Source organism: Mycobacterium sp. pR1184, assembly GCF_041287235.1.
In the GTDB taxonomy this organism is placed as follows: Bacteria; Actinomycetota; Actinomycetes; order Mycobacteriales; family Mycobacteriaceae; genus Mycobacterium.
In genome coordinates this window covers 458,098-514,884 of sequence record NZ_JBGGKR010000003.1, presented here as the reverse complement: position 1 = coordinate 514,884, position 56,787 = coordinate 458,098, and the positions used below count along the sequence as shown (strand labels likewise).

Below are 56,787 nucleotides of genomic sequence, written 5' to 3'. Positions count from 1 at the left end.
GGCCGTCGATCTTGTCGTCGAGAGTCGCTTCGGGTCCGGAGTAGAACATCCACGGCATCGTGATGATGCCGGTGATGCCGGCGTCCGCGACGCGCTGATAGTCGGCCGTGGTGAAGGCATCGGTCAGCGGCGTGAGAATGGTGAAATCATGCATCGTCAAACCCTTTTGGGCGCGCAGTTCGCGCAGCTTGCCGACCGCCTCGATCGCATGCTCGGTCTTGATCAGATCGCCGATCCAGCCGTCGTTGCGCGCAGCGCGGCGCAATGCGGCATCGCTGAGGCCGCCGACGTAGACCGGTATCGGCGGCGGAGTCGGTTGCATCTCCAGGCGCGGCGTCTGGTAGAACTCGCCGTCGAACTCCGTCCAGCCCGGCGACCACAGCGCGCGCATCAATTCGATCATCTCGTCGGTGCGCTTGCCGCGGCGCTCGAATTGTTCGCCCATCAGCGCGAACTCCTCACGGCACCAGCCGACTCCGATGCCGAGCTCAAGGCGTCCCGATGCCAAGACAGCCGCAGTGCCAATGGCTTTGGCCGCCGAGTACGGATTGCGCATCGCGGGGATGTAGACCGTGGTGACGAACCGCAGCCGGGTGGTGACCTGGGCCAGCGCGCCGGCCAGCACCCAGGGGTCGAGCCAGTCCGTAAACGGCTGCCAGCGCCGCTGCCCGTCTTTGGTGTACGGGTACGGCGTCTCGAGGGTCTCCAGGTTCACCACATGGTCGGGTATACCGATACCGTCGTAGCCGAGTTCGTCGGCGGCCTTGGCGATCTCGACGATCTCCCGGGTGTTCAAAAACGCACTGCTGACATAGAACTTCATTGGCCGTCCCGCGCCCACGCCGGTTCGATGAAGACGCCGTCGGCCTCCACGGTCACCCCTTTCGCATCCGAAATAGTGCCCTTTGCAAAGACTTTGACGCCCTCCGCGCGATCGATCCACGCATCGCAACGCAGCGGGCCCAACGGGGTGCCGCGCAGGTACTTCACGCTGATAGTTCCGGTGAATCGCGCCTTGGACAATCCCTCGCTGGCCGCCTCGCCGAGCATGTGGTCGAGCACCAGCGCACTGACGCCGCCGTGTACCAGACCGGGCGGGCCCTCGTACGCGGTTCCCAGCACGAACTCGCTGTGGCAGCGCCCGTCTCCGTCGTGTTGGACAACCACCGGCGGCGCGATCGGGTTGCACGCACCGACGACGGCGTTGCCCAACGGCAGCGGACGGTCATCCACCCGAAAGCTGACGCCGACCGGCCTGGTCCGTTGTCGCAGCAACCGGGTCACGGCCTGGATCTCGTTGCGCGCCTTGGCAACGACGTCGTCATCGGCCTCGGTCCGGATGGTGGCGTCGATGAGCTCGCGAACCGCGTCGGCCAACGGCGCATAGAGACCCGTCACCCGGTCAGCCTCAGCGGTGCTGAGCACCTCGAACATTGCCTCGAACGCGCCGGCTTCCTGACTCAACTCCCGAACACCTTGCGCACCACCGCTTTTGCACGTCGGGTCACCCGCAAATAGTTGTCCAAGAACTCACTTCCATCATCGTTGTGCCAACCCGCCGCGACCGCGACCGCGTTGAGCTGACGCCCGGGCCCGGGCAGCTGGTCGGTCGGCTTGCCCCGCACCAGCACCAGGGCGTTGCGCGCCCGGGTGGCGGTCAGCCAGGCCAGCCGCAGCAGCTCCACCTCGTCGGCGGGGACCAGTCCCGTCTCGGCGATGACGTCGAGCGATTCCAGCGTCGAGGTGTTGTGCAGCGCCGGGATCTCGTGCGCGTGCTGAAGCTGCAGCAGCTGCACCGTCCATTCGATGTCGGCCAGTCCCCCGCGGCCCAGCTTGGTGTGGGTCTTGGGGTCGGCGCCGCGCGGCAATCGTTCCGACTCGACACGAGCCTTGATCCGGCGGATCTCGTGCACCGCCTCGGCGGACACCCCGTCGGGTGGATAGCGCGTCTTGTCGGCCATCAGCATGAAGCGCTGGCCCAGATCGGGGTCACCGGCCACCGCGTGCGCTCGCAGCAACGCCTGGATCTCCCACGGCTGGGCCCACTGGTCGTAGTAGGCGGTATAGGAACCCAGCGTCCGGACCAGCGCGCCGCTGCGACCCTCGGGTCGCAGATTGGCGTCGACTTCCAGTGGCGGGTCGACACTCGGCGTCCCCAGCAGCGTGCGAACCTGCTCGGCGATCGGCGTCGCCCACTTGACCGCCGCGGAATCTTCGACGCCACTGGCCGGTTCGCACACGAACATCACATCGGCGTCGGAGCCGTAGCCCAGTTCGGCGCCGCCCAGCCTGCCCATGCCGATGACCGAAATCGTCGCCGGCGCCTTGCCGTCCTCGGGCATGTTGGCCCGGGTCAGCGCGTCCAGGGCCGCCTGCAGCACGGCCACCCAGACCGACGTGAGCGCCTGGCACACGTCCCGCACTTCGAGCATGCCGAGCAGGTCGGCGGACCCGATGCGGGCCAGCTCCCGGCGTCGCAGCGTGCGCGCGGCGGCGATGGCCCGTACCGGGTCGTGGTGCCGGGCCGCGGAGGCGACCAGCGCGCGCGCCACCGCGGCGGGCTCGGTTTCCAGCAGCTTCGGCCCGGCCGGCCCGTCGCCGTAGTCCTGAATCACCCTGGGCGCGCGCATCAACAAGTCCGGCACGTAGGTGGAAGTCCCCAGCACGTTCATCAGCCGCCTGGCCACCGCGGGCTTGTCGCGCAGCGTGGACAGGTACCAGGTTTCCGACGCCAGCGCCTCGGACAGGCGGCGGTAGGCCAGCAATCCTGCGTCCGGATCCGGCGTGTACGACATCCAGTTCAGCAGCCTGGGCAGCAGCACCGACTGCACCCGGCCGCGGCGGCCGCTTTGGTTCACCAACGCCGACATGTGTTTCAGCGCGGTCTGCGGCCCCTCGTAACCCAAAGCGGCCAGCTGGCGCTCGGCGGCTTCCGAGGTCATGCCGTGCGAGATCTCCAGGCCCGGCGGCCCGATCGACTCCAACAGCGGCTGGTAGAAGAGCTTGGCGTGCAGCTGAGATACCCGCACGTTCTGGTGCTTGAGCTCCTCGCGCAGCACCCCGGCCGCGTCGTGGCGGCCGTCCGGGCGGATGTGGGCCGCGCGCGCCAGCCAGCGCACCGCCTCCTCGTCGTCGGCCTCCGGCAACAGGTGCGTGCGCTTGAGCCGCTGCAGCTGCAGCCGGTGCTCGAGCAACCGCAGAAACTCATAGGAGGCGGTCAGGTTCGCGGCGTCCTCGCGGCCGACGTAGCCACCCTCGCCGAGCGCGGCCAGCGCGTCGACCGTCGAGGCCACGTGCAGCGATTCATCGCCGCGACCGTGCACCAATTGCAGTAGCTGCACGGCGAACTCGACATCGCGCAGTCCACCACTGCCCAGCTTGAGCTCGCGCGCGCGGACCTCGGAAGGCACCAGCTGCTCGACTCGCCGGCGCATGGCCTGCACCTCGCCCACGAAGTCCTCGCGCTCGCAGGCGATCCAGACCATCGGCATCAACTCGTCAAGGTAGCGCTTGCCCAGCTCGGCATCGCCGGCGGCGGCGCGGGCTTTGAGCAGCGCCTGGAACTCCCACGTCTTGGCCCACCGCTTGTAGTAGGCGACGTGCGACTCGACCGTGCGGACCAGCTCACCGCTGCGGCCCTCCGGGCGCAGGCCGGCGTCGACTTGGAAGCATGCGGTCGACGCGACCCGCATCATCTCGGTGGCCACCCGGGTGGACAGCGAGTCGGCCTGCTCGGCGACGAAGATGATGTCGACGTCGCTGACGTAGTTCAATTCGCGGGCACCGCATTTGCCCATCGCGATGACCGCCAGTCGCGGCGGCGCCTTGTCGCCGCACACGGTCGCCTCCGCGGCCCGCAGCGAGGCCGCCAGCACGGCGTCGGCGGTGTCGGACAGCTGGGCGCCGACCACGGTGAATGGCACCACCGGCTCGTCCTCGACCGTCGCCGCCAAGTCGAGTGCCGCCAGCACTAGCAGATGGTCGCGGTACAACGTGGACAGCCGTGGCACCACCGAATTCGGCACGGCCAGCGCGTTTTCGACGCACTCGATGAACGCTTCGTGCAGCTCGTCGCGCGTCGGCAGTTTGACCTTGCCCTGCAGCAGCTTCCACGACTTCGGGTTTGCGACCAGATGGTCACCGAGGGCCAGCGACGAGCCCAGCACCGAGAACAGTCGCCCGCGCAGACTGCGCTCGCGCAGCAGTGCGGCGTTGAGCTCGTCCCACCCGGTGTCGGGGTTCTCCGAGAGCCGAACCAATGCCCGCAGCGCGGCGTCCGGATCGGGTGCTCGCGATAACGACCACAACAGGTCGACGTGCGCCTTGTCGTCGTGTGCCGTCCAGCCCAGTTGCGCCAGGCGGTCACCGGCGGGTGGATCGACCAAACCGAGCCGCCCGACGCTGGGCAGCCGGGGGCGCTCGGTCGTCGGTTTGGTCACGACCAAAACGGTAGCGCAAGCCGCCTGTCTCTCAGAGCAACCGGCAGCCTATGTGCGCTACAGCGACAGGTAGGTGCTCAGCTCGTAGGGCGTGACGTGGCTGCGGTAGTTCGCCCACTCCGTGCGCTTGTTGCGCAGGAAGAAGTCAAAGACGTGCTCCCCCAACGTTTCCGCGACGAGCTCGGAGGCCTCCATGGCGTGCAATGCGCTATCGAGGCTGGTGGGTAGCTCGCGGTAGCCCATCGTGCGGCGCTCTTCGGGGGTGAGGTCCCAGACGTTGTCCTCGGCCTGCGGACCGAGCACGTAGCCCTTCTCCACGCCGCGCAGTCCGGCGGCCAGCAACACGGCGAACGCCAGATAGGGGTTGCACGCCGAGTCGGGGCTGCGGACTTCGATACGCCGCGACGACGTCTTGTGCGGGGTATACATCGGCACCCGTACCAGCGCGGACCGGTTGGCCGCCCCCCACGACGCCGCGGTGGGCGCCTCGCCGCCATGCACCAGGCGCTTGTAGGAGTTGACCCATTGGTTGGTGACCGCGCTGATCTCCGAGGCGTGCTCAAGGATCCCGGCGATGAACGACTTGCCCACATCCGAGAGCTGCAGTGGGTCGTCCGGACTGTGGAAGGCGTTGACGTCACCCTCGAACAGGCTCATGTGGGTGTGCATGGCCGAGCCGGGGTGTTCGCCGAATGGCTTGGGCATGAACGACGCCCGCGCGCCATTTTCGATCGCGACTTCTTTAATGACGTAGCGGAACGTCATCACGTTGTCGGCCATGGACAGGGCGTCGGCGAATCGCAGGTCGATCTCCTGCTGGCCGGGCGCGCCTTCGTGATGACTGAACTCCACTGAGATGCCCATGAATTCGAGCGCCTCGATGGCATGACGGCGGAAGTTGGACGCGGAGTCGTGGATGGCCTGGTCGAAGTAGCCGGCGTTGTCGACCGGCACCGGCGGGGTTCCATCGTTGGGGCCGGGCTTCAGTAAGAAGAACTCGATCTCGGGGTGCACGTAGCAGGAGAAACCAAGGTCGTTGGCCTTCTGCAGCTGACGTCGCAGCACGTGGCGAGGATCGGCCCAGGACGGCGAACCGTCCGGCATGGTGATGTCGCAGAACATCCTCGCCGAGTGGTGGTGGCCGCTGGGCGAGGCCCACGGCAGCACCTGGAAGGTCGACGGGTCGGGGTTGGCCACGGTGTCGGATTCCGAAACGCGCGAAAACCCCTCGATCGAGGACCCGTCGAAGCCAATGCCTTCTTCGAAAGCGCCCTCGAGTTCGGCCGGGGCGATAGCGACCGACTTCAGGTAGCCGAGCACGTCCGTGAACCACAACCGGACGAAGCGAATGTCCCGTTCCTCCAGCGTGCGGAGGACGAATTCCTTCTGTCGATCCATACGTCGAACAGTAGGCAATTGCTGTTAATTCCGTGTTACACGGGTGCTTAGGGCTCGGCACGGTTGTTACATCCACCAGCGCAAACAGCCCCACCGGGTGCCCCGATGGAGCCAGCAGTTCCGCGACGCCTGGCGTGTCGCGCGCACCGATCGCCGCGTCACCGTTCTCCGGCCGAAATACGTAACCTGTTAAGACGGTTACAATCAGCAAGAGGCATTAGCAGGAGGTACTGAACGTGATCACCAAACTTCTAGCCGTCGGAGCTATCGGACTCGGCGTCGCTATGGGACAAGGTCCAAGCCATGCGTTCGTGGCGGATCCCGCATTCAACGACCTCAGCTGCACCTGCCAGACGCCGCCGCCGGTGCCGGGTCAGACGACCGAGGACCGGATCAATCAAGGTCTGCAAGACGCGCTCAACAGGTGACGAATTCGTATGAATCCGGCCTGCGCCGGGCAATGTCGCTTGTCCGCCGCCTCGGCGCCTGTCACGTTGGCTAATCAGGGCAGCTACGCCCCCAGCAGAGAGGCTAGGAATGATCAGCAAAGTAGTGGCGGGTTTCGCCCTCGTTGTCGGCACCGCCGCAGGCCTGGCAGCGCCGGCTGCCGCGGACCCGGCGTTCAATCAGCTCCAATGCAGCTGCCAAGCGCCCGCCCCTGACCGCAGTCCCTTTGTCGACGAGCACATCAGCCGCGGGCTTCAGGACGCTCAGGGTCGCTGATCCGTAGATCGGCTCAGGGTTGGCAATGCAATGCCGGTGGCGGTGTGCCCGTCACGAAATAGCGCATGACGGTGCCGTCAACGCATTGGTTTCCGCCGAATACCGCGGTGTGCTGCGTCCCGTCGAAGGTGATCAGCGGTGCACCTAGCTGGCGGGCCAGGCTCACGCCGGCCTGATACGGGGTGGCCGGGTCGTGCGTGGTGGAGACCACGACGACCTTGCCGAGCGGCATCGCCGGTGCGGGGTGCGGCGCGGAGGTCGCCGGCACCGGCCACAGGCCGCACAGATCGCGCGGGGCGTTGCCGGTGAACTGCCCGTAGCTAAGGAACGGCGCGGCCTGGCGGATCTGCTGATCGGCGGCTATCCAGGTTGCGGGATCCGTCGGCGCCGGCGCATCGACACACCGGATCGCGTTGAACGCGTCTTGGTCGTTGTCGTAGTGCCCCTGCTTGTCGCGGCCTTGGTAGTCGTCGGCGAGCAGCAGCAGGTCGCCGGCGTCGCTGCCGCGCTGCAGCCCGAGCAGGCCGCTGGTCAGGTACTTCCAATGCTGCGGGGTGTACAGCGCGTTGATCGTCCCGGTGGTCGCGTCGGCATAGCTCAGGCCGCGCGGGTCCGACGTGCGTCCCGGCTTGGCGACGAGCGGGTCGATCAGTGCGTGGTAGCGGTTGACGAACTGGGTCGGGTCGGTGCCCAGCGGGCAGGCCGGCGAGCGCGCGCAATCTGCGGCGTAGTCGTTGAAAGCGGTTTGGAATCCCGCGGTCTGGCTGATGTTTTCCTGAATAGGGTCGACGGTCGGGTCGATGGCGCCGTCGAGCACCATCGTCCGCACGTGGTCGGCGAAATGCTCGAGGTACATGGTGCCCAGCTCGGTGCCGTAACTGAAGCCGAGATAGTTGATCTGCTGGTCGCCCAGCGCCTGACGCACCATGTCCATGTCGCGCGCGACGGACGCGGTGCCGGTGTTGGCCAGGAAGTCTTTGCCCATCCGGCTCACGCATTCCTGCGCCAATTGCCGGTAGATCTGCTCGATGTGCGCCACACCCGTCGGGCTGTAGTCGACCATCGGCTCGGTCCGGTAGGCGTCGAACTCGGCATCGGTGCGGCAGCGCAACGCCGGGGTGGAGTGCCCGACGCCACGGGGATCGAACCCGACCAGATCGAAGTGCCGGGTGATGTCGCTGTTCTGCAGATCCGGCGCCATCCCGGCCACCATGTCGACGGCCGACCCGCCGGGTCCGCCCGGATTGACCAACAGCGACCCGATCCGCTGGCCCGTCGCCGGCACCCGAATCACCGCCAACTTCGCTTGTGCCCCAGTGGGATTGCTGTAATCAATCGGGACCGACACGGTGGTGCACTGTGCGGTCGGAACCCCGCTGCTGTCGGTGAGCATCTGGCTGCAACTACCCCAGTTCACCGGCGACGCCGCGGCCGGCGGAGCCGGGTTCGGGGTCTGGCCGGCCCCGGGCTCCGGCGTTGCGCCGGCCACGGGCAGAGCGGGTTGGATGGCAACCAAGAGGCCTAACGACAGCAGCGCCGAACTCAGCGATCTCAGGCGCGACATGGCTGTCAATCGTCGCAGCCTTCGGTACCTGTGACGGCGCGAATCGGTCACGCCTTGGTCTCGGGCCCGGCGCGTCGCCACGGCGAATCAGCTTTCGGGTGCCACTAGCACTTCGCGCCGCTCGGCGGGGTGGTGCCGCCGATCAGGTACGCCGTCACATAGTCGTCGACGCAGCTGTCGCCCTGGAAAACGACCGTGTGCTGAGTGCCGTCGAAGGTGAGCAACGAGCCGCGCAGCTGGTTGGCCAGATCGACGCCGGCCTTGTACGGCGTCGCCGGGTCGTGCGTGGTTGACACCACGACGGTCGGGGCCAGGCCGGGCGCTGACACCGAGTGCGGCTTGCTGGTCGGCGGCACCGGCCAGAACGCGCAGGTGCCCAGCGGCGCGTCGCCGGTGAACTTGCCGTAGCTCATGAACGGGGCGATCTCGCGGGAGCGGCGATCTTCGTCGATTACCTTGGCGCGGTCGGTAATTGGCGGCTGGTCGACGCAGTTGATGGCGACCCGCGCGTCGGTGGCGTCGGAGTAATGCCCCTTCTGATCGCGCCGCATGTACATGTCGGCCAGGGCCAGCATCGTGTCGCCGTGGTTGTCGGTCAGCTCCCGCAGGCCGTCGGTCAGGTGATGCCACAGCGTCGGCGAATACAGCGCCATGATCGTGCCCACGACGGCGTCGCTGTAGCTCAATCCGCGCGGGTCCTTGGTCGGGATCGGCCTGCCGACGAGTTGGTTGTTCGGGTCGACCATCGGATCGATCAGGCTGTGGTAGACGTCGACGGCCTTGGACGGGTCGGTACCCAGCGGGCAGTTCGCCTGCTTGGCGCAGTCGGCGGCGTAATTGTTGAACGCGTCCTGGAATCCCTTGGCCTGACGCAGATCCGCCTCGATCGGGTCGGCGTTGGGGTCGACGGCGCCGTCGAGGATCATCGCCCGCACGTTGTGCGGGAAGGCCTCGGCGTAGGCAGCCCCGATTCGGGTGCCGTACGAGTAGCCCAGGTAGGTCAGCTTGTCGTCGCCGAGGGCCGCGCGGATGGCGTCCAGATCCTTGGCGACGTTGACGGTCCCGACGTTGGCCAGAAAGTCCTTGCCCATCTTGTCGAGGCAGCGGCCGACGAATTGCTTGGTCTCGTCCTCCATATGCGCGACGCCGGCCGGGCTGTAGTCGACGTTCGGCTCGGTGCGCAGCCGGTCGTTGTCGGCGTCGGAGTTACACCAGATCGCAGGACGCGACGACCCCACGCCCCGCGGGTCGAACCCGACCAGGTCGAACCGCTCGCGGACCCGCTTGGGCAACGTCTGGACGACGCCGAGCGCGGCCTCGATGCCGGATTCGCCGGGGCCGCCAGGGTTGATCACCAGCGAGCCCAGCTTGTCGCCCGTCGCCGGGAAGCGAATCATCGCCAGCGTCGCGACATCGCCGCCCGGGTGGTCGTAGTCGACGGGCACGGCGAGCTTGCCGCACATGGCGCCACCGGGAAGCTTCACCGATCCGCTGATGACCCGACACGGCGTCCACTCCACGGGCTGCCCCAACTTGGGGCCCGCCATCAGCGGATGTCCGGCGACAACGCGTACGCAGCCCCCCAGCAGCAGCGCCACGGCAGCGATCGCCGTCGAGACCGCAAGCATGCGCGCGAGCTTGTCGCGGCGAGTCAGACTCATGCCAACACATGCTGCCAGAGAGAACCTGAGACTTTCGTGAGCGGCCGCGGCAGGTCGGCTACCAGTGGTTATTCCGGGGCGACCAGGAACTCGCCGGCGCGGGCAATGGCACGTTTCACACTTCCGCGACGGTGCAACCGCGCCGAAGAGATGGCAGAATGGCGCACGTCAGACGAACCCGGGGACCTGTAACGGCCACGAGGATCGACCCGACCACCATTGAGGGACAATGATGTCTGAGCAGCACGTTTACGGTGCAAACGCGACGGGTGAAGCCGCCAAAGCGCCCCGCACCAAAATCCGCACCCATCACCTACACAAAATGAAGGCCGAAGGCCACAAGTGGGCCATGCTCACGGCCTACGACTATTCGACGGCTCGCGTGTTCGACGAGGCCGGCATCCCGGTCCTGCTGGTCGGCGACTCGGCAGCCAACGTCGTCTACGGCTACGACACCACGGTGCCGGTCTCGATCGACGAGCTGATCCCGCTGGTTCGCGGCGTTGTCCGGGGCGCCCCACACGCCCTCGTCGTCGCCGACCTGCCGTTCGGCAGCTACGAGGCCGGGCCCACCGCCGCGCTGGCGGCCGCCACCCGCTTCATGAAGGAAGGCGGCGCGCATGCCGTCAAGCTCGAAGGCGGCGAGCGGGTCGCCGAACAGATCGCCTGCCTGACCGCGGCCGGTATCCCGGTGATGGCCCACATCGGCTTCACCCCGCAAAGCGTCAACAGCCTGGGTGGCTTCAAGGTGCAGGGCCGCGGCGACGCGGCCGAGCAGACCGTGCACGATGCGATCGCCGTGGCCGAAGCCGGCGCGTTCTCCGTCGTGATGGAAATGGTGCCCGCCGAATTGGCCACCCAGATCACCGGCAAACTGACCATCCCGACCGTCGGGATCGGCGCCGGCCCGAACTGCGACGCGCAGGTGCTGGTCTGGCAGGACATGGCCGGCATGAGCAGCGGCAAGTCGGCACGATTCGTCAAGCGATTCGCCAACGTCGGCGACGAATTACGCCGGGCCGCTATTCAATACGCGGAAGAAGTGGCCGGCGGAGTTTTCCCCGCCGACGAACACTGCTTCTGAGCTACTGCATTTGGCATCGACTCTTGAAGTCGGTCAACGGCTGCCGAATTGCTTCGAGGTCGGCGTGCGCCTGCGGATTGGCGTCCATGTACTGCTTGATCTGATCGCCAATCTCGCTCCGCGGCTGGCCTTTTAGGCTGGTGAAGTACGCGTTGACGTCCGGGTGGGTGAACAGATACACCGACGTCGCCGCGGCAACGCCCGAGGAAACCTGGGCGAGATCGGCTGCCGTGCAGTTCGGTGGCAGCGGCTCCGGGTCCGCTTGAGCCGAACCCACGGCGGCGAAAAGCATTGCACCGCTGATAGCGCCGGCGGCAATTCCACCGACGACCGCGCGCGAAGTGGCGAGCGCGAAAAACACCATCGTTAGCTCCTCTGTCAGGTATCCGATACCTACCCGCACGCAAACCATAAGCGGTTTCGGCGATTCCATGGACCAAATCCATTCATGTGGCAAAGAAGCAAAACCCCGCCGCATGGCTGCGGGGGCCGATATGCTTGCGAAATGAATCGGCGCCGCTGGATCGGGACACTGCTGGCAGTGTTGGCGATGATGCCAATTCCCGGAATTATTGTCGCGACGGGATCCGCCGGGCAGGCACAAGCCACGGTCTGTGTTGGCGCGGGCCGGCGTGTGTCGGTCAGCGGATGCGCCAACGTCGCCGACGCGATCCAGCGCTACGTACCGCCACCGACGGATTACGCGCCGATGCCGGAAGACACTCCGCCGCCTCCCCCGCCTCCGTAGTCGATCGCGCGGCGGGAAGCGGCCGTCCGCCCAGGCCAGTGGTCGCGGACACGCCGCAGCAACGATCGCTGCCGGCGGTGCAAGTGTGGTGTGGCACCCTATGGGTAACCAGCTACGAGCGTCGATGACCGTGTAATGCCGCGTCGGCGCGCCCCCCTATGGAGCCGAAAAAATGCCAGAAACCTCGCGCCATCTGGAGGTCGAGCGCAAGTTCGACGTCCTCGATTCGACGGTCACGCCGTCGTTCGAAGGCATCGCGACGGTGGCCCGGGTGGAGAAGTTGCCGACGCAATCGCTGGACGCGATGTACTTCGATACGCAGACGCAGGACCTCGCCCGCAACAAGATCACGCTGCGTCGCCGCACCGGCGGCCACGACGCCGGCTGGCACCTGAAGTTGCCGGCCGGGCCCGACGCCCGCACCGAGATCCGCATGCCCCTGGGCTCCGCGGACGACGACACCGTGCCCAGCGAATTGCTGGACGTGGTGCTGGCGATTGTCCGTGACCGGCCGCTGCGACCCGTTGCCCGGATCACGACTCAACGCGACAGCCAGGTGCTGTACAGCACCGAAGGCGCGCCGTTCGCTGAGTTCAGCAACGACCACGTCCGCGCCTGGTCGGCCAATGCGACCGAAAGCCCCGACGCGGAGCCCGTCGTCCAGGAGTGGCGCGAATGGGAACTCGAGCTCGACGAATCCCGTGGGGCGGCCGACACCGAGCTGCTGAGCCGGCTGAGCAACCGGCTGCTGGATGCCGGCGGCGAACCCGCGAACCATGCGTCCAAGCTGGCGCGGGTGCTCGGTACGACGTTGCCGACCAACGGTTCTGAGCCGCCCGAAGATCCGGTGCAGCGGGCGATCGCCGAGCAAATCAACGAGCTGGTGGTGTGGGACCGCGCGGTGCGCGCCGACGTCTTCGACTCCGTGCACCAGATGCGGGTCACCACCCGCAAAATCCGCAGCCTGCTCAAGGACGCCCAAGCGGGATTGTCCGACGACACCCATGCCTGGGTCCTCGACGAGCTGCGCGAGCTCGCCGGCGTCTTGGGCGTGGCACGCGATGCCGAGGTGCTCGCGCAGCGCTACGAGCAAGAGCTGGACCGGCTCCCCCCGGAGCTGGTGCGGGGACCCGTGCGCGAACGCCTGATCGAGGGCGCCAAGCGCCGCTACCAGTCGGGGCTGCGCCGGTCGCTGATCGCGATGCGGTCGCAGCGCTACTTCCGGCTGCTCGACGCACTCGATTCGATCGTTGCCGAAACGCCGACGACCGCGACCGGTGAGCAGCCGGCGCCGGTCACCATCGATGCCGCCTACAAGAAGGTACGCAAGGCCGCCAAGGCGGCCGCCGAAGCAGACCAGGCCGCGCATGCGCACGAAGAGCAGCTCGCCGCGGGCGCCGATGAGGATCCCGACGACGACGAAGAGCACGATCGCGACGAAGCGCTGCACGTAATTCGTAAGCGCGCCAAGCGACTTCGCTACACCGCCGCGGCGACCGGGGCGGACGACGTCTCCAAGCAGGCCAAGGCCATCCAGTCGCTGCTCGGCGACCATCAGGACAGCGTGGTCAGCCGGGAACACCTGATCCAGCAGGCCGATGCCGCGCACGCCGCGGGCGAAGACACCTTCACCTATGGCCTGCTCTACCAGCAGGAGTCGGATCTGGCCGAGAGCTGCCGCCAGCAGCTCGACGAGGCGCTGCACAAGCTCGACAAGTCGGTGAAGAAAGCGCGCTGACTCAACCTGGTCCCGCGAGACTGTAACTGGCGACGCTGCCTCTCGGGCGACGTGTTGCCAGTTGCAGTCTCGCGCTGACATAGGGGCGGGCGAGTTGGCCTGTAAGCCGGATTCTGTTCCCCACCGCCGCGGCGTAACCAACGGCGGCACGGCGGCGACCATCCATCTGGACACACCGTTGCCGGGTGCCTCAAGCGGCCTACCCGCAGGCTCGGGCGAGCAACCCTCAATCGCCTGCGCGGCCGCACCTTTCGGCGCGGCCTTCTTGACCTTGCTTCGGGTGGGGTTTGCCTAGCCACCCCGGTCACCCGGGATGCTGGTGCGCTCTTACCGCACCGTTTCACCCTTACCACCACGAGGGTGGCGGTTTGTTTTCTGTGGCACTTTCCCGCGAGTCGCCTCGGATTGCTGTTAGCAATCACCCTGCTCTGTGAAGTCCGGACTTTCCTCGACTCGTCAGCACGAGCCGCGGCCGCCCAGCCAACTCGTCCGCACGAACACGGTACTCGCTGGTCAATCTCCTGGCCAGCGGCGCCACGGCGGTGTGGGGGATCGATCACCCGGGCCTGGCTATTGCCCAATTTTTCTAATCATTGCCTAAATAAGAAGTTGGTGCCACGCTGACCGCATGACAGAAGCGCAAGGATTCGTCGACCAGTCGGTCACCGGCCTCGCGGAGCCGCAACCCATGTACAAGCTGTTGCGCGAATCGAACCCGGTATTCCGGTCGGAGCAGGCGGTGGTGCTCAGCCGCCTCGCCGATATCGAGATGGCGCTCAAGCACACTGAGCTGTTTTCGTCGAACATGGACGCGGTCAACCTCGGCAACATTCGACCGCTGATTCCGTTGCAAGTCGATCCTCCCGAGCACGCGAAGTACCGCCGTGTCCTCGACCCGCTGTTCACTCCGCGGGAGATGGCCCGACGTGAACCACAGGTCACCGAGCTGGTGAACGAGATGATCGATCGCTTCGCCGGGCGGGGCGAATGCGACTTCCACGCCGAGTTCGCGGTGCCACTTCCCTGCACCGTCTTCCTGCAACTGCTCGGCTTGCCGCTGGAAGACCTCGACAAATTCCTGGAATGGAAGGACGGCGTGATCCGCCCGGAGGGCGACTCCGGATTCAACCGCCGACACGAGAGTTCAGCGCCAGTGGCGCAACAAATCTACGAGTATTTCGAGCGCGCCATCGACGACCACATCGCCAGCCCGCGCGACGACGTGCTGTCCGCGATGATCGCGGCGAACCTGAGCGCGGAGGGCCGGCCGCTGTCACGCGAGGAGTTGCTGGACATCTGCTTCCTGTTCCTGATCGCTGGGCTCGACACGGTCACGGACTCGCTGGACTGTTTCTTCGTATATCTGGCGCGCCATCCCGAGCACCGTCATCAGCTTGTTGAACAGCCCGACATTCTGCCGCACGCGGTCGAAGAGTTGTTGCGTTGGGAGACACCGGTTCCCGGTGTGGCCCGCGTCGCCATGCAAGACGTCGAGGTGGGCGGATGCCCGATCAGCAAAGGTGAGCGGGTCAGCCCGCTGCTCGGCGCGGCCAACACCGACCCCGCCGAGTTCCCCGACCCCGAGTTGGTGGACTTCAACCGCAACCCGAACCGGCACCGCGCGTTCGGCGGCGGGCCACACCGCTGCCTCGGATCTCACCTGGCCCGAATGGAGCTGCGGGTGGCGTTGCGCGAATTCCACCGGCGCATACCGGATTACGAGATCAAACCCGGCACGCAGCTGACGTACACGGCCGCACTGAGATCGGTGGAGTCGCTGCCACTGGTCTTCGACGTGTCATGAGCAGGGTGTCCGTCGACCCCGACCTGTGCACCGGGCACGGACGCTGTTACAGCCTGGCACCCGAGGTCTTCGACGCCGACGACGTCGGCCACTGCGTGGTGCTCGTCGAGGAAGTCTCGGGGGCTCTGGAAGAGCAGGCCGCCGTCGGGGCGCAAAACTGCCCCGAGCAAGCGATCACGCTGTCGCGCTGACCAGCTCACGTGGCCTGTTCGGCCGCAATCGCGTGGTAGGCCAGGTCGACGATCGCTGAGCAATACTCCTCTTCGGTAAGAGCGTCGGAGTACAGCGCGCGAATGTTGATGGGCGCCAGGAGAACCTGGGTGGCAGCTACCGTGGTGATGCCGTCGCGTAGTTCGCCGCGCCGTCTGGCCCGGTCGATGATCTGGCGTACCACCGCGAAACGGGCCCGCCAGAACATCATTCGGGTTTCTTCGTCGTGACGCCCACGCGGTCCCATCACCAAAGCCCGCAAGAATGCCCGGCCCACTTCGGTGTTGACGCGCTTGGCGACGCTGATGGCCAGTACTTCCAGGTCCCCGCGCAACGAACCCGTGTCCGGAACCTCACCCCAGGTCTCGAGATCAGCGAGCGCTGCGTCGACGATCAGCCGTTGACGATCGCCCCAGTGGTGGTAGATCGTCTCCGCGTCGATGCGATGACGCTCGGCCAGTGCCTCGATGCTGAATCGCTCGACGCCCCAGCGGGCCAACTCGTCGAGCACGGCCGGCATCACCTGCGCCCGGACCTCTGCCGGAACGGCGTCGGGCAATGCGTCCGGTGGTTGATCCGGCGACATCCACTACTCCTAGCGCCTAGAGGTAGCCGGTCTGATTCACGAGTCGCACCGAAGATGCCCCGTCCGAATAGAACTCAGCGATGCTCAAGGATGCCAGGTCAAGGTGCAATCTGTACAGGATCTCGGGCCCGGCATCCAGCGCCAGGCGCAGCAACATCTTGATCGGCGTGACGTGCGATACGACCAGCACCGTGGCACCGGGATGGGTGGCCAGGATTCGCTCGCGCGCCTGGTACACCCGGTCGGCCGCGGCATCGAAGCTCTCGCCGCCCGGCGGCTCCGTGCTGGTGTCGCGCAGCCAGCGGGTGTGTAAGTCGGGATCGCGTTCGGCGGCCTCGGCGAACGTCAGCCCCTCCCAACCGCCGAAGTCGGTCTCGATCAGGTCGTCGTCCACGGTCACGTCCAAGCCCAGCGCCTTGGCCGCCGCGGACGCGGTGTCGTAGGCGCGTTGCAGCGGCGAGGAGATCACCGCGGCGATACCACCGCGCCCTGCCAGATACCGCGCCGCCGCTTGGGCCTGCCGGCGGCCCAGGTCGGTCAGTTCCGGATTGCCCCGCCCGGAATAGCGCCGCTGCACCGACAGTGCGGTCTGCCCGTGGCGCAGCAACAGCAACCTGGTCGGGACGCCTCGCGCTCCGGTCCAGCCGGGCGGTGACGACGGTTGTGTCACAGCGGATTTCGCTTCGGATTCGGACGGCGTCGGCTCGGGGATCGCCGATTCGGCTTCCTGCGAACATAATTCGGCCGCGGCGTCCATCGCTTCGTTGGCCAGCCGATCGGCATGCTTGTTGCGTTCGCGCGGTATCCACGTGTAGCTGACCCGTTCGAACCGCACCGCCAGCTTTCGGGCCTCGGCGTGCAACTCGATCAGGTCGGGGTGCTTGACCTTCCATCGCCCCGACATCTGCTCCACCACCAGCTTGGAATCCATGAAGACGTCAGCCTCGCGGGCACCGAGCCGCACGGCATCTTCCAAACCGGCTATCAGCCCGCGGTATTCGGCGACGTTGTTGGTCGCCCGGCCGATCGCCTGCTTGCTTTCGGCCAGCACGGTGTCGCGATGCTCGGCGTGCACCACCGCGCCGTAGCCCGCCGGCCCGGGATTGCCGCGGGATCCGCCGTCGGCTTCGATGACGACCTTCACTGGCCGGGCCCCTTGACCCGCAACAGGATCGCGCCGCACTCCGGGCAGCGCACCACGTCGTCGTCGGCCGCCGCCGAAATGCGGGCCAGCTCGCCCCGGTCGATCTCGATCCGGCATGCGCCGCACCGGTGCCCGAGCAGCGGCCCGGCGCCCGGTCCTCCCCCGGCCCGCTGTCGCTCGTATAGGGCGGACAAAGCGGGGTCCAGCGCCGCGGCCAGCCGGTCCCGTTGCGACGCGTGCGCCTGGCGGGTCTCGTCGATTTCGGCCAGGGCGGCGTCGAGGCCCTGCTGCGCTCCGGCCAGCTCGGCCTGCAGCGCCTCCATCGCGTCCTGCTCGACGATCGCCTGGGCCTGCAACTCCTCGCGACGTTCCATGACTTCCAGCAGCGAATCTTCCAGGCTGCTCTGACGGCGCGTCAGGGTTTCCAGTTCGTGCTGCAGGTCCGCCAGCTGCTTGGCGTCGGTGGCCCCCGAGTCCAGCAACGACCGGTCGCGGTCTTCGCGCTGGCGCACCGCCGCGATCTCCGACTCGTAGCGCGACACCTGAGTATCCAAGTCCTCCAACGCGATTCGCACCGCACCCAGCCGATTATTGGCGGCGTCGTGTTCGGCGCGCATCCGCTCGATGGCCTCGCGCTGCGGCAGCCGAGTCGCCCGATGCGCGATCCGGGTCAGCTCCGCGTCCAGCTCGGACAATTCCAACAGCGAACGCTGCTGTGCTACTTCGGCTTTCATGATTGATCTCCACATGTCTCGTGGCCGAGATTCCAGGGGTCGGTGCGAGTGGTGGACACCTGTACCGGCAGGTGCGCACCGAAACGGGACCGCAGTATCTCGGCGGCTTGCGCGCACCAGGGGAATTCGCTGGCCCAGTGTGCGACGTCGATCAGCGCCACGTCCGAGCCCCGGCAATGCTCGTCGGCCGGATGGTGGCGCAGGTCGGCGGTCACATAGGCCTGCACGTCGGCGCCGGCAGCAAGGCTCAGCAGCGAATCGCCGGCGCCGCCGCACACCGCGACCCGCGACACGACCCGGTCCGGGGCACCGGCGGCGCGCACGCCCCAGGACGTCTGCGGCAACGCGGCACCAACCCGGGAGACAAAGGCGCGCAATGGTTCTGACTTGGACAGTGTGCCGATGCGGCCCAACCCGGCGTCACCCGGCACAGGCACCAGGGCGAAAATGTCGAACGCGGGCTCCTCGTAGGGGTGGGCGGCGCGCATCGCGGCCAGCACCGCCGCCCGGGCCCGCGCGGGTGCGACGACCTCGAAGCGGTCTTCGTCCACCCGCTCGACGGTCCCGACGCTGCCCACCGCGGGTGTGGCGCCGTCGTGCGGCAAGAACTGCCCGATACCGCTGACGCTCCAGCTGCAATGCGAGTAGTCGCCGATGTGGCCGGCGCCGGCCTCGAACACGGCCGCCTGCACCGCTGCTGCGTTCGCGCGCGGCACATAGATCACCCACTTGTCGAGATCGGCGGGCTCCGAAAGGGGTTCGAGCACGGCCTCGACCGTCAGGCCAAGAGCGTGCGCCAGCGCGTCGGAGACACCGGGCGATGCCGAGTCGGCGTTGGTGTGCGCGGTGAACAGCGAACGCCCGCTTCGGATCAGCCGGTGCACCAGCGCGCCCTTGGGCGTGTTGGCCGCGACCGTGTCGACCCCGCGCAACAGCAGTGGGTGATGAGCCAGCAGCAGGCCCCCCTCGGGGACTTCGTCGACGACCGCCGGAGTGGCATCGACGGCGATCGTCACCGAATCCAGCACATCATCGGGGTCCCCGCACACCAGGCCAACCGAATCCCACGATTGGGCGAGCCGCGGCGGGTAGGCCTCGTCCAAAACCTCGATGACGTCCGACAGCCGTGCGCTCACCGTTGCCTCCCAGCATTGGAGACCGGCGTGGCCTCCGAGATCGCCTGGACCAGCAGCGGCCACTCCCGGCGCACCGCGACTCGCAGATAGCTCTCGTCGAGGCCGACGAACGTGTCGCCGCGGCGCACGGCAATCCCCTTGTCGTGCAAGCCGTTTCGCATTCGAACAGCATCGGGGATGCGGAAGAGGACAAACGGGGCGCGGCCGTCGACCACCTCGGCGCCCACCGCCGTCAGAGCGGCCACCATCTCGGTGCGCACCAGCATCAGCCGCGCGGCGTCGGCTTGCGCCTCGGCAACCGCGTCGGCCGCACAGCAGGCGTCGATGGCTGTCAGCTGCAGCGTGCCCACCGGCCAGTGCGCGCGCCGGGAGGTCAACCGCGCCAATAGCTCTGGGACGCCCAATGCATAGCCCACCCGCAATCCGGCCAGCGCCCAGGTCTTGGTCAGACTGCGCAGCACCAGGACGTCGGCCGGCGAGTCCGCGGCCAGCGACTCCGGCTCGCCGGGAATCGAATCGGCGAACGCCTCGTCGACCACCAGGATCCGTCCGGGTCGCCGCAACGCCAGCAGCTGCTCGCGGCGGTGCAGCACGCCGGTCGGGTTGGTCGGATTGCCCACCACGACGAGATCGGCGTCCTCGGGCACGCCTTGAGCCTCCAACGCTGTGTCAAGGCCGAACGGCGGGTCGAGGACGACGTGGTGCACCGGCACACCGGCCGCGCTCAGCGCGACGGCCGGCTCGGTGAACGAGGGGGCGATCAGCGCCGCCCGGGTCGGCCGCAGGTTGGGCAGCAGCGCGAACCCTTCGGCGGCCCCGGCCAGCGGCAGCACCTCGTCGCGGGCCCGGCCGTGCCGCCGCGCGACCGCGTATTGCGCCCGGTGCAGGTCCTCGATGCCGGGGTAGCGCGCCAGGTCGGGCAGCCGCGCGGCCAGCCGCTCGACCAGCCAGTGCGGCGGCTGCGCATGACGGACGTTGACGGCGAAATCGAGCATGCCCGGCGCGGCGGCCTGATCACCGTGATAGCGCGCCATCGCCAGCGGGCTCGGGTCCGGACTCGCCATCCGTGAAACACTAGTGCGCCGTCCTGGGAGCCCGGCAGGAACACCGTCACACCGCGATGTTGCCCATCTAGGACAATGGTGTCGTGACACGAGCAGTTTCGGCCGATGGCCAGGCCCCGCAGCTGGTGATCTTCGATCTCGACGGCACGCTGACCGACTCCGCGGCGGGCATCGTCGCCAGCTTCACCCATGCCCTCGAGCACGTCGGCGCCCCGGTGCCCGAGGGTGACCTGGTGGCCCAGATCGTCGGGCCGCCAATGGACGAAACGTTCCAGCTGATGCTCGGCGAGGACGCCGACGCGGCGTTCACGGCGTTTCGGGCCGAGTACGGCGCCCGGGGCTGGTCGAACAACAGCCTGTTCGAGGGGATCGAGCCGCTGCTGGCCGATCTGCGTGCGGCCGGGGTGCGGCTGGCCGTGGCCACCTCGAAGCTGGAGCCGACGGCACGGCGGGTCCTTGCCCACTTCGCGCTCGATCACCATTTCGAGGTCATCGCCGGCGCGTGCTCGGACGGTACTCGCCGCAGCAAGGAAGAGGTGCTGGCCCATGCGCTGGCCCAGCTGCAGCCGCTGCCCGAGCGCGTGCTGATGGTCGGCGATCGCAGTCACGACGTCGACGGGGCGGCCGCACACGGCATCGACACGGTCGTCGTCGGCTGGGGCTACGGCAAGGCGGACTTCGCCGACGGATACGCCGTGACCGGAGTCACCCACGCGGCGACGATCGCCGACCTGCGGAGGGCGTTGGGTGTCTGAGGCATTGCACGTCACTTTCGTGTGCAGCGGCAACATCTGCCGCTCGCCGATGGCCGAGAAGATGTTCGCCGATCAGCTGCGGCAGCGCGGTCTCGCCGATGCGGTGCGGGTGACCAGCGCGGGCACCGGAAACTGGCACGTCGGCAGTGGTGCCGACGAGCGGGCGGCCAAAGTATTGCGGGCCCACGGCTACTCCACCGCTCACCGCGCCGCGCAGGTCAACGACGACCACCTGGGCGCTGACCTGGTGGTGGCCTTGGGCCGCAACCATCTTCGGATGCTGCAGCAACTCGGTGTCGAGAACGACCGGATCAGGATGTTGCGCTCGTTCGACCCGCGATCGGGCGCCCATGCCCTCGACGTCGAGGATCCCTACTACGGCGACCATGCCGACTTCGAAGAGGTGTTGGCCGTCATCGAGGCCGCGCTGCCCGGCCTACACGACTGGGTCGACGAACAGCTAGCGCAAAACGGGCACGGTTGATGCGGCGTTTTCTCGCACGGTTGGCATTCCTGCTCCGGCCCGGCTGGATAGCGCTGATCCTGGTGGTCATCGCCTTCACCTACCTGTGCTTCATGGTGCTCGCGCCGTGGCAGCTGGGAAAGAACGCCCGCACGTCGCGCGAAAACCATCAGATCGAGAACTCGCTGAACACCGCGCCGGTGCCCTTGAAAACCTTGTTGCCCCAGCAGGATTCGTCGGCCCCGGCTGCGCAGTGGCGACGGGTGACCGCGACCGGGCACTACCTGCCCGACGTCGAGGTGCTGGCCCGGTTGCGGGTCGTCGAGGGCGATCAGGCCTTCGAGGTGCTGGTCCCGTTTGTCGTCGACGACGGGCCGACCGTGCTCGTCGACCGCGGTTACGTGCGTCCCGAGCCCGGTTCACATGTCCCGCCGATCCCGCGTCCCCCGCAGGACAAGGTGACCATCACGGCGCGGCTGCGTGACTCCGAGCCCCCGGTCACCGACAAGGAGCCGTTCTCCAGAGACGGTGTGCAGCAGGTATATTCGATCAACACCGACCAGGTTTCGGTGCTGACCAAGGTGCCGCTAGCCGGGTCCTATCTGCAACTGGTCGAAGGCCAGCCGGGCGGTCTCGGCTTGATCGGCGTGCCGCACCTCGACGCCGGACCGTTCCTGTCCTACGGCATCCAGTGGATTTCGTTCGGCATCCTGGCGCCGATCGGGCTGGCCTATTTCGCCTACTCCGAGATCCGGGTCCGGCGTCAGGAAAAGCAAGCGAAAGCGCCGGAAACCCCGCTGACGGTCGAGGAGAAACTCGCCGACCGCTACGGCCGCCGCCGGTAGAAGCGCACGCTCGATAGCGCGGCCAGCAACACCGCGGCCCCCAGCTGCACCACTCGCGACAGCGCGACCGCGCGGCGCAGATCGGCCGCGATCGGCTGACGCCCGTCGCCCAGGGTCGGGCGGATCTGCAACTCGTGGTGATACTGCGTGGGCCCGCCCAGCCGCACACCCAGCGCGCCCGCGAAAGCCGCCTCGACGACACCGGCGTTGGGACTGGGATGACGAACCGCGTCGCGGTGCCAGGCCGTGGCGGCGTCCACCGGCGACCCGCCGACCAGCGGTGCGCACGCCACCACGAGCATCGCGGTTACCCGGGCCGCGACGTAGTTGGCGGCGTCGTCCAATCGTGCTGCAGCCCAACCGAATCGGATGTAGCGGGGTGAGCGGTGGCCGATCATCGCGTCCAGGGTGTTGATCGCGCGGTACATCAGCACACCGGGCACCCCGCCCGCGCTCGCCCACAGCAGCGGCGCCACCTGCGCATCGGAGGTGTTCTCGGCGACGGACTCCAGCGCCGCGCGGGTCAGCCCCGAGCCGTCCAGCCGGGACGGGTCACGCCCACACAAGGACGGCAGCAGCCGGCGCGCGGCTTCGATGTCGTTGCGATCGAGCAGCTGGGCCATGTCCAGGCCGGTGCGCGCCAACGACGTTCCACCCACCGCGACCCAGGTCGCGGTGGCAGTGGCGGCGATCGACCACAACGGGTTCCGGTTTGCGGTGGCCCGCTGCACGGCCGTGCCGATCAGCCCCACCGAGCCGACCGCGAGGCCCACGTGCAGTGCACCGGCGATCTTGGCGTCGCGATAGGTGAACCGCTCCAGCCTGGTGGCCGCGTCGCCGAATGCCGCGACGGGGTGGCCCGTTTTCGGGTCGCTCAGCGCGAGGTCGGCCAGGTAGCCGACCAGCACGCCGGCGACCCGGGTCCGCATCGCAACCACCCCGGCAGCGTCTCACACGCGCCTTGCGGAGCGCGCCGCTAGGCGATCGACACGACGATCAGAACCGCGGCCGCGACGGCGGTGCCGGCCAGTACCCACCACAGCAGTGACGACGTATCGAGGTCCATGAGTCCACAGATGCCCACTTCCGGCCGGAACTAACGTCTGGTCTACTCGGGTGCATGAAGCCCGTGACCCGGGTCGCCGACCTGCTCAACGCGGCGGCGCTGCTGCTGCCTGCCGCGAACGTGATCATGCAGTTGTCCTTGCCGGGCGTCGGCTACGGCGTGCTGGAGAGCCCGGTCGACAGCGGCAACGTCTACAAGCACCCGTTCAAGCGGGCCCGCACCACCGGCACCTACCTGGCGGTGGCGACCATCGGGACCGAGTCCGACCGGGCGTTGATCCGTGACGCCGTCGACGTCGTGCACCGCCAGGTCCGGTCCACCGCGGTCAGCCCGGTGTCCTACAACGCGTTCGACCCCAAGCTGCAGCTGTGGGTGGCTGCCTGCCTGTATCGCTACTTCGTCGATCAGCACGAGTTCCTCAAAGGACCACTGGACGAGGTCAGCGCCGAGGCGGTCTATCAGGACGCCAAACGGTTGGGCACGACGTTGCAGGTGCCCGAGCGGATGTGGCCGCCGGACCTCGTCGCGTTCGACGAGTACTGGAAGCGTTCGCTCGACGAGCTGCGCATCGACCCGCCGGTGCGCGAGCACCTGCGCGGCGTGGCCGCGATGGCGTTTCTGCCGTGGCCGTTGCGCATGCTGGCCGGTCCGCTCAACCTGTTCGCGACGACGGGGTTCTTGGCCCCGGAGTTCCGGGCGATGATGCAGCTGGACTGGTCGCAGCGTCAGCAGCGCCGGTTCGAGTGGCTGCTGTCGGCCTTACGGCTGGCCGACCTTTTCATCCCGCACCGCGCGTGGCTCTTCGGCTATCAGCTTTACCTGTGGGACATGCGATTTCGGGCGCGGCGCGGCTGGCGGATTGTCTAGCCGGCGACGAGCAGGCATCGTCGGCGCGTTCGGCTCGTACAGTCGAGTCATGACCTTCCCCGCCCTCAACCATGTCGCAGTCACGGTGCGTGACATCGGCGTCAGCGGTCCTTGGTACCGCAAGCTGCTCGGCACCGACCCCATGCTCGACGAGCACACCGACGCCGGATTCCGCCATCAGGTGTGGCTGCTGCCCAACGGCACCGTGTTCGGCATCCATCAACACGACCACGAGGCGCCCGACGAGAAATTCAGCGAACATCGCGTCGGCCTGGACCATGTCGGGTTCGGCTGCGCCAACCGCGCCGAACTCGAAGACTGGATCACCCGGCTCGACCAGCTCGGCATCGCCCACGGCGGCATCATCGACGCGCCCTACGGCTCGGGCCTGAGCTTCCGCGACCCCGACGGCATTGCGCTGGAGTTCTTCGCCCTGCCGGGCTGACACAGCGGGCCCCGCACACGCCGAGCGTGAACTCCACGACGCACACCCGGCGTGTTGCGTCGTTAAATGCACACTCGAGCACCGATTAAGGCTGAGCGCTCAGCGGACCGTGGCGAAAAACGCGCGCACGTCCTCGACGAACAACTCGGGTTGTTCGAACGCGGCGAAGTGACCGCCGCGCGGCATGTCCGTCCAGTGCGTGATGTTGTAGTTCGGCTCGCACCAGCTGCGCTGCATCTTCAGCAACTCACCGGGGAAAGCGGCTACGCCGGTGGGCAATTCGACTCGACTGCCCGAGCCGAAGTTGCGGAAGCTCTCCCAGTACATCCGCGCCGACGACGTGGCCGCGTTGTTGACCCAGTAGACCATCACGTTGTCGAGCAACTCGTCTCGGCTGATGACGTTCTCCGGATGCCCGTCGCAGTCTGCCCAGGCCCAGAACTTCTCAACGATCCAGGCCAACTGACCGACCGGCGAATCGGCCAGACCGTAGCCCAGGGTCTGCGGCCGGGTGGACTGCTGCTTGGAATAGCCGGTGCCCCACTCGCGGTGCTCGGCCATCGCGGCCAGCGCGGCTTTCTCCTGCTCGGTCGGGTTGTCCAGGTTGCCCGGCCGGCCGATCGGCATGTTCAGGTGAATTGCCGTGCAGCGCCCCCGGTTTCGGCCGATCTGCGTGGTGACCGCCGCCCCCCAGTCGCCACCCTGGGCGCCGTAGTTCTGATATCCCAGCCCGACCATCAGCTGATCCCAGGCCTGGGCGGTCTTCTCCACACCCCACCCGGTGCGGGTGGGCTTACCGGAGAAGCCGTATCCGGGCAGCGACGGGCACACGACGTGGAAAGCATCCTCGGCACGGCCGGACGCCGGATCGGTCAGCGGCTCAATCACCTTGTGAAACTCCACAATTGAGCCCGGCCAGCCGTGCGTGATCACCAGCGGGAAGGCGTCGGAGTGCGGCGATCGCTGGTGAATGAAATGAATGTCCAGCCCGTCGATATCGGTGACGAACTGGTCGAAGCGGTTGAGTGCGGCCTCGCGCGAGCGCCAGTCGTATTCGTTGGCCCAGTAGTCGGCAAGCTCGCGGGTGTAGGCCAGCGGAATGCCCTGACTCCAATCGTCCACACATTCGGCTTCCGGCCATCGAGTGCGCGCCAGGCGCGACCGTAGATCATCGAGTACGTCGTCGGGAACGTCGATTCGAAACGGCTTCACGCACTCATAGTGCCGCCGGCGATGAACCTGGCGATAGCCGCCCCGGCTCCGGTCGCGGCCGCGTCGCTCTTACCGTTCTCTTAGTATTTCTGTAGCGTGTCCGCCATGAGCGACGCGATCCCTACCGGCGCGAGGCGTCACCTGCGCTCCAGCGCCGACGCCGCGGCGGCGTACCGTACCGTGCAGGGGCGCGTCGATGCGTTGCTGCGGGGCCGCACCGACCTATGCGAGCGCGCCGTGCCGGCCTGCCCCGGTTGGTCCGTTCGCCAGACGGTGTGCCACCTGGCCGGTACCGCCCAGGACGCGGTCGCGGCCAACCTCGCCAATGTGGGCACCGACGAATGGACCCGAGCCCAGCTCGACCGGCTGGCCGATCGCAGCCTTAACGAGGTGCTCGACCTGTGGGCGACGGCCACCGAGACCGTCGTCGAATTCTTGACCGATAGCCCGAAACTCGTTGGTGCCCAGGCAGTTTTCGACGCCCTTACCCATGAACACGACATCCGGGGCGGGCTCGGCGAACCCGGTGCTCGGACAGCGGATCCGGCTTTCGCAGTGGCCGTCGGATTCTTGACGACCATGATCGACCGGACCATCCGGCGCAATGGGTATCCATGCCTGCGGTTGACGACCCCGACCACGGGAACCACGCAACTCGGCGACCCCGCCACGGCGCCCGGCCAAATCGGGCTTGAAATCAGCGATTTCGAGGCGCTACGCGTCTTCGGCGGCCGGCGCAGCCGCCGTCAGCTGGCAAACCTGCCCTGGGATGGCGACCCCGCGGGGCTGCAGCCGATCTTCCACACCGTCGCGGTGCGGCCGCCCGCCGACGATCTCTGCGAATAGAGCGGGCTGCTGGTCGGGGTTGGCACTGCCCGGTCTCAAGGTGCGACCCTGATCAACCCCGGCTCCTTCGGTGGCGAAGTCGGCGGAGGCGGTGGCGCGGGCGGCGAGGGTGGCGGCAACTGTTGCGGAGGAGGCGGCGGCGGTTCCTGTGGCGGAGGCGGCGGTTCCTGTGGCGGACGCGGCGCCACTTGTTGCGGAGGAGGCGGTGGCTCCTGCGGCGCGGGCGGCAGCTGTTGCGGAGGCGCAGGCAACTGTTGCGGAGGCAGTGGCTCCTGTGGCGGAGGCGCAGGCAAACGTTGAGGCAGCGGCTGCTGTGGTCGAGGCGGTGCCGCGATCGGCGGCGGTGGTGCCTGGAGGTGCGCCAAAGGCGGTGGTTCGGGAATCGTCGGCGGGTCCGGATCGGCGATCCCCGCGGGGCGAACAATTCCGATCAGCGAGACGGGCGCGCTGCCATGAACCGGAAAACCCGCCGGGCGAATGCCGTCGGCGGCCCGCCGGGTCGGCTCATTCCATCCCGCTTTGGGACGGGTGATGAGGACCGCGAGTTTGCTCTTGTCGTATGGGCAGTAGGCCCCGACTGCTGCAATGACGAAGCGCCCCTCGGTGCGTGTGAGGGGGCCGCGGGCGATCTGGCTCTGGGACGGATCATCGCTCACGGCATTGTCAACCAGAGTGTCCACAACGCGGTTCGCCGGCGTGCCGTTATCCAGTGCCTGACAAACCTTGTGAGCCGTCTCGACGAGGCTTGGCACGCCTGCCACGGCGGGGACGCCTTCATCATCGAGAAGCGCCAGAAAATGGTCGTCGTTTGGGTCAGCCGCTGCTGCACCGCCGCGCACTATTGCAACGCTGCCGAGCAAAGCGATGGCGGCAATCGGAATGCCGACATAGCTGGTGATGCCATTGAATCGGGAGGTGCCGGTCAACATGAGAGGGCTTCCATTCTGCAAGAGCCCGTCCCGACGGACTTCGGATAATCACCTAGGCCGCAGGTGTGATCGCCTGCGGGTGTCGTCGTTGACGGGCGCCGGATCCGTCTCTCAGGAGACATCGGCAGCAGGCGTCGTCCGGCGAAGGCGCCGGCGCTCGGCACCCTGAGCGATGTGCCGCCGGGCAAACGGAGATGACGGGCGAAGTGAACCTCGTCCATCTCAATGCATCCCAGCAGCCGCAGGACGATGCGCCTGGCAATCGCACTGCCGCTGGCCAACGACATAGCAAGATCGTACCGCCGGCGCGCGGCGTTGGCTGACTGTAAGTACGAGCTGCGAAAGATGTGTTGCGGATTGTGAAACATCAACTGAACGAGCGTCTTTCGAGCGGCGGATCGGCTGGTTAGGGTGCTATAACACCGGCACAGCGCGACGATCCCGCCGACTGAGACTCATCACCATGCGTCGTCGAGACCGTCGCGATCGTCGCCCGTCGCGCGCTCGGCGTCGGTCACCTGACGATCCGCTTCCTGAATCAGCTTGCGGACCTCGTTCATCAGCTCGCGCATGTCGGCGCGCAAGGCATCGACGGCGGCGTACAGATCGGCCTTGGTAGCCGGTTGATTCGCCGCCGACAGCGGCCCGACGCCAGCTGCCGTGTGGGCCGCACTGGCGCTCTGAGAACCGGGTACCTCGCTCACGCTCCCAGACAATGCCATACCCAGGCAAGCAGGGACAACGGAACACCGCGTTATCCGAACGGCTACCGCGCATTCACCCGTCGTCGCGGCCTAGCCGCCCCGTCCTGCACCGGCGGCGTCCTCGAGAAGATCGGCTGCCCTCGCAACGCTTTCGGCGGGTTCGGTCGTGGCGGTCGCTAGCTCGCGGGCTCGCGCAACGCAGTCCGGCGCGAGAACAGAGCGCAGCCCGGCGATCAGCAAATCCGAAGTGGTGGACCAGAATTCGCGCCCGAAGCCGACTCCGAGCCGGGTGACCGCCGCCCCCCACACCGGTTGATCGTCGCTGGCTTGCCACAGGATCAATGTCGGAACGCCGGCGCGCATGGCGGCGGCCGTGGTTCCGGCACCGCCATGGTGGACGACCGCTCGACAGGCCGGGAAAATCGCCGCGTGATTCACCGCGTCCACGAATTTCACGTGGCCGGCAGGTGCAATGCCGGGCAGGCCGCCACCGATCAACGCCCGCGCGCCCAACTGCGCGCAGGCGGCGGAGATCATCGCGGCCGTCTGGGCGGGATCGGGCAGCGTGATGGCGCCGCCGAAGCCGAAGTAGATCGGCGGTGTTCCCGCGGCGATCCACGACAACACCTCGTCGTCGGCGTCCGTCGGCAACTGCATCGTCAGCGCCCCGACGAAGGGCCGTCGCTTACCCTGTCGCGCCCACTCGGCGGCCAGCCCGGGAAAGCAGAACTCCTCATATGCCTGGATTTCCAAGGGTTCTCGGGCGGGCGCGGCGACGTGCGGCAAGCCCAGATCGCGACGCTGAGCGTCGTGCGCGCGTTGCGTCAGCTCTCCCATCAAGCCGCCTGGGAGCGCGGGGTCGCCAGGGAAGAAATGCAATGCCGCATGCGGGATTCCGTAGTATTCCGCGACGTTGGCGGCCACTCGTTGCTCGCCCTTGCCGGTCACCAGCAGGTCGGCCTCGTTCGCCAGCGCCGTGAAGCCGGTGCTCCAGTCCGCCAGGATCCCGGTGACGCGCCGCACGACGTCGTCGACCCCGCCCAGCGGCGGCGGGTTGGTGCCGAACGCGACCGCGTCGAGCCCGGTCGACTCGACGAAGCCGAGCATCCAGGGCGGCACCGCCAGGCACACGTCATGGCCCCGGCCGCGCAGCTCGCGAGCGAGCGCGGCGAACGGCTCGACATCACCGCGAGTGCCATAGCCGGCCAGCACGAATTTCACGCACCCTCTTCCTCTGCACAACCTGCGAAGCCCAGTGTGGCAGGGTGCGTCCGTTAGGGCTCGAATGCCGGAAGAACAGAACCGGAATCGCGAATCTCCCAGATGCTGATTTTGCTCACGCCGTCAAAGTTGATCTTGTTCAACGTAGCTCGCGAATACGTGAGGTCGATAGCCACCTGAGTCGAGGTGTTGCCGTACGGGTCGGTCATCGGGAAGGTGCCCTGAACGTTCACCGCGGAGGCGTCAGGGTAGGTCGCTCGCGCGTATCTGAGAATGTCGATGGTGTCGCGGCGCGCACCGTCCTTGATCATCGTCTCGGTGTAATTGTCGCGAATCGCGAATCGGGCCTCGACGACATCGCCATTCGGGCCGGGAGAAATGGTGTAGGTGACTCCGTCCGGCTTCTTGGGGCCGGTCGGGGTCGGTGGCATCGCCTCGGTCAGTGTCGACGGTCCAGCCGCCGCCGGACCGTTCGACCCCGACGTCGACTGGCTGTCGTTCCTATCGCCGAAGCTCCAACTTTTGCCGACGATGATCAGGACGACGAGCGCGGCGAGTGCCGCCAACGCCAGGGCCGCCTTTCCGGATGCGTCTTTCGTCGGCTCTGTGGCAAGCGGCGTCGGCGGCTCGGTGGAAAAGGCCCAATCGCTGGTCCAGTTGCGGCCGTCGAAGTAGCGCTGCAACCCGTGGCCGACCCCGGCGGGGTCCGGGTACCACCCCGGCGTGGATTTGGGCGGGGGCGGCGCATGTTCAGACGGCATCCTGGCACCTTCGTCGTGAGAGTGCCCTTGCGGCTATCCGCTGCCACGGCCGCTCAAAACCGTGCCGGCCACAAACGCACCTGGAATTGCTAGCAGCGGTGTGCGCACGCATATTCCCACAGTGCCACCACCGGACGCCGCGGCGCAGAAGATCGATCTCGGGGAACGCGGACGGCGTCAAACCGACGACCGCTGGTGTGGTGGTTTAGCCGAATACGAGGTCTGGCGGGACCTTGGCCAGGTCCGCGGTTCCCGACACCGCATCGGTGACGACGTTCTGTTCGGTTGCCCCGCCCCTGGTTTTTACGGTGACCGGCACGGTGATGCGGGCGTCGAACCTCACGGTCAACCGGTATGGGTCAACGGTGTCGAGCGTGACCGCACGGGAATCGGCGGTTCCCCATTCCGCAGTGCCCTCGGCCAGGCCGCTGGAATTAAGATGTACCGGACATCCCGGCGGTGCCAGCAGGCTAGACCGTTGGCAGTTCGCCATCGTGGCGGTTAACTGCGCGCCGACCGCTTCGCGTCCCTGATCGGCCACCGCGAACGTGGGATGGACCCAGAATGGAGCCGCCATCGTCAACTGGTCGAGCAGAAGCGGTGGCACGGTCACCGTCAGGTAGGGGTTGGTGCTGCCGATATCGATCCAGCCGGGGAACACATACACCGTGGAGTTGCCGATCGGCTCGCCGAATACGGTCACGGTTTTCGCGGCTGCATTGCCCATCGACGCACCCAGGCCGGGAGTGAATTTGATCGCCGGCGAGGTGAGCTTCCAGCGCTGGTGATCCATCCTCAAATGCAAGATCACATCGGAGGTCTGGTCGCCGAACGTCGCGCTCGCATGCACCTGAGCCATGCTCAACGCCGCACCCGGCGCCGAGGAATTGTCATGCAGGATTGTGATATTGCGGATCGGCCAACGCGCACCTTGCCGTTTGAGGATGTCTGCGGTCAGGAACCCTGTGGTGGCCGGCCGATCTATGCCGTAAGACAACGCGGTCTCGGCGTCTCCGCGGGCCAGCGCTTGCAGGTAGCTCTTGACCGCATCGCCGGCCGACGCACCGCCCCGGTCGCGGTGGGCCAGGATGATGACCCCAACGACGGCGGCCGCGACCAGGATTGCGCCTGCCGCTGCCGACATCGAACGCGCCAAGCCGATCACCGGGAATTGCCGCCGCCCATGGGAACCGCTACTGTTGGCCGCCGCGAGCGACAATCACCGGCACCTGAACCCCTTGTGCCACTGCAGAACTGACCGATCCGAGTAGCATTCCGGCGACCCCGCCACGGCCATGACTACCGAGGACGACCAGCTGGGCGAATTTGGAATGCTCCAGCAGGTGGGTGGCCGCAGATCCGTACTCCACGATGCGGGTGACGTTGACATCGGGATAGCGTTCCCGCCAGCCCGCCAACCGCTCAGCAAGGACTTCCTCAGCCGCCGACCGCAGGGCCGACTCCTCCAGGCTCGAGACACTCGCCCTGTCGGCATCGCTCCACGCGTGCAGCGCCACCAATGTCGTCTCACGCATCGACGCTTCCTCGAACGCGATCGCGGTGGCCAGCTCCGACGCCGTGGATCCGTCCACGCCCAGCAACACCGGGGCCCGAGAGTCGCGCGATCGACGGGACGCCTCGGAGTGGATCACGGCAACAGCACAGTCGGCGTGATGTAGCAGCCCGGTACTGACCGATCCCAGCAGCAGGCGGCCCACCGTGCCCAGCCCACGCGCGCCGACCACCACCAATGCCGCGTCTTTGGACATGTCGACCAAAGTGGGCACCGGTGGCGAAGCAACGACTCGACTGTCGACGTCGGCCGGGCTGCCGTCGGCGGCCGTGGCGTTGACAATCCGGACCGCGTCGTCGAGGATCCTGCGCGCATCGAGCTCCTGGCGTCGGCGTAACTCTGCTCGCATTTGGCCGGCCGGCCACGACGGGATTGGTGGGGCCGCCGCATACACCAGGGTCAGCCGGCAGTTGCGCAACTGTGCTTCATGGGCAGCCCACTGCACCGCCGCATCGGACGACACCGATCCGTCAACACCAACGATGATGCCGAAATCGGTTTTCTCACTGGTCATTCGACTCTTTGTCCTTCCGCTCAATCCCGCAGATGGCGTCCGCCAGGTACGGATCACGCGAGTGTCCGATCGTTGTGCCGCCATGGCGTGCCCGACGCCGTGTGGTTACGGGCGCGTTGGTGCCGGCTTGGGCGGCGTCGGGACCGGACCGCAGTTGAGACCGGCGATGCAACCGTTGCTGCCACCGGGAACAGCATTGTCGGTGGACGGTGTTGGCGCTGGCGCCACGGTGGATGTGGGGGTCGCGATTGGTGTCAGTGTTGTTGCATTGCTTAACAACACGCCGCCGCCGACTCCGGCACCTAACGCAATCGCGGCTGCGCCACCGATCAGCGCGATCTTGGTCTTGGCTTGATATGGCATCGAACTTCTCCATTCCAGAGTTGTCGGGCTTCGAGAACTCTGACGCTACACCAGTTACCCCAGGGGGGTAGGGTATTTAGACCCTACCTACGAGCTAGGCCCGGCGACCGGCCAGGCCTGCCAGCAACGCCGCCGTGGTGGGAAAGTCCATGCACTGATCGGTCACGGATTTGCCGTAAACCAGTTCGCCTCGGTCGGATTGGGCACCGGCCACCAGGAAGCTCTCCAGCATCAGGCCGGCAATGCCGCGTTCGCCCGCGGTTATGCGTGCAGTTACCGCGGCCGCGAGCTGAGCCTGCCGGACGTGGTCTTTACCGGAGTTGGCGTGCGAACAATCGATCATGACCCGTTCGGATAACCCCGCTTTGCGTAGTCGAGCAACGGTGGTGAACACCGAGGCGGCATCGCAATTGGGTCCGCTCGATCCACCCCTGAGGATCACATGGCAGTGCGGATTGCCGGCGGTTTCGACAACGGCAACGCGGCCGAAGTCGTCGGCGCCGAAGAAACTGTGCGACGCCGCTGCCGCTTTTACACCGTCGATCGCGACCTGGACGTTCCCGTCGGTGCCGTTCTTGAATCCGACCGGCATCGATAGGCCCGACGCCAACTGGCGATGTATCTGCGACTCGGTGGTTCGAGCGCCGATCGCCCCCCAAGCAACCGCATCGGCGATGTACTGCGGGCTGGTGGGCTCGAGGAACTCACACCCCACTGGAAGGCCGAGTTCGACGATATCCAGCAGCAGCGATCGCGCGGTCCGCAACCCGCGTTCCACGTCGAAGCTGCCATCCATGCCGGGATCGTTGATGAGCCCCTTCCATCCGACCGTGGTGCGCGGTTTCTCGAAGTACACGCGCATCACGATTTTCAGCCGGTCGGAGTGCTCGGCGGCCAATGGCGCGAGTCGATGTGCGTAGTCCAGCGCGGCGATCGGATCGTGCACCGAGCACGGCCCGACCACGACAAGCAGGCGATCATCGCGACCGGCCAGAATCTCGACGATGTCGTCACGATCCTGTTGAACCGCCTCGGCAAGCGCAGGTTTCAACGGTAGTTCGGCGCGAATCACGTTGGGCGCCGGTAGTTCTCGGAGCGAGATGATTCGACGGTCCGAGGTACGGACGGTTGTCATGACACGGTTTGTGATCGACATAGTGGAGTGTGCCTTCCTGTACGGCTCTCCGGACACGCCCCTGATTCCGCTGCCCGGAGACGAAAAAAGCAGCGACCTTGTGGTCACTGCCGGGCTCCGGGTATCGGTCGTGTATTTACGTCAGCCAGACGCTCTATCCACGGCTCCACCCGGAGCCACGATAAAGCGCCAATACGCGCGTACGCCGATATTCACGCCGCCGAACATATCACGGCGCGAGACATTGACCGGTGGGCGCGGACGGTATCGAACCGCCGACCGCTGGTGTGTAAAACCAGAGCTCTACCACTGAGCTACGCGCCCTCTATGCCCGCAGCAGGTTACCTGGCGCGGGCCTGCCACCCAAAACGCTCACCACGCGAACGCAGTAGTTCCTCGCTGATTAGGGCGAAAAATGCAGAAGTCCGTCCCGGATGAGACCGCCGTCGTTCGGCACACGATGGTCGCCGGACGCGCTGGTCAGATGTATGACGAAAGCAAAGTCTGATGGATTTCGGGCTGCTGCCCCCAGAAGTCGCCACCTGCCCGCCGCCGCCCCCGTGATCGGCGCCCTGATGGACGCGCTCGTAATCGCCGAAGAACGAAACACTCAGGCGCGCAACACTTCTAGCGCCTCCGTCCACAACTGCTGATCGCGAGTCTGGCCGGGCTCTTTCATCTCGGCGAACCGGATGATCCCGGACCGGTCGACGGCGAAGGTGCCACGGTTCGGGTAGCCGGCCTGGTCATTGAAGACGCCGTAGGCCTGGCTGACCTCGCCGTGGGGCCAGAAATCCGACAGCACCGGAAAGGTGAAGCCGCTTTGGCCGGCCCAGACCTTGTGCGTCGGCGGTGGCCCCACCGAGATGGCCAGCACCGCGCTCTCGTCGTTCTCAAATTCGGGCAGGTGCTCGCGCAACAAGTCCAGCTCACCCTGACAGATCGGGGTGAACGCCAACGGGAAGAAGACCAGCAACACGTTCTTGCCCCCGCGATAGCTGCTCAGCGTGACGCGCTGCTGGTTCTGGTCACGCAGGGTGAAATCGGGGGCTGGCGTCCCGACGGGCAGCATCAGCGCTTGTGCGCCCGCGACTTCGGCTGCACCAGCCGGCTGGCGCTCCAGTCCCCCAGGTTGACCGACGACGTCGGCATCAGGCCGGCGGTCGGAGCCGCTTCGGCGATCTCGGCCGGCAGCACGTGCCCGGGCTTGCCGGTCTTGGGCGTCAGCACCCAGATCACGCCATCCTCAGCCAGCGGGCTGATGGCGTCCATCAGGGTGTCCACCAGGTCACCGTCGCCATCTCGCCACCACAGCAGCACAACGTCGACCACCTCGTCGGTGTCCTCGTCGAGCAACTCGGAACCGCAGGCCTCCTCGACCGCCGCGCGGATGTCGTCATCGGTGTCCTCGTCCCAACCGAACTCCTGGACAACCTGGTCTCGTTGGACGCCCAGCTTGCGAGCGAAGTTCGAGGCGTCATCCGCCGCGACCACCGTGGGACCTCCTAACACAACCTGCGCGCCATGCGATTGGGGATTATCGTCGCACAGCCAGAAGCTGGTTCACACTCCGCCTCAGAACGACGCCAGGCACAGTTTCAGCGCCTTGGTCTTGGTGTCGTTGAGTTGATCGACTCGACGGTTGAATTCACCGGTCCCCGCGTGGGTGCCGATCGCGTTGGCGACGCCGCGCGCGGCGTCGATGTACGCGTTGAACGCGTCCTTCAGCTGGGCCGATAGCGCATCGTTGAAATTGTTGCTCACCGTCGAGGCGCTGTTGTTGAGGGCGTCGATGGCCGGACCCTCGAACGGGCCGGTGCCGCGGCCGCCGTTGAACGCCCCGACGTACGCGTTCACCTTGTCGATGGCTTCCTTGCTCGTCGTGGCCAACGAGTCGCACGAACTGCGCACCGCCTTGGTGGTCAGCGATTGCTGCCGCTGGGACTCCCGGACGCTCGACGTTGCGATCGAGGCCGACACCGACGACGAGACCGACTGCCGGTAGGCGGGGGCCACCTTCGTGTCGGGTGCGGCAGTGCCGTTGGTGACGGTGGTACACCCCACAATGCCCATCAGCGCGGTGGCGATGCAGCCAAGCGCGAGCACGCCACGCTTGGGGAACTGTCCCCCGCGCGTGCCGGGGACGACTTTCCATCCGGTGAGCACGGTTTCTGACGTTACCGGGTGGCGATTGCCGGCGCCGTCAACGCACCGCGGTTTCGTGTCGCCGGGTGATGTTCGCCGGCGATCCGATTGCGGCTACCCGCCCGAGGCGCCGGTACGGCACGATAGGAAGACGAACACCCGTGCAGGAAACCGCCAACAACAGGAGCGGAAGTTGACGACCGAGTTCGCACGCCACGACCTGGCCAAAACCCCAAGCAACGGAAGCGAACCCGATCGCGTCCGGGTGATCCGAGACGGCGTCGCGTCGTATCTACCCGACATCGATCCGGAGGAAACGTCGGAGTGGCTGGAGTCCTTCGACGAGCTGTTGGAGCGCTCGGGTCCCGCGCGGGCCCGCTACCTGATGTTGCGGTTGCTGGAACGAGCGGGCGAACAGCGGGTGTCGCTGCCGGCGCTGACGTCGACCGACTACGTCAACACCATCCCGACCGAGCTGGAGCCGTGGTTCCCCGGCGATGAGGACGTCGAGCGCCGCTTCCGGGCCTGGATCCGCTGGAACGCCGCCATCATGGTGCACCGCGCCCAGCGTCCGGGAATCGGCGTGGGCGGCCACATTTCGACGTACGCCTCCTCAGCGGCGCTGTATGAGGTCGGCTTCAACCACTTCTTCCGGGGCAAGCAGCATCCCGGCGGCGGCGACCAGGTGTTCATCCAGGGCCACGCGTCCCCGGGCATCTATGCCCGCGCATTCCTGGAAGGCCGGCTGAGCGCTGACCGACTCGACGGCTTCCGGCAAGAGCACAGCCATCCCGGCGGCGGGCTGCCGTCCTATCCCCACCCGCGGCTGATGCCCGACTTCTGGGAGTTCCCGACGGTGTCGATGGGCCTGGGCCCGATGAACGCCATCTACCAGGCCCGCTTCAACCACTACCTGCACGACCGCGGCATCAAGGACACCTCGGATCAACATGTGTGGGCGTTCCTCGGCGACGGCGAGATGGACGAACCGGAGAGCCGCGGCCTGATCCAGGTGGCTGCCAACGAGGCGCTGGACAACCTGACGTTCGTCATCAACTGCAACCTGCAGCGCCTAGACGGCCCGGTGCGCGGCAACGGCAAGATCATTCAGGAGCTGGAGTCATTCTTCCGCGGCGCCGGCTGGAATGTGATCAAGGTGGTCTGGGGCCGCGAGTGGGACGCCCTGCTGCACGCCGACCGCGACGGCGCGCTGGTGAACCTGATGAACACCACGCCCGACGGTGATTACCAGACCTACAAGGCCAATGACGGCGCTTATGTCCGCGACCATTTCTTCGGCCGCGATCCGCGCACCAAGGCGCTCGTCGAATCGATGACCGATTCGGAGATCTGGAATCTCAAGCGCGGTGGCCACGACTACCGCAAGGTCTATGCGGCCTACCGCGCCGCCGTCGACCACAAGGGACAGCCGACGGTGATTCTCGCCAAGACCATCAAGGGCTACTCGCTGGGCGCGCACTTCCAGGGCCGTAATGCCACGCACCAGATGAAAAAGCTTGCGATTGAAGACCTTAAGTATTTCCGCGACGCCATCCGGATTCCGATCAGCGACGCGCAATTGGAGGAAGACCCCTACCTTCCGCCCTACTACCACCCGGGACCCGACGCTCCGGAGATCCGCTACATGCTGGACCGGCGTCGCCAGCTGGGCGGCTTCCTGCCCGAACGCCCGACGAAAGCCAAGGTGCTCAAGCTACCGAGCCGCGACATCTACGCCCCGCTGAAAAAGGGCTCGGGTCACCAAGAGGTCGCCACCACGATGGCACTGGTGCGTACCTTCAAAGAAGTGATGCGGGACAAAGAGATTGGCCCGCGCATCGTACCGATCATTCCCGACGAGGCCCGTACGTTCGGCATGGACTCGTGGTTCCCGTCGCTGAAGATCTACAACCGCCTCGGCCAGCTCTACACGGCCGTGGACGCCGACTTGATGTTGGCGTACAAGGAAAGTGAAGTCGGCCAGATCCTGCACGAGGGTATCAACGAGGCCGGTTCGACGGCGTCGTTCACGGCGGCCGGGACGTCGTACGCGACGCACAACGAGCCGATGATCCCGCTTTACATCTTCTACTCGATGTTCGGGTTCCAGCGCACCGGCGACGGACTGTGGGCCGCGGCCGACCAGATGGCACGCGGATTTGTGTTGGGGGCCACCGCCGGTCGCACCACGCTGACCGGTGAGGGCTTGCAGCACGCCGATGGTCACTCGCTGCTGTTGGCCGCCACGAACCCGGCGGTCGTCTCCTACGATCCGGCGTTCGCTTACGAGATCGCCTACATCGTCGAGAGCGGGCTGGCCCGGATGTTCGGCCCCAACCCGGAGAACATCTACTTCTACATCACCATCTACAACGAGCCCTACGTACAGCCGGCCGAGCCGCACAACCTCGATCCCGAGGGCGTGCTGCGCGGGATCTACCGCTACCAGGCGGCCAGCGAGCGGCGCGCCAACACCGCGCAAATCCTGGCCTCCGGGGTGGCGATGCCGTCGGCGGTGAAGGCCGCCGAGATGCTGGCCGCCGAGTGGGACGTCGCCGCCGACGTGTGGTCGGTGACCAGTTGGGGTGAGCTCAATCGCGACGGGCTGGCGATCCAGCAGGCGCAGCTGCGTCATCCCGACAAGCCGGCCGGCGTCCCGTACATCACCAAAGCCCTCGAAGGCGCCACCGGGCCGGTGATCGCCGTCTCGGACTGGATGCGCGGGGTGCCCGAGCAGATCCGGCCCTGGGTGCCCGGCACCTACGTGACGCTGGGCACCGACGGGTTCGGCTTCTCCGATACCCGCCCGGCGGCCCGGCGCTACTTCAATACCGACGCGGAGTCGCAGGTGGTTGCGGTGCTCGAGGCGCTGGCCCGCGACGGAGAGATCGACCCGTCCGTGCCGCTCGCGGCGGCGCGCCAGTACAAGATCGACGACGTCCAGGCCGCGCCGAAGCAGACCTCCGACCCTGGCGTCGCCTGAGCCGCCCCGCCGAGCGTCACGCCAGCGTGGCTCTCGACGCGGAACGTCACTCTGGCGTGACGCTCGGGGCCCGACGTACGGCCCGGCACGGCACCCGCGCCCGACGGCGCAAAGACCCGCCGCGCCCTTTGGCGGAAAGTTCCATAAATTCGGCGTAGGTTTTAGGGGTGAATGACAACCCCTTCGCCGGCCCGTTCGCGAAGCATCCGAGGTCTCCACTCGAAACCTTGGACACCGTCCCGGACTCCGTGCTGCGACGGCTCAAGCAGTACTCCGGGCGGCTGGCCACCGAAGCGGTCACGGCGATGGGCGAGCGGTTGCCGTTCTTCGCCGAGCTGGAAGCGTCCCAGCGGGCCAGCGTGGCGTTGGTGGTGCAGACCGCAGTCGTGAACTTCGTCGAATGGATGAAGGACCCACACAGCAACGTCAGCTACACCGCGCAGGCCTTCGAACTGGTGCCCCAGGAGCTCACCCGCCGCATCGCTTTGCGCCACAGCGTGGACATGGTGCAGGTGACGATGGAGTTCTTCGAGGAAGTCGTGCCACTACTGGCCCGCTCCGAGGAGCAACTGACCGCCCTGACGGTGGGCATTTTGAAGTACAGCCGCGACCTGGCGTTCAGCTTCGCCTCGGCCTACGCGGACGCGGCCGAGGCGCGGGGCAGCTGGGACAGCCGGATGGAGGCCAGCGTCGTCGACGCGGTGGTGCGCGGCGACACCGGCCCCGAGTTGCTGTCCCGCGCCGCCGCGCTGAACTGGGACACCACCGCGCCGGCGACGGTTGTGGTCGGCACGCCCGCCCCCAGCCGCGACAACACCGACGGCGAGGTCGCCAGCGAGCGGGCCAGCCAAATCGTCCGCGACACCGCCGCGCAGCACGGCCGCGCTGCCCTGACCGACGTGCACGGCACCTGGCTGGTGGCCATCGTGTCGGGGCAGCTATCGCCGACCGACAAGTTCCTGGGCGATCTGATGCGCGCATTCGCCGAAGGCCCGGTGGTCATCGGGCCCACCGCACCAATGCTGACCGCGGCCTATCACAGTGCCAGCGAGGCGATCTCCGGGATGAACGCCGCCCCCGGCTGGGCCGGTGCGCCGCGGCCCGTGCACGCCCGGGAGCTGCTGCCGGAACGTGCCCTGATGGGAGACGCCTCGGCCATCGTCGCGTTGCACACCGACGTGATGGGACCCCTAGCCGACGCCGGTCCCACTCTTATTGAAACTCTTGACGCTTACTTAGATTGCGGCGGCGCGATCGAGGCCTGCGCGCGCAAGTTGTTCGTTCATCCAAACACCGTGCGCTACCGGCTCAAGCGCATCACCGACTTCACCGGGCGCGATCCGACTCAGCCACGCGACGCGTACGTGTTGCGAGTGGCCGCGACGGTCGGCCAACTCAACTACCCCACCAACCCCTCTGGTGTTGGTAACAGTGCGGTAACGGCGGTTCCGCTGCCGGTCAGAGGGGGTTCTGCGGCGTCATCCGTGCGATAGTGACTCAGGCAACAGGTCGCGGCACGGTATCGAATACGTAGCTTGTCGAGCGGTTTTGTGGAGTATCTACAAAAACCTAAGACGAGGTTCATAATCTGTTACACCCGCCAAAACCGTTTCCACAGTGTTCTCTTAGACACGTGATTGCATTACTCGCGCCCGGACAGGGCTCGCAGACAGAGGGAATGCTCTCGCCATGGCTGGAATTGCCGGGGGCGACCGAGCAGATGACTCTGTGGTCGAAGGCCAGCGGCCTGGACCTGGTTCGACTCGGCACCACCGCATCGAACGAAGAGATCACCGACACGTCGGTCACTCAGCCACTGGTCGTCGCGGCCACCCTGCTCGCACACCAGGAGCTGACCAAGCGCGGTGTGCTTGCCGGTGAAGACTTCATCGTGGCCGGTCACTCGGTCGGCGAGATCGCGGCCTACGCCATCGCCGGTGTAATGGCCGCCGATGACGCCGTCGCCCTGGCCGCCACCCGTGGCGCCGAGATGGCCAAGGCGTGCGCCGCCGAGCCGACCGGCATGTCCGCGGTGCTGGGCGGGGACGAGGCCGAAGTCCTGGCCCGCCTCGAGCAGCTGGACCTGTTCCCCGCGAACCGCAACGCCGCCGGCCAGATTGTCGCCGCCGGTCCGCTGACCGCGCTGGAAAAGCTCGCCGAAGACCCGCCGGCCAAGGCCCGGGTGCGCGCGCTCGGCGTGGCCGGAGCGTTCCACACCAAGTACATGGCGTCCGCTATGGAGGGCTACGCCGCCGCGGCGGCCGCCATCGCGACCGCCGAGCCCACTGCCACGCTGCTGTCCAACCGCGACGGAAAGCCGGTCGCTTCGGCGGCGGTGGCGATGGAAACGCTGGTCGCTCAACTGATCCAGCCGGTGCGGTGGGACCTGTGCACCGCAACGCTGGCCGAGCGCGATGTCAAAGCGATTGTGGAGTTCCCGCCCGCGGGCACACTCGCCGGCATCGCCAAGCGTGAACTTCGGGGGGTAACGGTCCGTGCCGTCAAGTCACCCGCAGACCTGGACGCGCTGGCTGAGATCTGACAACAGCCGCGGCCAGGACAACCGCATAAAATCACATCAAACCGATTGCAACACAACACATTACGAAGGGAAGTAAAGGCTGTGGCCGTTTCGCAGGAAGAAATCATCGCCGGTATCGCCGAGATCATCGAAGAGGTCACCGGTATTGAGCCCTCTGAGGTCACCCCGGAGAAGTCTTTCGTCGACGACCTGGACATCGACTCGCTGTCGATGGTTGAGATCGCCGTGCAGACCGAGGACAAGTACGGCGTGAAGATCCCGGACGAGGACCTGGCCGGTCTGCGTACCGTCGGTGACGTCGTCTCCTACATCCAGAAGCTGGAAGAGGAGAACCCCGAGGCTGCCGAGGCGCTGCGCGCCAAGATCGTGTCGGAGAACCCCGAGGCGGCTGCCAACGTCCAGTCGAGGCTGGAAGCGGACAGCAAGTGACCAAGCCTTCCACTGCTAACGGCGGTTACCCCAGTGTTGTGGTAACCGCTGTCGCGGCGACGACGTCGATCGCGCCGGACATCGAGAGCACGTGGAAGGGCTTGCTGGCAGGCGAAAGCGGCATCCGCGTCCTCGAAGACGAATTTGTCGACAAATGGGATCTGCCCGTCAAGATCGGTGGGCACCTCAAGGAGCCGATCGACAACCACATGGGACGGCTGGACCTGCGCCGTATGTCGTATGTCCAGCGCCTGGCCAAATATCTGTCCGGCCAGCTGTGGGAGTCGGCGGGCAACCCGGAACTCGATCCGGACCGGTTCAGCGTCGTCGTTGGCACCGGTCTGGGCGGCGCCGAGCGGATCGTCGAGAGCTATGACCTGATGAACGAGGGCGGCCCCCGCAAGGTGTCGCCGCTCGCCGTTCAGATGATCATGCCCAACGGCGCCGCTGCCGTCGTCGGTCTGGAGCTCGGCGCGCGGGCCGGGGTGATCACCCCGGTGTCGGCGTGTTCGTCGGGCTCCGAGGCGATCGCGCACGCCTGGCGCCAGATCGTCATGGGTGACGCGGAGGTCGCCGTCTGCGGCGGTGTCGAGGGACCGATCGAGGCGCTGCCCATCGCGGCGTTCTCGATGATGCGGGCCATGTCGACTCGCAACGACGAGCCCGAGCGCGCGTCGCGGCCGTTCGACAAGGACCGCGACGGCTTCGTGTTCGGCGAGGCCGGAGCCCTGATGCTCATCGAGACCGAAGAGCACGCCAAGGCCCGCGGCGCCAAGCCGCTGGCCCGGCTGATGGGCGCCGGCATCACCTCGGACGCTTTCCACATGGTGGCGCCCGCGGCGGACGGCGTGCGCGCCGGTCGCGCGATGACCCGGTCGCTGGAACTGGCGGGCGTGTCCGCCAAGGAAATCGACCACGTGAACGCACACGGGACGGCGACGCCGATCGGCGACACCGCAGAGGCCAATGCCATCCGGGTTGCCGGATGCGAGCGGGCCGCCGTGTATGCGCCGAAATCGGCGTTGGGGCACTCTATCGGCGCAGTCGGGGCGCTCGAGTCGGTGCTGACAGTGCTAACCCTGCGGGATGGCGTCATCCCGCCAACCCTCAACTACGAAACCCCCGATCCCGAGATTTCGTTGGATGTCGTCGCGGGCGAACCTCGCACCGGCGATTTCCGTTACGCGATCAACAACTCATTCGGGTTCGGCGGCCACAACGTGGCCCTCGCCTTCGGGCGTTACTGAGCACGAGAGGAACGTTCGCCACTCCCATGACAGAGCTGGTTACGGGGAAAGCTTTCCCCAACGTGGTCGTCACCGGCATCGCCGCGACGACCGCCTTGGCACCCGACGTGGAAGACACCTGGAAGTTGTTGCTAGACGGCCAGAGTGGAATCCGCACCCTCACCGACCCGTTCGTTGAGGAGTACAACCTGCCCGTTCGCATCGGCGGGCACCTCGTGGAGGAGTTCGACAGTCAGCTCACGCGTATCGAGCTGCGTCGCACCGGTTATCTGCAGAGAATGTCGACCATCCTGGGCCGCCGCGTGTGGGAGAACGCCGGTTCGCCGGAGGTCGACACCAACCGGTTGGCGGTGTCGATCGGCACCGGCCTCGGCTCGTCCGAGGAATTGGTGTTCAGCTACGACGACATGCGCCAGCGTGGCATGAAAGCGGTCTCCCCGTTGGGCGTGCAGAAGTACATGCCCAACGGTGCGGCCGCCGCGGTCGGTCTGGAACGACAAGCCAAAGCCGGTGTGATGACGCCGGTTTCGGCGTGCGCGTCCGGTAACGAGGGCATCGCCCGGGCGTGGCAGCAGATCGTGCTCGGCGAGGCCGACATCGCGATCTGCGGTGGCGTCGAGACCCAGATCGAGGCGGTGCCAATCGCGGCGTTCGCCGCGATGCGCGTCGTGATGTCGACGACCAACGACAACCCCGCCGGCGCGTGCCGCCCGTTCGACAAGGACCGCAACGGCTTCGTGTTCGGCGAGGCCGGCGCGCTGATGGTCATCGAGACCGAGGAGCACGCGAAGGCTCGCGGCGCCAACATCTTGGCCCGCATCATGGGTGCGAGCGTCACCTCGGACGGGTTCCACATGGTGGCACCGGATCCCAACGGGGAGCGTGCCGCGCACGCGATGCAGCGGGCGATCCAGCTCGCGGGCATCACCCCGGCCGAAATCGACCACATCAACGCCCACGCCACCGGCACCCAGGTCGGAGACCTCGCCGAAAGCAAGGCCATCAACCGGGCCCTGGGCGGCAACCACCCCGCGATCTACGCGCCCAAGGCGGCACTGGGTCACTCGGTGGGTGCGGTCGGTGCGTTGGAATCGATCTTGACGGTCCTCGCGTTGCGGGAGCAGGTAATCCCGCCGACACTGAATTTGGAAAACCTTGATCCAGAAATCGATTTGGACGTGGTGGCGGGTAAGCCGCGGCCGGGCAACTACCGGTACGCGATCAACAACTCGTTCGGATTCGGCGGTCACAACGTGGCGATCACCTTTGGACGGTATTAGAACCCAGCGGTATTGGACCCCGAGCTCACCGGAAACAGGAGATTTGCGATGACACTCATGGCCCCCGAGGCGGTCGGCGAGTCGCTCGACCCCCGAGACCCGTTGCTGCGTCTGAGCAACTTCTTCGACGACGGCAGCGTCGAGCTGCTGCACGAGCGTGACCGCTCGGGTGTGCTCGCCGCGGCGGGCACCGTCAACGGCGTGCGCACGATCGCGTTCTGCACGGACGGGACCGTGATGGGCGGCGCGATGGGCATCGAGGGATGCCAGCACATCGTCAACGCCTACGACACCGCCATCGAGGAGCAGAGCCCGATCGTCGGCATCTGGCACTCCGGCGGTGCCCGGCTGGCCGAGGGCGTCAAGGCGCTGCACGCGGTGGGCCTGGTGTTCGAGGCCATGATCCGGGCGTCGGGCTACATCCCGCAGATCTCGGTGGTCGTCGGCTTCGCCGCCGGTGGTGCCGCCTACGGGCCGGCGCTGACCGATGTCATCGTGATGGCGCCGGAGAGCCGGGTGTTCGTCACCGGCCCCGACGTGGTGCGCAGTGTCACCGGCGAGAACGTGGACATGTGCTCGCTGGGAGGTCCGGAGACCCACCACAAGAAGTCCGGAGTGTGCCACATCGTCGCCGACGACGAGCTCGACGCCTACGCGCGTGGCCGTCGGCTGGTCGGATTGTTCTGCCAGCAAGGACATTTCGACCGCACCAAGGCCGAGGCCGGTGACACCGACATTCATGCACTGCTGCCCGAATCCTCGCGACGCGCCTACGACGTGCACCCGATCGTCACCGCGATCCTGGACGACGAGACGCCGTTCGACGAGTTCCAGGCCAACTGGGCGCCGTCGATGGTGGTCGGCCTGGGCCGGTTGTCGGGACGGACGGTCGGCGTGCTGGCCAACAACCCGCTGCGGCTGGGCGGTTGCCTGAATTCCGAAAGTGCCGAGAAGGCAGCGCGTTTCGTGCGCCTGTGCGACGCGTTCGGGATTCCGCTGATCGTGGTCGTCGACGTGCCCGGCTACTTGCCGGGTGTGGACCAGGAGTGGGGCGGCGTGGTGCGCCGCGGCGCGAAGCTGCTGCACGCGTTCGGCGAGGCTACCGTTCCCCGCGTCACGCTGGTCACCCGAAAGACGTACGGCGGGGCCTACATCGCGATGAACTCCCGCTCGCTGAATGCCACCAAGGTGTTCGCGTGGCCGGACGCCGAGGTCGCGGTGATGGGCGCCAAGGCCGCGGTCGGGATTCTGCACAAGCGCAAGCTGGCCGCCGCGCCGGACCACGAGCGCGAAGCGCTGCACGACGAGCTGGCCGCCGAGCACGAGCGGATCGCCGGCGGCGTCGACAGCGCCATCGAGATCGGGGTGGTCGACGAGAAGATCGACCCGGCGCACACCCGCAGCAGGCTCTGCGAGGCGCTGGCCGAAGCCCCCGCGCGCCGCGGTCGCCACAAGAACATCCCGCTGTAATTTCTCAGCGTTCGCGACGTAGTATCGCCGAAAGCGCTTGGCGTAGTTCGCCTTCCGGGTTGGCGGGCAGTTTCTCGGCGCGCCAGCCGACGAAGTCGTCCGGCCGGATCAGCAACGCGCCGTCCGGCGAGAGTCCGGTCGCCGCGGCCCACTCGTCGCCGTCGATGCGATGGGCGGCGATCGACGCCGAAGCCGCGGCGGCACACCATCGCTCGTCGCCGCTGAGCATGGTGAACTCGCCGCCGATCAGGTCCAGCGTCGAGACCCCGTTGCGCACCCACACGTGCGGCACCCGGGTCCCCGGCTGACCGCGCAACTGCTCCACCAACTCGCCCTTAGAGGCATCGTCGGTGACGATCGCGGCCGAGTGGTAGCGGTAGCCCACCAGCAACGCGAACATCGAACACTCTTCGTCCGGCGGCAGCATCGGCCGGTCGTCTTCGAGCCGGAGCAAGGAAATCGTTGGGCCGGAAAGCGATTGACGGGCGGCGAACTGCCCCACCGGATGCCGTTCGGCCTGGTAGGTGTCCAGCAGCGCCGGCCCGGCCGTCCCGTGCAGCACCGCGGCCAGCTTCCAGGCCAGATTGTGTGCGCTTTGGATCGCGGTGTTGGCTCCCCCGGCTTTGAACGGCGGCATGGTGTGCGCCGCATCTCCGACGAGAAAGATTCGCCCACAAGCGAATTGGTTAGCCACCTGCTCGTACGGCTGCCACGCCGCAATCTCGATGATGTCGATGTCCATCTGCTCGCCGATCGCTTGGGTGAGCATCTCGCGGCACCGCTGCGGCGTGAACTGGTCCGCGGTTTCGCCCTTGTCGGGGAAATAGGTGGTGATGAACATCCCGAGGTCGTCGTCGGCGGCAATGAAAATGCCTTGTACGTCAGCATTTTTGACCTGCACGCCGCCGCCCTCGCCGATGTGTCCGATGAACTTGCGCCAGGGTGCGCGAAAATACATGAAAACCACGAAGATCGGCAGCGCGCCGTAACCGGAGGTCGCGATGCCCAGCGCTGTGCGCACGGGACTGTGCACTCCGTCTGCGCCGACGAGATAGTCGGCCCGGACCGTCTGCGTCTCTTGTGAACCCCGGTCGCCAATGACGGCGCTGACCCCGGTCTCGTCCGATTCGAACGACAGCAGCTCGGTGCCGTAGCGAACCTCGCTGCCGCGGCGGCGCGTTGCCGCCAGCAGCATGGGCTCGGACCTGCTCTGCGGGCAGTACTGCAGGGCCGGCTCGGGACTCAACCCGTCCAGGCCGGCGAACATCGCCTCGAAGTCGATCGCGGGTTCTTCCGTCGTGCTGTTGAGGGTCGGTTTGGTCACCACGACCGGCTCGTGTTCGCCGATCGCGTGAACCTGGTCGCTCAGGCCGAGGCCGCGAAGGATCTCCAGGCTGCGGAAGCTGAGGTTGCGGGCTTTGGGATAGATGAACACCTCGCCGCGCTTTTCGACCAGCAGCGACCGAACACCGTGCTGGGCGAGCAGCGCGGACGTGGCGAGCCCGGCGGCACCGGCGCCGACAATCAAGACTGGGACGCGCAATATGGCAGTCACTATAAAATGATAGCTCATGTCATATTTGAAAACGCGGCTAGTTTCCGGCGACCCCCGCCAGGAACTCGGCCGCCTCGGCCACTACCCGCTCGCGATCGCGGGGCACCAGGCCGATCCGGGTTCGGCGATCGAGGATGTCGTCGACGTCGAGCGCGCACTCGTGGGTGACGGCGTATTCGAACTCCGCGCGGGTTACGTCGATGCCCTCGGCGACGGGCTCGGTGGGGCGCGCGCAGGTGGCGGTCGCGACGACGGCCGGCGCCTCGGCGCCGTAGCGGGCGATCAGCGAGGCGGGCAGTGCGGCCGGCGAACCGGCCACCGGCCCGGGGTTGGAAGGTGCCCCGATCAGCGGCAGCCGGTGGGTCCGGCAGTTGGCGGCCGCTAGCCGCCGCAGGCGCACAGCGCGGTCCAGGACGTCCTGGGCCATGAAGCGGTATTCGGTCAGCTTGCCGCCGATCACGCTGATCACCCCGGCGGGCGACTCGACGACGGCGTGCTCGCGCGACACGTCGGCGGTGCGGCCCTGACCCGTGTCGATCAGCGGTCGCAGGCCGGCGTACGCCCCGATCACGTCGGCGGCCTGCAGCGCGGTACCCAAGGCGGTGTTGACCGTGTTCAGCAGGAATTCGACCTCGCCAGCAGACGGCTCGGGCACATCCGGAATCGGGCCCGGCGCGGCCTCGTCGGTGAGCCCGAGGTAAACGCGGCCCAGTTGCTCGGGCATCGCGAACACGAAGCGGTTGAGCTCGCCGGGAATCGGAATCGTCAGTGCCGCAGTCGGATTCCCGAAAGCGCCGGCGTCGAAGACCAAATGTGTGCCGCGGCTGGGCCGCAGCCGCAGTGAGCCGTCGATGTCGGCCGCCCACACCCCGGCAGCGTTGATCACCGCGCGCGCGGACACGTCGAACGACTGGCCGCTGCGCTGGTCGGTCAGCCGCGCCGACGTGCCGGTGGCCTGGGATGCCGCGACGTAGGTGAGGATCCGGGCGCCGTGCTGGGCCGCGGTGCGGGCCACCGCGGTGACCAGGCGCGCGTCGTCGATCAACTGCCCGTCATAGGCCAGCAGTCCGCCGTCCAGGCCGTCGCGACGCACCGTGGGCGCCATCTCCATCGCCCGCTGGGCGGACACCCGGCGCGAGCGAGGCAGCGTCGACGACGGCGTTCCCGCCAGCACACGCAACGCGTCGCCGGCCAGGAATCCCGCGCGCACCAGCGCACGCTTGGAGTGACTCATCGACGGCAGCAGCGGAACCAATTGCGGCATCGCGTGCACGAGATGAGGGGCGTTGTGCCGCATCAGGATTCCGCGTTCGATGGCGCTGCGACGAGCGATGCCCACATTGCCCGTCGCCAGGTAGCGCAGACCACCATGGACCAGCTTCGAGCTCCAGCGGCTGGTGCCGAATGCCAGATCGTGCTTGTCCACCAGCGCCACGCGCAGCCCGCGCGACGCGGCGTCCAGCGCGATCCCGGCCCCGGTGATCCCGCCGCCGATCACCAGCACGTCCAGCGGCGCGCCGTCGGCCAGCGCGTTCAAATCGGCGGTACGACGGGCGGCAGTCAATCGTGCGCCATTCACATCGGTCATCAGGACAGGTATCCGTTCAGCGAATGTGTGAGTTCGACGGTCAGCGCCTCGGCATCCAGAATCGGACGCACGATCCGCTCGGACTGAATCGTCGACTGCGCGATCAGTAACACCATGGTGGCCATTTGCAGCGGATCGCCGGGGCGCACGCTGCCGTGGCGCTGGGCGACCCGCAACCGGTCGGCGAGCGCGCCGATCAGCATCTGCTGGCTTTCGCCGAGCCGTTCGGTGATGTAGATCGGTGCCAGGTGCGAGTGCATCACCGACATGATCAGCTCGTCGCGGCGCAGCAGATTGGCCACCGAAACAATCTGGCGCACAAGCGATTCCCGGTCTTCTCCCAGCAGCGGCGCTTCGTGCATCACACCGGTGATCCGTTGGGTCAGCAGCGCGGCGACGATCGCGGGCGTGTCCGGCCAGCGTCGGTACACCGTCGGCCGGCTCACCCCCGCGCGCCGGGCGATCTCGGCGAGGGTCACCCGGTCGACCCCGAAATCGACCACACAGCTGGCGGCCGCCGCGAGGATCCGGTCGGCCACATCCAAACCTGCGTTACTGATTGACAGCATATGTAATACTGTAACGCATGACGCATGATCTTGGGACCGAGCGACTCCTCCCGCCGATGAAATGGAACGCGTGGGGAGATCCCGCTAGCGCCAAACCACTCTCGGACGGCATTCGGTCACTGCTGAAACAGGCTGTCGGCCTGCAAGATTCGACGGGCGAAGAACTCACGCCTGAGCAGGTGCAGCTGCGACCGTCCGCGCTGGCACAGGCCGACAAGGACGCGCTCGCCGGGATCGTCGGCGCCGAGTATTGCCGCACCGACGACCGCGATCGGCTGCTGCACGCCGGCGGCAAGTCCACCCTCGATCTGCTGAAGCGCAAGACCGCGGCACAAGACGCGCCCGACGCCATCCTGCTACCCGCTGACGACGACGCCGTCCTGAAAATCCTGCGCTACTGCTCCGAGCACGGCATCGCCGTGGTCCCGTTCGGCGGCGGCACCAGCGTGGTCGGCGGCCTCGACCCGGTCCGCGGCGACTTCACCGCCGTGATCTCGCTCGACCTGCGCCGCTTCGACGAGCTCATCTCACTCGACGAGGAGTCCGGGCAGGCCGTCCTCGGTGCGGGCCTCACCGGCCCCGACGCCGAACGCCTGCTCGGTGAACGCGGCTTCTCACTGGGACACTTCCCGCAGAGCTTCCAATTCGCCACCATCGGCGGCTTTGCGGCGACCCGCTCCTCGGGTCAGGACTCGGCCGGCTACGGCCGGTTCAACGACATGGTGCGCGGGCTACGGGTGATCACCCCGGCCGGAACGCTGGACCTGGGCCGCGGACCGGAGTCGGCGGCCGGGCCCGACCTGCGTCAGCTGCTGATCGGGTCGGAGGGCACCTTCGGCGTGATCACCCAGGTGCGGCTGCGGGTACATCCGGTACCGGAGGCCGTCAGCTACGAGGCCTGGTCGTTCCCCGACTTCGCGACGGGAGCGGCCGCGTTGCGGGCGGTCACCCAAAACACGACCGGCCCCACCGTGATTCGGCTTTCCGACGAGGCCGAGACCGGCGTCAACCTGGCCACCACCGAGTCGATCGGCGAGAACCAGATCACCGGCGGCTGCCTTGGCATCACGGTCTTCGAGGGCACCAAGGAACACGTCGAGAGCCGGCATGCCGAAACCCGCGAATTGCTGGCGGCAAAGGGCGGCACGTCGCTGGGCGAGGGTCCCGCCCAAGCGTGGGAGCGCGGCCGGTTCGGCGCGCCGTATCTGCGCGACTCGCTACTGGCCGCGGGCGCGCTGTGTGAGACGCTCGAGACCGCCACCGACTGGTCCAACATTGCCACCCTCAAGGGCACCGTCACCGAGGCACTGACCACCGCGTTGGCAGAAACCGGGACACCGGCGCTGGTGATGTGCCACATTTCGCACGTGTACCCCACCGGCGCATCGCTGTACTTCACCGTCGTCGCCGGGCAGCGAGGCAATCCGATCGAGCAGTGGCAGGCCGCCAAAAAGGCCGCGTCGGACGCGATCATCGCCGCCGGCGGCACCATCACCCATCACCACGCGGTCGGTGCCGATCACCGGCCCTGGATGCGCGACGAGGTGGGCGAGCTCGGCGTGCAGGTGTTGCGCGCGGTCAAGGCCACACTGGATCCGGCGGGAATCCTCAATCCCGGCAAGCTGATTCCGTGATTGCCCGCCGCGAGATCGGCAAGGTGACCGCGCTGACCAATCCCCTGTCGGGGCATGGCACCGCCGTACACGTCGCCGAGGTCGCCATCGCGCGACTGCACGCCCGCGGTGTCGAAGTCAACGAGATCATCGGCGACGACGCCCAAGACGCCCGTTATTTGGCCGCGGCGGCGATCGAACGCGGCACCGACGCGCTGGTGGCCACCGGTGGCGACGGCGTCATCTCCAACGCGCTGCAAGTGTTGGCGGGCACCGACATTCCGCTGGGCATCATCCCGGCGGGCACCGGCAACGACCATGCCCGCGAATTCGGCATCCCCACAAACGATCCCGAGGCCGCTGCGGACATCATCGTCGACGGCTGGACCCAGACGATCGACCTGGGCCGCATCCGGGACGGCAACGGCCAAGACAAGTGGTTCGGCACCGTGGCGGCCGCCGGGTTCGATTCCCTGGTCACCGATCGCGCCAACCGGATGAGCTGGCCGCACGGGCGGCTGCGCTACTACGTCGCGATGCTCGCCGAGCTGACCCAGCTGCGGATGTTGCCGTTTCGTCTGACCTTCGACGGCAACCAGGAGATCGACACCGACATCACGCTGGCGGCGTTCGGCAATACCCGCAGCTACGGCGGCGGACTGCTGATCTGTCCGGATGCGGATTACACCGATGGCCTGCTCGACATCACGATGGCGCACACCGCATCCCGGACGAAATTCGTGCGGCTCTTCCCCACCGTGATGAAGGGAACCCACGTGCGACTCGACGAGGTCACCACGGCGCGCGCCAAGACGGTCCACGTCGAATGCCCCGGCATCAACGTCTACGCCGACGGCGACTACGCGTGTCCGTTGCCCGCGGAGATTTCGGCGGTTCCTCAAGCGCTGCAGATCCTGCGGCCCAAGATGTAACAACTCGTGCGACAAACGCGACATCAGGGCATACCTGCTGCCCTGGGAGGAACGATGTCGGGACATCGCGCAACGGCGCTGGTCGGCCTGGCCGTGTCAGTGGGCGGCTCGCTGGCAGCGGCCCCGACAGCATTCGCGGCCGACCCGCTGTGGAACGGGCAGTACATCCTGACGTTGTCCGCCAACGCGAAGGCCGGCACCAGCATCGCGGCCCGCCAACCCGAATACGCCCATCGGGCCAGCGTCTCGATCACCTCGAAATGCGCGGCCGGCGTCTGCACCGCGACGGTGAACGACCCGCCGCCGCCCAAGAACGAATTCATGCCGCAGACAGTCGAATTCACCTGGAACGGGTCGCAGTGGGTACGCGAGATGACCTGGAAATGGGACTGCCTGCTGCCCGACGGCACCATCGAATATGACCCGGCGAAATCGATTACGGCTTACACCCCCGGGCCCAACGGAGTGCTCACCGGCGTCTTCCACACCGACATCACCAGCGGAGCGTGTCAGGGCAATGTCGATATGCCGGTGACGGCGGCGCCGGCGAACCCGCCGACCGTCCCGCCGGTCGTTTAGCCGACGCCCCGGCTGAGCCAGGTGACTTCGCCGGCGTCGCCGCCGTCGCGGTAGACCTCGAGCGCGTCGTCCCACGCGGTGCCCAGCACCGAGTCCAGCTCGGCGGCCAGCGTGTCGGCGCCCTGCGCCATCATCGACCGCAGCCGCATCTCGCCGACCATGATGTCGCCGTTGGCGCTCATCGCCCCGCTCCACAAGCCCAGTTGCGGCGTGTGGCAGAAGCGGTGGCCGTCGACACCGGGGCTCGGGTCCTCGGTGACCTCGAACCGCAGCACCGACCAGGACCGCAGCGCGTTGGCCAACCGGGCGCCGGTACCCACCGGACCGACCCAGTTGGTGACAGCACGCAGCTGTCCCGGCATCGCCGGCTGCGGTGTCCAGACCAGGTTGGCCTTGGACTGCAGGGTCGACGACAACGCCCACTCAACATGCGGGCATACCGCCGCGGGCGAGGCATGGATGTACACCACACCTGCCGTCACGTCGGCGAATTGATTCGACGCACGCATTTACCTGCTCCTTCGGTTCCACGAGGGACGTCTTCCCCAACGACCTGGCGGATCCGACAAGCAGATGTTTTGTTTCGTGCGTGTCTATTGTGCCCTGTGATACCCGTGTTGCGCTAGTGCTCGATGCTTATTTGATGTATTGCACCAGCACCGCGTCGGCGAGCGCCGGCCACAAGTCGAGCGCCCAGTCGCCGAAATCGCGGTTCGTGCACGCCACCAGGGCCAGGTCCGCGTCGGGATCCACCCAGATGAAACCGCCCGCTTGGCCGAAATGGCCGTAGGTTCGCGCCGAGTTGCGCGCCCCCGTCCAGTGCGGCGATTTGCCGTCGCGAATCTCAAAACCCAGGCCCCAATCGTTGGGCCGCTGCACGCCGTAGCCGGGCAACACCCCGTCCAGGCCCGGGAACTGCACGGTCGTCGCCTCGGCGTGCATCTCGGCCGACACGGTCGATGGACGCAACAGGTCACCGGCGAACGCCGCCAGGTCGGCGACCGTCGAGGTCGCCCCGTAGCCGGCCTCCGCCGCACCGCCGTCCAGCCGGGTGGCGGCCATGTTCAGCGGCTCGCAGACCGCCTCGGTGAGGTAGCGGCTGAAGTCGATGCCCGACTCGCGCTCCACGGTTTCGGCCAGCACGGCGAAGCCGTAGTTCGAATACATGCGCCGGGTGCCGGGCTTGGCCAGTACTCGACCGTCCAGCATCGCCAGGCCCGACGCGTGGGCCAGCAGGTGCCGGACCGTCGCGCCGGGCGGGCCGGCCGGGGTGTCCAGCTCGACGACGCCCTCTTCGATAGCGACCTGGGCGGCGCGGGCCACCAGCGGCTTGGTGACCGACGCCAGCGTGAACACCCGCTCGGTGTCGCCGTGGCTGGCCAGCACCCCGCCCGGTCCGATCACCGCGGCGGCGGCAGCCGACACCGGCCAGTCATCAAGCGCGTCGAGAGCAGCCATCAGATCGGGCGGGTCACTTCGTCGCGATGTAGTAGTTGTTGATCGGATCGGAGTCGATCTCGAGCACCCGGACGTCGTCGAACCCGGCGTCCACGAGCATCGAGGTGGCCAGCTGCGTGCCCCAGGCCGTCCCGAGTCCGGCGCCGCCCAGTGCCAGCGACACAGTCATGCAGTGCATCAGCGAGACGGTATAGAGGTAGGTGCTCATCGGGACGTCGACGTTGTCCTCGAGCCGGCTCGATGCCTTGATGTCGGCCATCAGGAACACACCGCCGGGTCGCAGCGCGCGTTGGATGTTCTCCAGCACCCGGGCCGGCTGCGCCTGATCGTGGATCGCGTCGAAGACGGTGATGACGTCGTAGGCCTCCGTCTTGTCCAGATCGGCCAGGTTGTGCGCCTCGAAGCTCGCATTGGTCAGGCCGAGGCTGGCCGCCTCGGCGGTACCTGTGGCGATGGCCTGCTCGGAGAAATCGATTCCGGTGAACCGGCTCGCCGGAAAGGCCTTGGCCATCACGTTGATCGCGTGACCGCTGCCGCAGCCGAAATCGGCGACGTCGACTCCGGAGCGCAGCCGGTCCGGCAGGCCATCGGCCAACGGCAACACGACATCGACCAGCGCGAGGTCGAACACCGCCGCGCTCTGCTCGGCCATCAGCGCGTGGAACCGTGGAAACTCGCTATAGGGCAGCCCGCCGCCCGCGCGGAAGCAGCCGATGATTTTCTGCTCGACTTCGCCGAGCTGCGGCAGAAACATGGCCACCACCGCCAGGTTGTCGGGCCCGGCGGCGCGGGTCAGCACCGCCGCGCGGTGGGCCGGCAGCGAGTAGGTTGCGTTGCCCGGGTCGTAGTCGACGACATGTCCGGTCGTCATGCCGCCCAGCCACTCCCGCACGTAACGCTCGTTGAGGCCCGCGGCGTCCGCGATCTGCCCGCTGGTGGCCGAACCGAGTCCGGCCATCGTGTCCAGCAGGCCGGTCTGGTGTCCGATACTCAGCAGGATTACCAGGCTCGCGTCGTCAATGGACGACACCACGCGTCCGGCGAATTCTTCGACAGTCTCTTGATTTTGGCGCTGCGCGCCGTCCGAACTCGTGTCGAGTGTCGTCACGCTCTGCAGACGCTACACCCGGTTGTGCGTCCCCGGAACGGCCCTGGCTGATGGGTGGACACCGGGCTGCCGAGTGTATGGCCCCCACAGTAGGTTGTAGCCCATGAGTCAGACAGTGCGCGGAGTGATTTCACGCAAGAAGGGCCAGCCCGTCGAATTGGTGGACATCGTCGTCCCGGACCCCGGCCCGGGCGAGGCCCTGGTCGACGTGATCGCCTGCGGGGTCTGCCATACCGACCTGACGTACCGAGAGGGTGGCATCAACGACGAGTACCCGTTCCTGCTCGGCCACGAGGCAGCGGGCACGGTCGAAGCCGTAGGGCCGGGGGTGACGTCGGTGGCGCCGGGCGACTTCGTGATCCTGAACTGGCGCGCGGTCTGCGGCCAGTGCCGCGCCTGCAAGCGCGGCAAGCCGCACCTGTGTTTCGACACGTTCAACGCCACCCAGAAGATGACGCTGACCGACGGCACCGAGCTGACGCCCGCGCTGGGCATCGGCGCGTTCGCCGACAAGACGCTGGTGGCCGCCGGCCAGTGCACCAAGGTCAATCCCGAGGCCGATCCCGCCGTCGCCGGGCTGCTGGGCTGCGGCGTGATGGCCGGAATCGGCGCCGCGATCAACACCGGCGCCGTCAACCGCGACGACACCGTGGCGGTGATCGGCTGCGGCGGTGTGGGCGACGCGGCGGTGGCCGGCGCGGCGCTGGTCGGCGCGAAGAAGATCATCGCGGTCGACACCGATAACACGAAGCTGGACTGGGCCCGCAAGTTCGGCGCCACCCACACCGTCAATGCCCGCGAATTCGATGTCGTCGACACCATCGCGGACCTCACCGACGGCTTCGGCGTCGACGTCATCATCGACGCGGTCGGCCGGCCCGAGACTTGGAAGCAGGCCTTCTACGCCCGCGATCTCGCCGGAACCGTGGTGTTGGTCGGCGTGCCGACGCCGGACATGAAACTGGAGATGCCGCTGGTCGACTTCTTCTCCCGCGGCGGATCGTTGAAGTCGTCGTGGTACGGCGACTGCCTGCCCGAACGAGACTTCCCCACCCTGATCGACCTCTATCTGCAGGGCCGGCTCCCGCTCGAGAAGTTTGTCTCCGAACGAATTGGGCTAGACGGCATCGAGGAAGCGTTCGAGAAGATGCACGACGGCAAGGTATTGCGTTCGGTGGTGATGCTCTGATGGTTCAAATCGACCGTGTGGTGACCCACGGCACGTTCGAACTCGACGGTGGCAGTTGGGAAGTCGACAACAACATCTGGGTCATCGGCGACAACTCCAATGTGGTGGTGTTCGACGCGGCCCACGACGCGGCGCCCATCGTCGAAGCCGTCGGCGGGCGTCACGTGGTGGCGGTCGTGTGCACCCACGGCCACAACGACCACGTCACGGTGGCGCCCGAACTCGGCAAGACCTTGGACGCGCCGGTGCTGCTGCATCCCGCCGACGAGGTGCTGTGGCGAATGACCCACCCGGACAGCGACTTTCGCGCCGTGTCCGACGGGGAGAAGTTGAAAATCGACGGCACCGAGCTGACCGCGATACACACG

Annotated in this window: 54 protein-coding genes, 1 tRNA gene and 1 other RNA gene (2 of these 56 cut by a window edge); 24 read left to right on the top strand and 32 right to left on the bottom strand. The window is 67.1% G+C overall.

The genetic code is table 11. From position 1 onward, the window contains the following. The 4 genes in view from ACAG21_RS08200 to glnA are tightly spaced (at most 51 nt apart) and all read right to left on the bottom strand, a layout consistent with a single transcriptional unit that may run on beyond the window. Positions 1-823, bottom strand: partial view of a TIGR03619 family F420-dependent LLM class oxidoreductase gene (locus tag ACAG21_RS08200; RefSeq protein WP_370495452.1) — the 5' portion only. 38 nt of this gene lie to the left of the window's left edge; the window shows 823 of its 861 coding nt (coding positions 1-823); its start codon is at positions 821-823; its stop codon lies beyond the left edge, outside the window. After that, positions 820-1,464, bottom strand: a complete 645-nt coding sequence (locus ACAG21_RS08195) for a PaaI family thioesterase (RefSeq protein ID WP_370495451.1) — start codon at positions 1,462-1,464, stop codon at positions 820-822. Before ACAG21_RS08195 ends, ACAG21_RS08200 begins: the two co-directional genes overlap by 4 nt. Next, positions 1,461-4,445 (bottom strand): bifunctional [glutamine synthetase] adenylyltransferase/[glutamine synthetase]-adenylyl-L-tyrosine phosphorylase, encoded by a 2,985-nt coding sequence (locus ACAG21_RS08190; protein WP_370495450.1) that lies wholly within the window; start codon positions 4,443-4,445, stop codon positions 1,461-1,463. Before ACAG21_RS08190 ends, ACAG21_RS08195 begins: the two co-directional genes overlap by 4 nt. A gap of 51 nt (positions 4,446-4,496) precedes the next feature. Beyond that, on the bottom strand, positions 4,497-5,837 hold the full coding sequence (glnA, locus tag ACAG21_RS08185; RefSeq protein ID WP_025735084.1) for a type I glutamate--ammonia ligase: 1,341 nt from the start codon (positions 5,835-5,837) through the stop codon (positions 4,497-4,499). Positions 5,838-6,073: 236 nt separating this feature from the next. Here glnA and ACAG21_RS08180 point away from each other — a divergent pair, with 236 nt between their 5' ends. Further along, positions 6,074-6,265 (top strand): hypothetical protein, encoded by a 192-nt coding sequence (locus ACAG21_RS08180; protein ID WP_370495448.1) that lies wholly within the window; start codon positions 6,074-6,076, stop codon positions 6,263-6,265. Between the two features lie 308 nt (positions 6,266-6,573). Here ACAG21_RS08180 and ACAG21_RS08175 read toward each other — a convergent pair whose 3' ends face one another. Beyond that, complete coding sequence (locus ACAG21_RS08175; RefSeq protein ID WP_370495447.1) at positions 6,574-8,133, bottom strand: alpha/beta hydrolase; 1,560 nt, start codon at positions 8,131-8,133, stop codon at positions 6,574-6,576. 95 nt (positions 8,134-8,228) lie between these two features. Beyond that, positions 8,229-9,785, bottom strand: a complete 1,557-nt coding sequence (locus ACAG21_RS08170; RefSeq protein ID WP_370495446.1) for an alpha/beta hydrolase — start codon at positions 9,783-9,785, stop codon at positions 8,229-8,231. A 232-nt stretch (positions 9,786-10,017) separates the two neighbouring features. Here ACAG21_RS08170 and panB point away from each other — a divergent pair, with 232 nt between their 5' ends. Further along, positions 10,018-10,869 (top strand): 3-methyl-2-oxobutanoate hydroxymethyltransferase, encoded by an 852-nt coding sequence (gene panB / locus ACAG21_RS08165; RefSeq protein ID WP_370495445.1) that lies wholly within the window; start codon positions 10,018-10,020, stop codon positions 10,867-10,869. A 1-nt stretch (position 10,870) separates the two neighbouring features. Here panB and ACAG21_RS08160 read toward each other — a convergent pair whose 3' ends face one another. Further along, positions 10,871-11,233, bottom strand: a complete 363-nt coding sequence (locus ACAG21_RS08160) for a heme-binding protein (protein ID WP_370495444.1) — start codon at positions 11,231-11,233, stop codon at positions 10,871-10,873. A gap of 141 nt (positions 11,234-11,374) precedes the next feature. On the opposite strand from ACAG21_RS08160, the gene ACAG21_RS08155 reads away from it, so the two are divergent. Together ACAG21_RS08155 and ACAG21_RS08150 are read left to right on the top strand one after the other, a co-directional pair. Continuing rightward, positions 11,375-11,617, top strand: a complete 243-nt coding sequence (locus ACAG21_RS08155; RefSeq protein ID WP_370495443.1) for a hypothetical protein — start codon at positions 11,375-11,377, stop codon at positions 11,615-11,617. Positions 11,618-11,789: 172 nt separating this feature from the next. Further along, positions 11,790-13,355, top strand: coding sequence for a CHAD domain-containing protein (locus ACAG21_RS08150; RefSeq protein WP_370495442.1), 1,566 nt, complete (start codon positions 11,790-11,792; stop codon positions 13,353-13,355). A gap of 86 nt (positions 13,356-13,441) precedes the next feature. Here the strand turns inward: ACAG21_RS08150 and rnpB are convergent. Further along, positions 13,442-13,843, bottom strand: an RNA gene (gene rnpB / locus ACAG21_RS08145) — RNase P RNA component class A. Positions 13,844-13,983: 140 nt separating this feature from the next. Here rnpB and ACAG21_RS08140 point away from each other — a divergent pair. Both ACAG21_RS08140 and ACAG21_RS08135 read left to right on the top strand, forming a co-directional pair. Further along, positions 13,984-15,159 carry a cytochrome P450 gene (locus ACAG21_RS08140; protein ID WP_370495441.1) on the top strand — a complete coding sequence of 392 codons (1,176 nt, stop codon included), beginning with the start codon at positions 13,984-13,986 and terminating at the stop codon, positions 15,157-15,159. Next, entirely contained in the window at positions 15,156-15,350 is a 195-nt protein-coding gene (locus ACAG21_RS08135) for a ferredoxin (protein WP_370495440.1), read from the top strand. Before ACAG21_RS08140 ends, ACAG21_RS08135 begins: the two co-directional genes overlap by 4 nt. Positions 15,351-15,355: 5 nt before the next feature. Here the strand turns inward: ACAG21_RS08135 and ACAG21_RS08130 are convergent, their stop codons facing one another. The 5 genes from ACAG21_RS08130 to cobC are packed head-to-tail and all read right to left on the bottom strand — an operon-like array spanning position 15,356 to position 20,033. Then, positions 15,356-15,955, bottom strand: a complete 600-nt coding sequence (locus ACAG21_RS08130) for a TetR-like C-terminal domain-containing protein (RefSeq protein WP_370495439.1) — start codon at positions 15,953-15,955, stop codon at positions 15,356-15,358. Between the two features lie 16 nt (positions 15,956-15,971). Beyond that, positions 15,972-17,099: a bifunctional RNase H/acid phosphatase gene (locus ACAG21_RS08125; RefSeq protein ID WP_370495437.1), complete on the bottom strand. Its 1,128-nt coding sequence runs from the start codon at positions 17,097-17,099 to the stop codon at positions 15,972-15,974. Continuing rightward, positions 17,096-17,833, bottom strand: coding sequence for a zinc ribbon domain-containing protein (locus tag ACAG21_RS08120; RefSeq protein ID WP_370495436.1), 738 nt, complete (start codon positions 17,831-17,833; stop codon positions 17,096-17,098). The genes ACAG21_RS08125 and ACAG21_RS08120 overlap by 4 nt, the downstream gene beginning before the upstream one ends. Continuing rightward, positions 17,830-18,969 (bottom strand): Nif3-like dinuclear metal center hexameric protein, encoded by a 1,140-nt coding sequence (locus ACAG21_RS08115; protein ID WP_370495435.1) that lies wholly within the window; start codon positions 18,967-18,969, stop codon positions 17,830-17,832. Before ACAG21_RS08115 ends, ACAG21_RS08120 begins: the two co-directional genes overlap by 4 nt. Next, a complete protein-coding gene (gene cobC, locus ACAG21_RS08110) occupies positions 18,966-20,033 on the bottom strand; it encodes an Rv2231c family pyridoxal phosphate-dependent protein CobC (RefSeq protein WP_370495434.1) in 1,068 nt (355 codons plus the stop codon). Before cobC ends, ACAG21_RS08115 begins: the two co-directional genes overlap by 4 nt. 83 nt (positions 20,034-20,116) lie before the next feature. Here cobC and ACAG21_RS08105 point away from each other — a divergent pair, with 83 nt between their 5' ends. The 3 genes from ACAG21_RS08105 to ACAG21_RS08095 are packed head-to-tail and all read left to right on the top strand — an operon-like array spanning position 20,117 to position 22,096. Beyond that, positions 20,117-20,788, top strand: coding sequence for an HAD-IA family hydrolase (locus ACAG21_RS08105; RefSeq protein ID WP_370495433.1), 672 nt, complete (start codon positions 20,117-20,119; stop codon positions 20,786-20,788). Next, entirely contained in the window at positions 20,781-21,272 is a 492-nt protein-coding gene (locus ACAG21_RS08100; RefSeq protein ID WP_370495432.1) for a low molecular weight protein-tyrosine-phosphatase, read from the top strand. Before ACAG21_RS08105 ends, ACAG21_RS08100 begins: the two co-directional genes overlap by 8 nt. After that, a complete protein-coding gene (locus tag ACAG21_RS08095; RefSeq protein ID WP_370495431.1) occupies positions 21,272-22,096 on the top strand; it encodes an SURF1 family protein in 825 nt (274 codons plus the stop codon). Before ACAG21_RS08100 ends, ACAG21_RS08095 begins: the two co-directional genes overlap by 1 nt. Here the strand turns inward: ACAG21_RS08095 and ACAG21_RS08090 are convergent. After that, positions 22,078-23,025: a cobalamin biosynthesis protein gene (locus ACAG21_RS08090; RefSeq protein WP_370495430.1), complete on the bottom strand. Its 948-nt coding sequence runs from the start codon at positions 23,023-23,025 to the stop codon at positions 22,078-22,080. The genes ACAG21_RS08095 and ACAG21_RS08090 overlap by 19 nt on opposite strands. A 191-nt stretch (positions 23,026-23,216) precedes the next feature. On the opposite strand from ACAG21_RS08090, the gene ACAG21_RS08085 reads away from it, so the two are divergent. Next, entirely contained in the window at positions 23,217-24,029 is an 813-nt protein-coding gene (locus ACAG21_RS08085) for an oxygenase MpaB family protein (RefSeq protein ID WP_370495429.1), read from the top strand. A 49-nt stretch (positions 24,030-24,078) separates the two neighbouring features. Then, positions 24,079-24,474: a VOC family protein gene (locus ACAG21_RS08080; RefSeq protein ID WP_370495428.1), complete on the top strand. Its 396-nt coding sequence runs from the start codon at positions 24,079-24,081 to the stop codon at positions 24,472-24,474. 99 nt (positions 24,475-24,573) lie between these two features. On the opposite strand, the gene ACAG21_RS08075 is transcribed toward ACAG21_RS08080, so the two are convergent. After that, complete coding sequence (locus ACAG21_RS08075; protein ID WP_370495427.1) at positions 24,574-25,686, bottom strand: epoxide hydrolase family protein; 1,113 nt, start codon at positions 25,684-25,686, stop codon at positions 24,574-24,576. 105 nt (positions 25,687-25,791) lie between these two features. Between ACAG21_RS08075 and ACAG21_RS08070 the strand changes: the two genes are divergently transcribed. Next, positions 25,792-26,532: a maleylpyruvate isomerase N-terminal domain-containing protein gene (locus tag ACAG21_RS08070; protein WP_370495426.1), complete on the top strand. Its 741-nt coding sequence runs from the start codon at positions 25,792-25,794 to the stop codon at positions 26,530-26,532. 35 nt (positions 26,533-26,567) lie between these two features. Here ACAG21_RS08070 and ACAG21_RS08065 read toward each other — a convergent pair whose 3' ends face one another. The 11 genes from ACAG21_RS08065 to ACAG21_RS08015 form a co-directional block, all read right to left on the bottom strand. Further along, positions 26,568-27,461, bottom strand: a complete 894-nt coding sequence (locus ACAG21_RS08065) for a DUF732 domain-containing protein (RefSeq protein ID WP_370495425.1) — start codon at positions 27,459-27,461, stop codon at positions 26,568-26,570. A gap of 458 nt (positions 27,462-27,919) precedes the next feature. Next, positions 27,920-28,165, bottom strand: a complete 246-nt coding sequence (locus ACAG21_RS08060; RefSeq protein ID WP_370495424.1) for a hypothetical protein — start codon at positions 28,163-28,165, stop codon at positions 27,920-27,922. Between the two features lie 90 nt (positions 28,166-28,255). Next, the gene (locus ACAG21_RS08055; protein ID WP_370495423.1) at positions 28,256-29,386 is read right to left on the bottom strand and encodes a glycosyltransferase; all 1,131 of its coding nucleotides are present in this window, start codon (positions 29,384-29,386) and stop codon (positions 28,256-28,258) included. A 53-nt stretch (positions 29,387-29,439) separates the two neighbouring features. After that, positions 29,440-30,147, bottom strand: a complete 708-nt coding sequence (locus ACAG21_RS08050) for a DUF2510 domain-containing protein (protein ID WP_370495422.1) — start codon at positions 30,145-30,147, stop codon at positions 29,440-29,442. A gap of 205 nt (positions 30,148-30,352) precedes the next feature. Next, positions 30,353-31,291, bottom strand: coding sequence for a hypothetical protein (locus ACAG21_RS08045; protein ID WP_370495421.1), 939 nt, complete (start codon positions 31,289-31,291; stop codon positions 30,353-30,355). A 49-nt stretch (positions 31,292-31,340) separates the two neighbouring features. Beyond that, entirely contained in the window at positions 31,341-32,234 is an 894-nt protein-coding gene (locus tag ACAG21_RS08040) for a universal stress protein (RefSeq protein ID WP_370495420.1), read from the bottom strand. Between the two features lie 457 nt (positions 32,235-32,691). Continuing rightward, a complete protein-coding gene (locus ACAG21_RS08035; RefSeq protein ID WP_370495419.1) occupies positions 32,692-33,753 on the bottom strand; it encodes a 3-deoxy-7-phosphoheptulonate synthase in 1,062 nt (353 codons plus the stop codon). A gap of 231 nt (positions 33,754-33,984) precedes the next feature. Continuing rightward, positions 33,985-34,056: transfer RNA gene (locus tag ACAG21_RS08030), tRNA-Val, on the bottom strand. 286 nt (positions 34,057-34,342) lie between these two features. Next, complete coding sequence (locus ACAG21_RS08025; RefSeq protein ID WP_370495418.1) at positions 34,343-34,804, bottom strand: peroxiredoxin; 462 nt, start codon at positions 34,802-34,804, stop codon at positions 34,343-34,345. After that, the gene (locus ACAG21_RS08020; protein ID WP_370495417.1) at positions 34,804-35,226 is read right to left on the bottom strand and encodes a DUF3052 domain-containing protein; all 423 of its coding nucleotides are present in this window, start codon (positions 35,224-35,226) and stop codon (positions 34,804-34,806) included. The genes ACAG21_RS08025 and ACAG21_RS08020 overlap by 1 nt, the downstream gene beginning before the upstream one ends. 81 nt (positions 35,227-35,307) lie before the next feature. Continuing rightward, positions 35,308-35,898 (bottom strand): hypothetical protein, encoded by a 591-nt coding sequence (locus ACAG21_RS08015; RefSeq protein ID WP_370495416.1) that lies wholly within the window; start codon positions 35,896-35,898, stop codon positions 35,308-35,310. Between the two features lie 172 nt (positions 35,899-36,070). Here ACAG21_RS08015 and aceE point away from each other — a divergent pair, with 172 nt between their 5' ends. From aceE to ACAG21_RS07980, 7 genes are all read left to right on the top strand, one after another. Further along, on the top strand, positions 36,071-38,860 hold the full coding sequence (gene aceE / locus ACAG21_RS08010; RefSeq protein WP_370495415.1) for a pyruvate dehydrogenase (acetyl-transferring), homodimeric type: 2,790 nt from the start codon (positions 36,071-36,073) through the stop codon (positions 38,858-38,860). 167 nt (positions 38,861-39,027) lie between these two features. Then, the gene (locus ACAG21_RS08005; RefSeq protein ID WP_370495413.1) at positions 39,028-40,353 is read left to right on the top strand and encodes a PucR family transcriptional regulator; all 1,326 of its coding nucleotides are present in this window, start codon (positions 39,028-39,030) and stop codon (positions 40,351-40,353) included. Positions 40,354-40,493: 140 nt separating this feature from the next. After that, positions 40,494-41,402, top strand: coding sequence for an ACP S-malonyltransferase (locus ACAG21_RS08000; RefSeq protein ID WP_370495411.1), 909 nt, complete (start codon positions 40,494-40,496; stop codon positions 41,400-41,402). A gap of 81 nt (positions 41,403-41,483) precedes the next feature. After that, on the top strand, positions 41,484-41,831 hold the full coding sequence (gene acpM / locus ACAG21_RS07995; RefSeq protein ID WP_096288769.1) for a meromycolate extension acyl carrier protein AcpM: 348 nt from the start codon (positions 41,484-41,486) through the stop codon (positions 41,829-41,831). Next, entirely contained in the window at positions 41,828-43,078 is a 1,251-nt protein-coding gene (kasA, locus tag ACAG21_RS07990; protein WP_370495410.1) for a 3-oxoacyl-ACP synthase KasA, read from the top strand. Before acpM ends, kasA begins: the two co-directional genes overlap by 4 nt. Before the next feature lie 26 nt (positions 43,079-43,104). Continuing rightward, positions 43,105-44,358 carry a 3-oxoacyl-ACP synthase KasB gene (kasB, locus tag ACAG21_RS07985; protein WP_370495409.1) on the top strand — a complete coding sequence of 418 codons (1,254 nt, stop codon included), beginning with the start codon at positions 43,105-43,107 and terminating at the stop codon, positions 44,356-44,358. Between the two features lie 48 nt (positions 44,359-44,406). After that, positions 44,407-45,828, top strand: coding sequence for an acyl-CoA carboxylase subunit beta (locus ACAG21_RS07980; RefSeq protein WP_370495408.1), 1,422 nt, complete (start codon positions 44,407-44,409; stop codon positions 45,826-45,828). Positions 45,829-45,832: 4 nt separating this feature from the next. On the opposite strand, the gene ACAG21_RS07975 is transcribed toward ACAG21_RS07980, so the two are convergent. The 3 genes from ACAG21_RS07975 to ACAG21_RS07965 are packed head-to-tail and all read right to left on the bottom strand — an operon-like array spanning position 45,833 to position 49,540. Beyond that, positions 45,833-47,383, bottom strand: a complete 1,551-nt coding sequence (locus ACAG21_RS07975; RefSeq protein ID WP_370495407.1) for an FAD-dependent monooxygenase — start codon at positions 47,381-47,383, stop codon at positions 45,833-45,835. A 37-nt stretch (positions 47,384-47,420) separates the two neighbouring features. Further along, complete coding sequence (locus tag ACAG21_RS07970; protein ID WP_370495406.1) at positions 47,421-48,971, bottom strand: glycerol-3-phosphate dehydrogenase/oxidase; 1,551 nt, start codon at positions 48,969-48,971, stop codon at positions 47,421-47,423. Then, positions 48,971-49,540 (bottom strand): TetR/AcrR family transcriptional regulator, encoded by a 570-nt coding sequence (locus ACAG21_RS07965; RefSeq protein WP_370495405.1) that lies wholly within the window; start codon positions 49,538-49,540, stop codon positions 48,971-48,973. The genes ACAG21_RS07970 and ACAG21_RS07965 overlap by 1 nt, the downstream gene beginning before the upstream one ends. 56 nt (positions 49,541-49,596) lie before the next feature. Between ACAG21_RS07965 and ACAG21_RS07960 the strand changes: the two genes are divergently transcribed. The 3 genes from ACAG21_RS07960 to ACAG21_RS07950 are packed head-to-tail and all read left to right on the top strand — an operon-like array spanning position 49,597 to position 52,664. Next, the gene (locus tag ACAG21_RS07960; RefSeq protein ID WP_370495500.1) at positions 49,597-51,174 is read left to right on the top strand and encodes an FAD-binding oxidoreductase; all 1,578 of its coding nucleotides are present in this window, start codon (positions 49,597-49,599) and stop codon (positions 51,172-51,174) included. Next, positions 51,174-52,085 (top strand): diacylglycerol kinase, encoded by a 912-nt coding sequence (locus ACAG21_RS07955; RefSeq protein ID WP_370495499.1) that lies wholly within the window; start codon positions 51,174-51,176, stop codon positions 52,083-52,085. Before ACAG21_RS07960 ends, ACAG21_RS07955 begins: the two co-directional genes overlap by 1 nt. A 54-nt stretch (positions 52,086-52,139) precedes the next feature. Further along, on the top strand, positions 52,140-52,664 hold the full coding sequence (locus ACAG21_RS07950; protein ID WP_370495404.1) for a hypothetical protein: 525 nt from the start codon (positions 52,140-52,142) through the stop codon (positions 52,662-52,664). Here the strand turns inward: ACAG21_RS07950 and ACAG21_RS07945 are convergent. The 3 genes from ACAG21_RS07945 to ACAG21_RS07935 all read right to left on the bottom strand — a co-directional run bounded on the left by ACAG21_RS07945 (position 52,661) and on the right by ACAG21_RS07935 (position 55,230). Beyond that, on the bottom strand, positions 52,661-53,173 hold the full coding sequence (locus tag ACAG21_RS07945) for a DUF3145 domain-containing protein (RefSeq protein ID WP_370495403.1): 513 nt from the start codon (positions 53,171-53,173) through the stop codon (positions 52,661-52,663). The genes ACAG21_RS07950 and ACAG21_RS07945 overlap by 4 nt on opposite strands. 127 nt (positions 53,174-53,300) lie before the next feature. Further along, a complete protein-coding gene (locus tag ACAG21_RS07940; protein ID WP_370495402.1) occupies positions 53,301-54,122 on the bottom strand; it encodes a serine hydrolase domain-containing protein in 822 nt (273 codons plus the stop codon). Positions 54,123-54,135: 13 nt separating this feature from the next. Further along, positions 54,136-55,230, bottom strand: coding sequence for a class I SAM-dependent methyltransferase (locus ACAG21_RS07935; protein WP_370495401.1), 1,095 nt, complete (start codon positions 55,228-55,230; stop codon positions 54,136-54,138). A gap of 103 nt (positions 55,231-55,333) precedes the next feature. Between ACAG21_RS07935 and ACAG21_RS07930 the strand changes: the two genes are divergently transcribed. Together ACAG21_RS07930 and ACAG21_RS07925 are read left to right on the top strand one after the other, a co-directional pair. After that, positions 55,334-56,419 carry an S-(hydroxymethyl)mycothiol dehydrogenase gene (locus tag ACAG21_RS07930; RefSeq protein WP_370495399.1) on the top strand — a complete coding sequence of 362 codons (1,086 nt, stop codon included), beginning with the start codon at positions 55,334-55,336 and terminating at the stop codon, positions 56,417-56,419. Further along, positions 56,419-56,787, top strand: the 5' portion of a protein-coding gene (locus ACAG21_RS07925; protein ID WP_342930128.1) for an MBL fold metallo-hydrolase. 255 nt of this gene lie beyond the right edge of the window; the window shows 369 of its 624 coding nt (coding positions 1-369); its start codon is at positions 56,419-56,421; its stop codon lies beyond the right edge, outside the window. The genes ACAG21_RS07930 and ACAG21_RS07925 overlap by 1 nt, the downstream gene beginning before the upstream one ends.

What these genes read in the sequence shown, in the direction of transcription:
- glnA (WP_025735084.1), bottom strand. Translation starts at nt 5,837, where the DNA reads ATGGATCGACAGAAGGAATTCGTCCTCCGCACGCTGGAGGAACGGGAC.
- ACAG21_RS08170 (WP_370495446.1), bottom strand. Translation starts at nt 9,785, where the DNA reads ATGAGTCTGACTCGCCGCGACAAGCTCGCGCGCATGCTTGCGGTCTCG.
- panB (WP_370495445.1), top strand. Translation starts at nt 10,018, where the DNA reads ATGTCTGAGCAGCACGTTTACGGTGCAAACGCGACGGGTGAAGCCGCC.
- ACAG21_RS08160 (WP_370495444.1), bottom strand. Translation starts at nt 11,233, where the DNA reads ATGGTGTTTTTCGCGCTCGCCACTTCGCGCGCGGTCGTCGGTGGAATT.
- ACAG21_RS08155 (WP_370495443.1), top strand. Translation starts at nt 11,375, where the DNA reads ATGAATCGGCGCCGCTGGATCGGGACACTGCTGGCAGTGTTGGCGATG.
- ACAG21_RS08150 (WP_370495442.1), top strand. Translation starts at nt 11,790, where the DNA reads ATGCCAGAAACCTCGCGCCATCTGGAGGTCGAGCGCAAGTTCGACGTC.
- ACAG21_RS08140 (WP_370495441.1), top strand. Translation starts at nt 13,984, where the DNA reads ATGACAGAAGCGCAAGGATTCGTCGACCAGTCGGTCACCGGCCTCGCG.
- ACAG21_RS08135 (WP_370495440.1), top strand. Translation starts at nt 15,156, where the DNA reads ATGAGCAGGGTGTCCGTCGACCCCGACCTGTGCACCGGGCACGGACGC.
- ACAG21_RS08130 (WP_370495439.1), bottom strand. Translation starts at nt 15,955, where the DNA reads ATGTCGCCGGATCAACCACCGGACGCATTGCCCGACGCCGTTCCGGCA.
- ACAG21_RS08120 (WP_370495436.1), bottom strand. Translation starts at nt 17,833, where the DNA reads ATGAAAGCCGAAGTAGCACAGCAGCGTTCGCTGTTGGAATTGTCCGAG.
- cobC (WP_370495434.1), bottom strand. Translation starts at nt 20,033, where the DNA reads ATGGCGAGTCCGGACCCGAGCCCGCTGGCGATGGCGCGCTATCACGGT.
- ACAG21_RS08095 (WP_370495431.1), top strand. Translation starts at nt 21,272, where the DNA reads ATGCGGCGTTTTCTCGCACGGTTGGCATTCCTGCTCCGGCCCGGCTGG.
- ACAG21_RS08090 (WP_370495430.1), bottom strand. Translation starts at nt 23,025, where the DNA reads ATGCGGACCCGGGTCGCCGGCGTGCTGGTCGGCTACCTGGCCGACCTC.
- ACAG21_RS08085 (WP_370495429.1), top strand. Translation starts at nt 23,217, where the DNA reads ATGAAGCCCGTGACCCGGGTCGCCGACCTGCTCAACGCGGCGGCGCTG.
- ACAG21_RS08080 (WP_370495428.1), top strand. Translation starts at nt 24,079, where the DNA reads ATGACCTTCCCCGCCCTCAACCATGTCGCAGTCACGGTGCGTGACATC.
- ACAG21_RS08070 (WP_370495426.1), top strand. Translation starts at nt 25,792, where the DNA reads ATGAGCGACGCGATCCCTACCGGCGCGAGGCGTCACCTGCGCTCCAGC.
- ACAG21_RS08065 (WP_370495425.1), bottom strand. Translation starts at nt 27,461, where the DNA reads ATGTTGACCGGCACCTCCCGATTCAATGGCATCACCAGCTATGTCGGC.
- ACAG21_RS08050 (WP_370495422.1), bottom strand. Translation starts at nt 30,147, where the DNA reads ATGCCGTCTGAACATGCGCCGCCCCCGCCCAAATCCACGCCGGGGTGG.
- ACAG21_RS08045 (WP_370495421.1), bottom strand. Translation starts at nt 31,291, where the DNA reads ATGTCGGCAGCGGCAGGCGCAATCCTGGTCGCGGCCGCCGTCGTTGGG.
- ACAG21_RS08040 (WP_370495420.1), bottom strand. Translation starts at nt 32,234, where the DNA reads ATGACCAGTGAGAAAACCGATTTCGGCATCATCGTTGGTGTTGACGGA.
- ACAG21_RS08035 (WP_370495419.1), bottom strand. Translation starts at nt 33,753, where the DNA reads ATGTCGATCACAAACCGTGTCATGACAACCGTCCGTACCTCGGACCGT.
- ACAG21_RS08025 (WP_370495418.1), bottom strand. Translation starts at nt 34,804, where the DNA reads ATGCTGCCCGTCGGGACGCCAGCCCCCGATTTCACCCTGCGTGACCAG.
- kasB (WP_370495409.1), top strand. Translation starts at nt 43,105, where the DNA reads ATGACAGAGCTGGTTACGGGGAAAGCTTTCCCCAACGTGGTCGTCACC.
- ACAG21_RS07980 (WP_370495408.1), top strand. Translation starts at nt 44,407, where the DNA reads ATGACACTCATGGCCCCCGAGGCGGTCGGCGAGTCGCTCGACCCCCGA.
- ACAG21_RS07970 (WP_370495406.1), bottom strand. Translation starts at nt 48,971, where the DNA reads ATGACCGATGTGAATGGCGCACGATTGACTGCCGCCCGTCGTACCGCC.
- ACAG21_RS07965 (WP_370495405.1), bottom strand. Translation starts at nt 49,540, where the DNA reads ATGCTGTCAATCAGTAACGCAGGTTTGGATGTGGCCGACCGGATCCTC.
- ACAG21_RS07960 (WP_370495500.1), top strand. Translation starts at nt 49,597, where the DNA reads ATGAAATGGAACGCGTGGGGAGATCCCGCTAGCGCCAAACCACTCTCG.
- ACAG21_RS07950 (WP_370495404.1), top strand. Translation starts at nt 52,140, where the DNA reads ATGTCGGGACATCGCGCAACGGCGCTGGTCGGCCTGGCCGTGTCAGTG.
- ACAG21_RS07945 (WP_370495403.1), bottom strand. Translation starts at nt 53,173, where the DNA reads ATGCGTGCGTCGAATCAATTCGCCGACGTGACGGCAGGTGTGGTGTAC.
- ACAG21_RS07940 (WP_370495402.1), bottom strand. Translation starts at nt 54,122, where the DNA reads ATGGCTGCTCTCGACGCGCTTGATGACTGGCCGGTGTCGGCTGCCGCC.
- ACAG21_RS07930 (WP_370495399.1), top strand. Translation starts at nt 55,334, where the DNA reads ATGAGTCAGACAGTGCGCGGAGTGATTTCACGCAAGAAGGGCCAGCCC.